The 57671-nt window shown below is 71.5% G+C and carries 55 protein-coding genes and 1 tRNA gene (2 of these 56 only partly in view); 38 read left to right on the forward strand and 18 right to left on the reverse strand.

Annotated elements, in window-relative coordinates; all coding sequences use genetic code 11:
- Positions 1 to 1178: the 3' portion of an MFS transporter gene (locus BJY14_RS28185; RefSeq protein ID WP_179846362.1), read on the forward strand. 298 nt of this gene lie to the left of the window's left edge; 1178 of the gene's 1476 nt are visible here — the last part of the coding sequence; its start codon lies beyond the left edge, outside the window; it ends in the stop codon at positions 1176 to 1178.
- 65 nt (positions 1179 to 1243) lie between these two features.
- Here the strand turns inward: BJY14_RS28185 and BJY14_RS28190 are convergent, their stop codons facing one another.
- Positions 1244 to 2281 carry a cobalamin-independent methionine synthase II family protein gene (locus BJY14_RS28190; RefSeq protein WP_179846363.1) on the reverse strand — a complete coding sequence of 346 codons (1038 nt, stop codon included), beginning with the start codon at positions 2279 to 2281 and terminating at the stop codon, positions 1244 to 1246.
- 168 nt (positions 2282 to 2449) lie between these two features.
- Here BJY14_RS28190 and BJY14_RS28195 point away from each other — a divergent pair, with 168 nt between their 5' ends.
- Positions 2450 to 3994 carry a bis-aminopropyl spermidine synthase family protein gene (locus BJY14_RS28195; RefSeq protein WP_179846364.1) on the forward strand — a complete coding sequence of 515 codons (1545 nt, stop codon included), beginning with the start codon at positions 2450 to 2452 and terminating at the stop codon, positions 3992 to 3994.
- A 10-nt stretch (positions 3995 to 4004) separates the two neighbouring features.
- Here the strand turns inward: BJY14_RS28195 and BJY14_RS28200 are convergent, their stop codons facing one another.
- The 6 genes from BJY14_RS28200 to BJY14_RS28225 are packed head-to-tail and all read right to left on the reverse strand — an operon-like array spanning position 4005 to position 9331.
- The gene (locus tag BJY14_RS28200; protein ID WP_179846365.1) at positions 4005 to 5042 is read right to left on the reverse strand and encodes a threonine aldolase family protein; all 1038 of its coding nucleotides are present in this window, start codon (positions 5040 to 5042) and stop codon (positions 4005 to 4007) included.
- An 8-nt stretch (positions 5043 to 5050) separates the two neighbouring features.
- Positions 5051 to 5797 carry an SDR family NAD(P)-dependent oxidoreductase gene (locus BJY14_RS28205; protein WP_179846366.1) on the reverse strand — a complete coding sequence of 249 codons (747 nt, stop codon included), beginning with the start codon at positions 5795 to 5797 and terminating at the stop codon, positions 5051 to 5053.
- A 14-nt stretch (positions 5798 to 5811) separates the two neighbouring features.
- Entirely contained in the window at positions 5812 to 6537 is a 726-nt protein-coding gene (locus BJY14_RS28210) for an MBL fold metallo-hydrolase (RefSeq protein WP_218905614.1), read from the reverse strand.
- Positions 6527 to 7456 (reverse strand): succinylglutamate desuccinylase/aspartoacylase family protein, encoded by a 930-nt coding sequence (locus BJY14_RS28215; RefSeq protein WP_179846367.1) that lies wholly within the window; start codon positions 7454 to 7456, stop codon positions 6527 to 6529. Before BJY14_RS28215 ends, BJY14_RS28210 begins: the two co-directional genes overlap by 11 nt.
- Positions 7457 to 7487: 31 nt before the next feature.
- Positions 7488 to 8588: an alanine racemase gene (locus BJY14_RS28220; RefSeq protein ID WP_179846368.1), complete on the reverse strand. Its 1101-nt coding sequence runs from the start codon at positions 8586 to 8588 to the stop codon at positions 7488 to 7490.
- Positions 8585 to 9331 carry an IclR family transcriptional regulator gene (locus tag BJY14_RS28225; RefSeq protein WP_179846369.1) on the reverse strand — a complete coding sequence of 249 codons (747 nt, stop codon included), beginning with the start codon at positions 9329 to 9331 and terminating at the stop codon, positions 8585 to 8587. The genes BJY14_RS28220 and BJY14_RS28225 overlap by 4 nt, the downstream gene beginning before the upstream one ends.
- A 106-nt stretch (positions 9332 to 9437) precedes the next feature.
- Between BJY14_RS28225 and BJY14_RS28230 the strand changes: the two genes are divergently transcribed.
- The 10 genes from BJY14_RS28230 to BJY14_RS28275 all read left to right on the forward strand — a co-directional run bounded on the left by BJY14_RS28230 (position 9438) and on the right by BJY14_RS28275 (position 22220).
- Entirely contained in the window at positions 9438 to 11006 is a 1569-nt protein-coding gene (locus BJY14_RS28230) for an N-acyl-D-amino-acid deacylase family protein (RefSeq protein WP_218905615.1), read from the forward strand.
- A gap of 35 nt (positions 11007 to 11041) precedes the next feature.
- Positions 11042 to 12391 (forward strand): extracellular solute-binding protein, encoded by a 1350-nt coding sequence (locus BJY14_RS28235; RefSeq protein WP_179846371.1) that lies wholly within the window; start codon positions 11042 to 11044, stop codon positions 12389 to 12391.
- A 2-nt stretch (positions 12392 to 12393) separates the two neighbouring features.
- Positions 12394 to 13461, forward strand: coding sequence for a carbohydrate ABC transporter permease (locus BJY14_RS28240; RefSeq protein WP_179846372.1), 1068 nt, complete (start codon positions 12394 to 12396; stop codon positions 13459 to 13461).
- The gene (locus BJY14_RS45705) at positions 13458 to 14345 is read left to right on the forward strand and encodes a carbohydrate ABC transporter permease (RefSeq protein ID WP_179846373.1); all 888 of its coding nucleotides are present in this window, start codon (positions 13458 to 13460) and stop codon (positions 14343 to 14345) included. The genes BJY14_RS28240 and BJY14_RS45705 overlap by 4 nt, the downstream gene beginning before the upstream one ends.
- A gap of 3 nt (positions 14346 to 14348) precedes the next feature.
- Positions 14349 to 15446, forward strand: coding sequence for an ABC transporter ATP-binding protein (locus tag BJY14_RS28250; protein ID WP_179846374.1), 1098 nt, complete (start codon positions 14349 to 14351; stop codon positions 15444 to 15446).
- Entirely contained in the window at positions 15439 to 16896 is a 1458-nt protein-coding gene (locus BJY14_RS28255; RefSeq protein ID WP_179846375.1) for an aldehyde dehydrogenase family protein, read from the forward strand. Before BJY14_RS28250 ends, BJY14_RS28255 begins: the two co-directional genes overlap by 8 nt.
- Positions 16897 to 16912: 16 nt before the next feature.
- On the forward strand, positions 16913 to 19204 hold the full coding sequence (locus tag BJY14_RS28260; protein ID WP_179846376.1) for a thiamine pyrophosphate-binding protein: 2292 nt from the start codon (positions 16913 to 16915) through the stop codon (positions 19202 to 19204).
- Positions 19205 to 19334: 130 nt separating this feature from the next.
- Positions 19335 to 19748 (forward strand): VOC family protein, encoded by a 414-nt coding sequence (locus BJY14_RS28265; RefSeq protein ID WP_179846377.1) that lies wholly within the window; start codon positions 19335 to 19337, stop codon positions 19746 to 19748.
- A 119-nt stretch (positions 19749 to 19867) separates the two neighbouring features.
- Positions 19868 to 20980 (forward strand): PP2C family protein-serine/threonine phosphatase, encoded by a 1113-nt coding sequence (locus BJY14_RS28270; RefSeq protein ID WP_179849690.1) that lies wholly within the window; start codon positions 19868 to 19870, stop codon positions 20978 to 20980.
- A 664-nt stretch (positions 20981 to 21644) separates the two neighbouring features.
- Positions 21645 to 22220, forward strand: coding sequence for a dihydrofolate reductase family protein (locus BJY14_RS28275; protein WP_179846378.1), 576 nt, complete (start codon positions 21645 to 21647; stop codon positions 22218 to 22220).
- A 1223-nt stretch (positions 22221 to 23443) separates the two neighbouring features.
- On the opposite strand, the gene BJY14_RS28280 is transcribed toward BJY14_RS28275, so the two are convergent.
- On the reverse strand, positions 23444 to 25477 hold the full coding sequence (locus BJY14_RS28280) for a hypothetical protein (RefSeq protein ID WP_218905616.1): 2034 nt from the start codon (positions 25475 to 25477) through the stop codon (positions 23444 to 23446).
- A 289-nt stretch (positions 25478 to 25766) separates the two neighbouring features.
- Complete coding sequence (locus BJY14_RS45710; RefSeq protein WP_312879445.1) at positions 25767 to 26105, reverse strand: type III PLP-dependent enzyme domain-containing protein; 339 nt, start codon at positions 26103 to 26105, stop codon at positions 25767 to 25769.
- 342 nt (positions 26106 to 26447) lie between these two features.
- On the opposite strand from BJY14_RS45710, the gene BJY14_RS28290 reads away from it, so the two are divergent.
- From BJY14_RS28290 to BJY14_RS28305, 4 genes are all read left to right on the forward strand, one after another.
- Positions 26448 to 26642: a helix-turn-helix transcriptional regulator gene (locus BJY14_RS28290; RefSeq protein WP_179846380.1), complete on the forward strand. Its 195-nt coding sequence runs from the start codon at positions 26448 to 26450 to the stop codon at positions 26640 to 26642.
- Positions 26639 to 28006, forward strand: a complete 1368-nt coding sequence (locus tag BJY14_RS28295; protein ID WP_179846381.1) for a tyrosine-type recombinase/integrase — start codon at positions 26639 to 26641, stop codon at positions 28004 to 28006. Before BJY14_RS28290 ends, BJY14_RS28295 begins: the two co-directional genes overlap by 4 nt.
- Before the next feature lie 367 nt (positions 28007 to 28373).
- Entirely contained in the window at positions 28374 to 29177 is an 804-nt protein-coding gene (locus BJY14_RS28300; RefSeq protein ID WP_179846382.1) for a hypothetical protein, read from the forward strand.
- A 111-nt stretch (positions 29178 to 29288) separates the two neighbouring features.
- Entirely contained in the window at positions 29289 to 29498 is a 210-nt protein-coding gene (locus BJY14_RS28305; protein ID WP_179846383.1) for a hypothetical protein, read from the forward strand.
- Between the two features lie 218 nt (positions 29499 to 29716).
- On the opposite strand, the gene BJY14_RS28310 is transcribed toward BJY14_RS28305, so the two are convergent.
- Positions 29717 to 29788, reverse strand: a tRNA-Arg gene (locus BJY14_RS28310).
- Between the two features lie 114 nt (positions 29789 to 29902).
- On the opposite strand from BJY14_RS28310, the gene BJY14_RS28315 reads away from it, so the two are divergent.
- The 13 genes from BJY14_RS28315 (at position 29903) to BJY14_RS28375 (ending at position 44145) form a co-directional block, all read left to right on the forward strand.
- Complete coding sequence (locus BJY14_RS28315) at positions 29903 to 30265, forward strand: response regulator transcription factor (RefSeq protein ID WP_089310313.1); 363 nt, start codon at positions 29903 to 29905, stop codon at positions 30263 to 30265.
- Between the two features lie 21 nt (positions 30266 to 30286).
- On the forward strand, positions 30287 to 30961 hold the full coding sequence (locus BJY14_RS28320; protein ID WP_179846384.1) for a DALR anticodon-binding domain-containing protein: 675 nt from the start codon (positions 30287 to 30289) through the stop codon (positions 30959 to 30961).
- A complete protein-coding gene (gene lysA / locus BJY14_RS28325; protein WP_179846385.1) occupies positions 30958 to 32349 on the forward strand; it encodes a diaminopimelate decarboxylase in 1392 nt (463 codons plus the stop codon). The genes BJY14_RS28320 and lysA overlap by 4 nt, the downstream gene beginning before the upstream one ends.
- Positions 32346 to 33650, forward strand: coding sequence for a homoserine dehydrogenase (locus tag BJY14_RS28330; protein WP_179846386.1), 1305 nt, complete (start codon positions 32346 to 32348; stop codon positions 33648 to 33650). Before lysA ends, BJY14_RS28330 begins: the two co-directional genes overlap by 4 nt.
- A 58-nt stretch (positions 33651 to 33708) precedes the next feature.
- Positions 33709 to 34776, forward strand: coding sequence for a threonine synthase (thrC, locus tag BJY14_RS28335; protein ID WP_179846387.1), 1068 nt, complete (start codon positions 33709 to 33711; stop codon positions 34774 to 34776).
- Between the two features lie 22 nt (positions 34777 to 34798).
- On the forward strand, positions 34799 to 35719 hold the full coding sequence (gene thrB, locus BJY14_RS28340) for a homoserine kinase (protein WP_312879446.1): 921 nt from the start codon (positions 34799 to 34801) through the stop codon (positions 35717 to 35719).
- Positions 35720 to 36167: 448 nt separating this feature from the next.
- Positions 36168 to 38270, forward strand: coding sequence for a transcription termination factor Rho (rho, locus tag BJY14_RS28345; RefSeq protein ID WP_179846389.1), 2103 nt, complete (start codon positions 36168 to 36170; stop codon positions 38268 to 38270).
- A 189-nt stretch (positions 38271 to 38459) separates the two neighbouring features.
- On the forward strand, positions 38460 to 39845 hold the full coding sequence (locus BJY14_RS28350) for a sensor histidine kinase (protein WP_312879447.1): 1386 nt from the start codon (positions 38460 to 38462) through the stop codon (positions 39843 to 39845).
- Positions 39846 to 39921: 76 nt separating this feature from the next.
- The gene (locus BJY14_RS28355; RefSeq protein WP_179846390.1) at positions 39922 to 40569 is read left to right on the forward strand and encodes a response regulator transcription factor; all 648 of its coding nucleotides are present in this window, start codon (positions 39922 to 39924) and stop codon (positions 40567 to 40569) included.
- A 385-nt stretch (positions 40570 to 40954) separates the two neighbouring features.
- Entirely contained in the window at positions 40955 to 41173 is a 219-nt protein-coding gene (gene rpmE, locus BJY14_RS28360; RefSeq protein WP_173396406.1) for a 50S ribosomal protein L31, read from the forward strand.
- A 111-nt stretch (positions 41174 to 41284) separates the two neighbouring features.
- Positions 41285 to 42349: a peptide chain release factor 1 gene (gene prfA / locus BJY14_RS28365; RefSeq protein ID WP_179846391.1), complete on the forward strand. Its 1065-nt coding sequence runs from the start codon at positions 41285 to 41287 to the stop codon at positions 42347 to 42349.
- 52 nt (positions 42350 to 42401) lie between these two features.
- The gene (gene prmC, locus BJY14_RS28370) at positions 42402 to 43262 is read left to right on the forward strand and encodes a peptide chain release factor N(5)-glutamine methyltransferase (protein WP_179846392.1); all 861 of its coding nucleotides are present in this window, start codon (positions 42402 to 42404) and stop codon (positions 43260 to 43262) included.
- Between the two features lie 61 nt (positions 43263 to 43323).
- The gene (locus tag BJY14_RS28375) at positions 43324 to 44145 is read left to right on the forward strand and encodes an L-threonylcarbamoyladenylate synthase (RefSeq protein WP_179846393.1); all 822 of its coding nucleotides are present in this window, start codon (positions 43324 to 43326) and stop codon (positions 44143 to 44145) included.
- A gap of 36 nt (positions 44146 to 44181) precedes the next feature.
- Here BJY14_RS28375 and BJY14_RS28380 read toward each other — a convergent pair whose 3' ends face one another.
- The 7 genes from BJY14_RS28380 to BJY14_RS28410 form a co-directional block, all read right to left on the reverse strand.
- Positions 44182 to 44922 (reverse strand): ABC transporter permease subunit, encoded by a 741-nt coding sequence (locus BJY14_RS28380; RefSeq protein WP_179846394.1) that lies wholly within the window; start codon positions 44920 to 44922, stop codon positions 44182 to 44184.
- A complete protein-coding gene (locus BJY14_RS28385; protein WP_179846395.1) occupies positions 44919 to 45851 on the reverse strand; it encodes an ABC transporter ATP-binding protein in 933 nt (310 codons plus the stop codon). The genes BJY14_RS28380 and BJY14_RS28385 overlap by 4 nt, the downstream gene beginning before the upstream one ends.
- Before the next feature lie 19 nt (positions 45852 to 45870).
- Positions 45871 to 46125, reverse strand: coding sequence for a hypothetical protein (locus BJY14_RS28390; protein ID WP_179846396.1), 255 nt, complete (start codon positions 46123 to 46125; stop codon positions 45871 to 45873).
- A gap of 102 nt (positions 46126 to 46227) precedes the next feature.
- A complete protein-coding gene (locus BJY14_RS28395; protein ID WP_179846397.1) occupies positions 46228 to 46662 on the reverse strand; it encodes a hypothetical protein in 435 nt (144 codons plus the stop codon).
- A 213-nt stretch (positions 46663 to 46875) separates the two neighbouring features.
- On the reverse strand, positions 46876 to 47193 hold the full coding sequence (locus BJY14_RS28400) for a hypothetical protein (RefSeq protein ID WP_179846398.1): 318 nt from the start codon (positions 47191 to 47193) through the stop codon (positions 46876 to 46878).
- Positions 47194 to 47275: 82 nt separating this feature from the next.
- On the reverse strand, positions 47276 to 47956 hold the full coding sequence (locus BJY14_RS28405; protein ID WP_179846399.1) for a response regulator: 681 nt from the start codon (positions 47954 to 47956) through the stop codon (positions 47276 to 47278).
- Positions 47953 to 49890, reverse strand: coding sequence for a sensor histidine kinase (locus tag BJY14_RS28410; protein WP_179846400.1), 1938 nt, complete (start codon positions 49888 to 49890; stop codon positions 47953 to 47955). Before BJY14_RS28410 ends, BJY14_RS28405 begins: the two co-directional genes overlap by 4 nt.
- Before the next feature lie 216 nt (positions 49891 to 50106).
- On the opposite strand from BJY14_RS28410, the gene BJY14_RS28415 reads away from it, so the two are divergent.
- The 3 genes from BJY14_RS28415 (at position 50107) to BJY14_RS28425 (ending at position 52582) form a co-directional block, all read left to right on the forward strand.
- The gene (locus BJY14_RS28415) at positions 50107 to 50823 is read left to right on the forward strand and encodes an AfsR/SARP family transcriptional regulator (protein ID WP_179846401.1); all 717 of its coding nucleotides are present in this window, start codon (positions 50107 to 50109) and stop codon (positions 50821 to 50823) included.
- Between the two features lie 88 nt (positions 50824 to 50911).
- A complete protein-coding gene (locus BJY14_RS28420; protein WP_312879448.1) occupies positions 50912 to 51412 on the forward strand; it encodes a sigma-70 family RNA polymerase sigma factor in 501 nt (166 codons plus the stop codon).
- A gap of 891 nt (positions 51413 to 52303) precedes the next feature.
- Positions 52304 to 52582 carry a hypothetical protein gene (locus tag BJY14_RS28425; protein ID WP_179846402.1) on the forward strand — a complete coding sequence of 93 codons (279 nt, stop codon included), beginning with the start codon at positions 52304 to 52306 and terminating at the stop codon, positions 52580 to 52582.
- A gap of 81 nt (positions 52583 to 52663) precedes the next feature.
- Here the strand turns inward: BJY14_RS28425 and BJY14_RS28430 are convergent, their stop codons facing one another.
- Positions 52664 to 53092, reverse strand: a complete 429-nt coding sequence (locus BJY14_RS28430; protein ID WP_179846403.1) for a hypothetical protein — start codon at positions 53090 to 53092, stop codon at positions 52664 to 52666.
- A 239-nt stretch (positions 53093 to 53331) separates the two neighbouring features.
- Here BJY14_RS28430 and BJY14_RS28435 point away from each other — a divergent pair, with 239 nt between their 5' ends.
- From BJY14_RS28435 to atpE, 6 genes are all read left to right on the forward strand, one after another.
- Positions 53332 to 54411, forward strand: a complete 1080-nt coding sequence (locus BJY14_RS28435; RefSeq protein ID WP_179846404.1) for a DUF2207 domain-containing protein — start codon at positions 53332 to 53334, stop codon at positions 54409 to 54411.
- 99 nt (positions 54412 to 54510) lie between these two features.
- The gene (locus BJY14_RS28440; RefSeq protein WP_179846405.1) at positions 54511 to 55671 is read left to right on the forward strand and encodes an MraY family glycosyltransferase; all 1161 of its coding nucleotides are present in this window, start codon (positions 54511 to 54513) and stop codon (positions 55669 to 55671) included.
- A 242-nt stretch (positions 55672 to 55913) separates the two neighbouring features.
- Positions 55914 to 56330: a Cg1360 family ATP-synthase-associated protein gene (locus BJY14_RS28445; protein WP_179846406.1), complete on the forward strand. Its 417-nt coding sequence runs from the start codon at positions 55914 to 55916 to the stop codon at positions 56328 to 56330.
- 87 nt (positions 56331 to 56417) lie between these two features.
- A complete protein-coding gene (locus tag BJY14_RS28450; protein ID WP_179846407.1) occupies positions 56418 to 56642 on the forward strand; it encodes an AtpZ/AtpI family protein in 225 nt (74 codons plus the stop codon).
- Positions 56643 to 56703: 61 nt separating this feature from the next.
- Complete coding sequence (atpB, locus tag BJY14_RS28455; protein WP_179846408.1) at positions 56704 to 57495, forward strand: F0F1 ATP synthase subunit A; 792 nt, start codon at positions 56704 to 56706, stop codon at positions 57493 to 57495.
- Between the two features lie 102 nt (positions 57496 to 57597).
- On the forward strand, positions 57598 to 57671 hold the 5' portion of the coding sequence (atpE, locus tag BJY14_RS28460) for an ATP synthase F0 subunit C (RefSeq protein ID WP_179846409.1). Its footprint extends 157 nt past the window's final position; 74 of the gene's 231 nt are visible here — the first part of the coding sequence; it begins with the start codon at positions 57598 to 57600; the stop codon falls past the right edge of the window.

Consider the following 57671-nt stretch of genomic DNA (forward strand, 5'->3'; position numbering starts at 1 on the left):
CCTCGATGATCGCCGGGGCCGCCCCGGGCTTCGGGGTCCTCGTGGCCGGGCGCGCCCTGCAGGGGGCGTTCGCCGCGCTCCTCGCCCCGACCGCCCTGTCCCTGCTGGCGGTGACCTTCACCGAACCCAAGGAGCGCGCGAAGGCGTTCGGCGTGTACGGCGCCGTGGCCAGCAGCGGCGCGGCGGTCGGCCTGCTGCTCGGCGGCGCGCTCACCCAGTACGCCGACTGGCGCTGGTGCCTCTACGTCAACGTCGCGATCGCCGCGGCCGCGTCGGTGGCGGGACGGATCGTCCTTCCGGCGCCGCCCGGCTTCCCCGGGTCGCGCCTCGACTGGATCTCCGCCGTCCTCGTCACCGGCGGCCTGGCCGCCGTCGTGTACGGCGCGGGCCAGGCCGCCCCGCACGGCTGGGACGCGTGGCGGACCACCGCGCCGCTCGCGGCCGGCGTCCTGGCGCTCGCCCTGTTCGTCGTGCGCCAGGCCCGGCACGGCGCGCCGCTGCTGCCGCTGCGGATCCTCGCCGACCGCAACCGGGCGGGCGCCTACCTCGCGGTGGCCACCGCGGTCGTCGGCGCCTTCGGGGTCTTCCTCACGCTGACCTACTACCTCCAGGTGGTCGCGCACTTCTCGCCGATGCGCACCGGGCTGGCGTTCCTGCCGATGGCCGTCGCGAACTCCGCGAGCGGCTACCTTGTCGGCGCCCTGCTCATCAGGCGGGTGCCCGCCCGGCTGCTGATCGCCGGGGGCCTGCTCACCGCCGCGGCCGGGCTGGCCGTCCTGACCCGGCTCGGCGCGGGCAGCGGCTACGCCACCGCCGTCGTCCCGGTCGAGGTCCTGCTCGGACTCGGCATGGGCGCCGCGTTCCCGCCCGCGTTCTCGCTGGCGACCGCGGGCGTCTCCCCGCGCGAGGCCGGCGTCGCCGCCGCCGTCGTCAACGCCGCGTCCCAGATGGGCGGCTCCATCGGGACCGCCGTCGTCAACACCGTCGCGATCGGCGCGACGGCGGGCTACCTGCGCGAGCACGGCCCGGGCGCCCCGCGGGTGAGCGCCCTCGTGCACGGCTACACCGCCGGTGCGACCGTCTCGGCACTGGCCCTGACCACCGTCGCCGTCGTGGTGATGCTCCTCATCCGCACCCCGCCGCCGTCGGACGCCCCCACCGAGCGCGCTTCCCGATGACCGCCGCGACTTCCCCTGAACGCACCTCCGCGAGGGCGCTCAGGGGAAGCAGGGCTCCAGCGCGGTCAGACGCCCAGTTCGGCGGCGGCCAGGGCCGTGCCCTCCACGCGGGCGGCTATCTTCGCGAAGGCCGTGTCGCGGGACGTGGAGGTGTCGTCGGCGAACGGGGAGAAGCCGCAGTCGTCGCAGGTGCCGAGGCGGTCGACGGGCAGGTGGCGGGCGGCGGCGAGGACGCGGTCGCGGATCTGCTCGGGCGTCTCGACGCGGGGGTCGATGGGGTCGACGACGCCGACGAAGACGCGGGCGTCCGCGGGCAGGTGGGCGGCGACGATGGCCAGGATCCGGTCGGGGTCGGGTTCGCTGGCCAGCTGGAGGTAGAAGGCGCCGGCCTTGAGCTCGAAGAGCTTGGGCAGCAGCTCCGCGTAGTCGACGTCGAGGCTGTGGGTGGAGTCGAGGTCGCCGCCCGGGCACACGTGCACGCCGATCCGGGCGCGCTCGTCGGAGGAGAAGCGTTCCAGGACCCGGTTGTTGAGCGCGATGAAGGCGTCCAGTACGCCCCCGCTGGGGTCGAGCTTGAGCGACAGCCGCCCCTCGGTGAAGTCGAGCTGCACCACGTGGGCGCCCGCGTCCAGGCAGGAGCGGATGTCGGCCTCGGCCTCGTCGACCAGGTCGTCGAGGAACATCTCGCGCGGGTAGCCGTCGATGCCGTCGGCCGGGTACAGCAGGCTCAGCGCCGACGGCGCGATCACGGCCTGCTTGACCGGCGCGGTCGCGTGGCGCTGGGCGGCCCGCAGGTAGTCCACGGCGTGGCCGGTGTAGCGGAACGGGCCCGCCGTCAGCCGCGGCAGCTGCCGCTGGTGCCCGTCGGCGAACGGGATCACCGCGCCGTCGGGGGCCAGGTCGGCCAGGCCCGCGATCGGGTAGGTGGCGAAGCTCGGCTTGGACTGCTCACCGTCGGTCACAACCGGTGAGCCGAGCTCCTCCAGCCGGCGGAGGGTCTCGCGCACGGCGCGCTCCTGGGCGGCGGCCAGCTCGGACGGCGCGGCGGTGAGGAGTTCCTGGGGACGCGGGATGCTGCCGATGGGCTCTGTGGGAAGGGGCATACCACGAATCTACGCTACTCAAAGTAGCGACAGAAGTGCTCATCGTGACCAGAGGTGGCCGCGTGAATCTTCGGCGACGTCGCGGCGAACTCGCTCTGGCCCGCACGCCGGTAGCATTCGCGGGTGGTTGATGGGGGAGCACGGACAGGGCCGCCGGTCGCGGCGGACATGGATCCCCGGCGGGTCCACGCCGCGCTGAGCCTGCTGGCGGACCGGCGCTGGCGGACGCTCGGCGAGCTGGTCCGGGAGACGGGCGCGCCGCGGCGTTCGGTGGAGTCGCTGCTGGCCGGGCTCTCGCTGGAGCACACCGGCGGCGACCGGTTCCGCCTCACCCCGGAGCAGGGCGCCGAGATCGCCGAGTCGCTGCGCACCGGGTACCGCCCGCTCGACCCGGCCGACCCGGTGGGGCACCTGCTGCCCGAGTACGCCGCCGTGGTGGAGCGGGTGGCCGGGCTGATCGAGCGGGCGCCGCGGGCGCGGCACGTCCTGGACCACGTGTCGGCCACGCCGGAGACGGTGGTGCGGCGGGCGCTGCTCCTGGGGGCGCGGTTCTGGCTGCCGGGCACGCGTCTGCTGTGCGTGGGCGACCACGATCTGACCTCGCTGGCCGTCGGGCTGGTCCATCCGGGCGTGCAGACCACCGTCGTGGACGTCGACGAGCGGATCCTCGCCTACATCGACGAGCGCGCCGCCGAACTCGGGCTGGATGTGCGCACCCGCTGGGCCGATCTGAGGCTGGGGCTTCCGGCGTCGGCCGTCGAGTACGCGGACCTCGCGGTGACCGATCCTCCGTACACGCCGGAGGGCGTCGGGCTGTTCGTGGCGCGAGCGGTGCAGGGGCTGCGTGACCAGGGGCAGGGCCGGGTCCTGCTCGCCTACGGGGCGAGCGACCGCACGCCGATGCTCGCGCTGAAGGTCCAGCAGGCGCTGCAGGATCTGAACCTCGTGAGCGAGGCCGTCTACCCGGACTTCAACAGCTATTTCGGCGCGGAGGCGATCGGTTCGCGCGCCGACCTGTACGTACTACGGCCGACCGGCAAGAGCCTGCCGGCCGCGGCCGCCCGCGCCGACCGGTTCGCCACCGCCATCTACACCCAGGGGCCCCAGGCGGTCGAGGCCCGGACGGCGGAGGGGGCGTCGCCCGACGTCGCCGGCCTCCACCCGGACGTCCTGGTCGGAGACTGGCGCAAGCAGGTGCTCCCGCAGGTGCCGCGCGTGCGGCTGACGACCTGGCTGGCCAAGCCGTACGCCGCGCGGGTGCGGCACGCGGCCGTCGCGCTGCCCCCGGGGCTGGAGACGGCACTGGTCCGGGTCCTCCTGGCCACGCGCGCCGAGCACGTCCGGGTGTTCCTCTCCGAGGCTCCCGGCGACCTCGCGGACGAGGCCGCCTCGCTCGCGGCCGTTTACGAGCTGACCCGGCGCGGTTCGGCGGTGGAGGCGGTGCGCACCCCGTCCAGCACGGGCGACCAGACCCAGCGGATCGTGCGCGCGATCCTGGACCGGGCGCACGGGAAGGTCGCCAACGTCTGGCGCGACGCCCTGCTCGACGCGCACGCGGGCCTGACCAAGCGGCAGGCCCGCGCGATCGTGGCCGACGCCGCTCCCTGGGCGCGGGACGTCACCCTGCTGGAACTCCCGCTCCACCGCCTGCGCGACCTGCCCACCGCCGTCCGCGCCTCCCTGGACCTCGTCACCGCGGCCCCGGCCGGCTAGAGCCGCGCCGTCACGACTCCTTCGACAGGGCCTCGACGGTTCGGGCCGCGGCGGTGCGGAGGTCCGCTTCGGAGTGGCCGAGATGGGTGACGGCGCGCAGGACGGTGGGGTGGTGGGCGTTGGACCACAGCACGCCGTGGGAGCGCAGGCGGTCCCGGGCCTCCTCGCGGTCGAGCCCGAGCGAAGCCAGATCGAGGAAGACGAAGTTGGTGCCGACGCTCGCGGGGTCGATCGGCAGGCCGCCCTCGGCGAGGAGGGTGGCGAGGACACGGGCGTTGGCGTGGTCGTCGGCCAGCCGCGCGACGTTGTGCTGGAGCGCGTACCGGGCGGCGCCCGCCAGGACGCCGGCCTGGCGGAGCGACCCGCCGAGCATCTGCCGGATGCGCCGGGCCGGGGCCAGCACGTCGGAGCGTCCGACGAGGGCCGCGCCGGCGGGGCAGCCGAGGCCCTTGGAGAAGCAGACGGCGACGGTCCGCGCCCGCGCGGTGATCCGGTCGGGCGGGACGTCCAGCGCGACGGCGGCGTTGAACAGGCGCGCCCCGTCGATGTGGACGGCGAGGCCGAGTTCGTCGCAGGTGTCGTGGAGGTCGTCCAGGGCGGCGAGCGGCCATGCCCGGCCGCCGGAGACGTTGTGGGTGTCCTCCACGACGGCGAGCGCCGTCCGGGGCCGGTGCTCGGAGTCCGCGACCTGGGCGATCTCGCGGACCTGGTCTCCGGTGAACACCCCGGCCTCGCCCGGCAGGCCGGTGACGACCGCGCCGGCGAGGAACGCGGGGCCGCCCGCCTCGTAGCGGAACATGTGGCTGTGCCGCTCTCCGACGATCTCCTGGCCGCGGGCCACCTGGCACAGCAGCGCGATCTGGTTGGCCATCGTCGCCGAGGGGACGAACAGCGCCGCCTCCTGGCCGAGCAGCCCGGTCAGCTCGTCCTCCAGCGCGAGGACGGTCGGGTCCTCGCGCACCTGCTCGTCGCCGAGCGGGGCGGAGGTCATCGCGCGCAGCATGCCCTCGGTGGGCAGCGTCATCACGTCGGAGCGAAGATCGATCATGGTGGCCCCTATCCGGCGAGGTATCCGCCGTCGACGACGATCTGGGTGCCGGAGACGAACGAGGCCCCCGGCGAGCAGAGGAAGGCGACCACGTCCGCGATCTCCTCGGGACGGCCGCGGCGGCCGAGCGGCGGCAGGCCCGCGACCCCCGAGCGCGCCTGGTCGGCCTCGACGAGCTCGACGAGCCGGTCGCTGCCGGGCGTGCTGATGTCGCCCGGGTCGACCTGGACGACCCGGATCCCCGACGGCCCGAGTTCCATGGCGAGGGCGCGGGTCAGCCCGGTCATCGCCGACTTGCTGACGGTGTAGGCGGAGGCGTCGAGCTGGCCCCGGTGGGCGGCGATCGACCCGATGTTGACGATGGTGCCGCCGCCCGCCGCGACCATGTGCCGCGCGGCCTCGCGGGCGCAGACGAACGGCCCGACGGTGTTGACCGCGAGGATGCGCGCCAGCAGGTCGTCGGAGGTGTCGAGCAGGGACGCCTTGGCGGGGACGCCGGTCACGGCCGCGCAGTTCACCAGGATCTCCGGCGGCCCGTGCGCGGCGGCGACCTCGGCGACGGCGGCGCTGATCGCGGCCGGGTCGCCGGCGTCGACCGCCATGACCTCGGCGGCGGACGCCAGCTCGGCGCGGGCCCGCTCGGCGGCCGGCGCGGCCTCGAAGACGGTGACGGTCCGGCCGGGGGCGGCGAGCCGCCGCGTGATGGCGGAGCCGATGCCGCCCCCTCCGCCGGTGACGATGACGCTTGTGCTCATGGGCGTTCCTCGGGTCAGTGGAAGGAGCCGGGCAGCCGGCCCAGCTCGAAGGCGGACAGGGCCTGCTCGATGTGCCAGGTCGCGTCCGACATGACCGGTGTGCCGTGGCCGGGCAGCAGGACGTCGGGACGTGCGGCGCGGAGCCGTTCGAGGGACCGCCGCAACGCCTGGACGTCGGCGTCCCCGGCGCCCGGCAGCACGATGCGGCCCCGGCTGAACAGGAGGTCGCCGGTGCAGGCGTAGGTCGTGCCGCCCGCGGTGAACAGCCAGGCCGTGTGGTCGGCGCTGTGCCCCGGCGTCGGCAGCGCCCGCAGCGGGCCCTCCTCCAGGCCCGCCTCGGCGGGCGTCAGCACGCCCGGGTAGGGCGCGAACCGGTAGCCGGCGGGGTAGATCCCGGCGCGCAGCGCGGCGGTGAGGCCCAGCTGCCCGGGGTCGGCGGCGCGGACCAGCTCCGCCGTCAGCGGTCCGGCGACGATCGCGGTGCCGTTCGCGGCGAGCCCGGCGGCGCCGCCCGCGTGGTCGGCGTGCGCGTGCGTGACCAGCGCGCCGAGCAGCGGCAGCCCACCGAGGGCCTCCTCGACGCGGGCGAGCAGCACCCCCTGGTCGAGCCCGCTTCCCGTGTCGGCCAGCCAGGCGCCGCCGTCGCCGCGCAGCAGGTAGACGTTGCCGTCGTAGGCGTTGCTGAGCCCTGGACCGAGCCGTCCGCCGCCGACCAGGTCGACGGCCGCGTCAAGCCGCACGGCCGTCCTCCCCGGCGATGATGGCGGCGACCTCGCCGGGCGTGACCCGCAGGTCGTGGCGCAGCATCATGACGACGCCAGACGCGTCCGCCCGCACGACCTCCGCGCATTGCCCGCCGTCGTCGTACACCGCGCCGATCGTTTGACCCGCGGCCACCGTGTCCCCGGCCGCGACGGAGGAGACGAAGACTCCCGCCGAGCCGAACAGGACGCCGGTGTCGGTGTTGCCGTCCCCGCCCGTCACGACGACCTGCCGTGCGGGCGGCGGCCCGGCGAAGGAGACGGGTTCGGCCGCGCCCGCGACCTCCAGCAGGCGCAGCACCCCCTGCGCGTACAGGTCGATGTCGGCCTCACGGAGTGCGCCGCCCCCGCCGCTCTCGAAGTAGGCCCAGGGCTTGCCGAGGGCGTCGGCGTGGCTGACGGACCGGCCCGGCGCGACCGACGCGTGCGCCCACAGGTAGGGGAAGGGTGTCGCGCGGGCGGCGTCGAGCAGCGGCCGGCCCCCGAGCGTCCGGCCCGCCCCGAACCCGCACATCGGGGGCATCCGGTAGCGGCGCCCGGCGGAGTGCAGGTCGATCAGCAGGTCGCACGGGTCGATGAGCGCGGTGGCGATCGTGTGGGCGATGCGCTCGCTGAGCCCGCCGCCGGGATCGCCTGGGAAGAGCCGCGCGAGGTTGGCGTCGCCGTCGCCGTGCCGGGTGCCCGCCGCGAGGGCGGGCGGGTTGGCGCGGGGCAGCACCGTCACCGTTCCGCGGACCGGCGTCGAGGCGAGCAGGTCCGCGACGCGGTACGCGGCGAGGACGCCCTCCATCTCGTCGCCGTGGACCCCGCCGAGGACGGTCACCGCGGGGCCGCCGCCGTCACCGAACCGGACGAAGTCCAGGTCGAGGCCGGGGGCGGCCCGGAGGCGCCCGCTCACCGCTGTCATCGTGTGCGTTCCCTTCGTTCGGTCAGCGCCTGCGCGCCTGGATGGGCCAGGTGTCCGCGAAGGACGTCCCGTCGTGCACCCAGTACCGGCTGAACAGGTTCACCGCGGTGCAGGCGTGGTTGGGGACCACCGCGACCCGGTCGCCCGGCGCGAGGCCGTGCGGCGCCGCCGACCCGGCGAGCCCGTGCTCCTCGTAGAGCTTCTCGACGACGATGCCCGGGTGGCCGTCCACCAGGCCGAAGCCCGGTGTCAGCGTGGTCATCCGCTCGGCGGGCAGGCTCTTGGCCCCGGCGTCCAGGACGAGCCGGTCCGGCGCCGGGACGTCCACCACCGTGCTGATCACGGCGAGCGCGCACTCGGCCGCGTCCGGGCCGCCGAGCGCGACCTGGGTGGCGTCGTAGAAGGCGTAGTTGCCGTACCGGTACTCGTGCGCGCGGCCGGATTCCACGCGGGCCAGCGGGGTGACGCCGACGCTGTGGACGGGCGCCTCGATCCCGCGTCCGGCCAGCGCCGCGCCCGTGCTCGCCAGCGCCTCGTCCTGCTGGTCGCGGACGGCGGCCAGCCCGGCCGCGTCGGTGGCGGCGTAGGCGTGCCCGGCGAACGTCATCAGGGCCCGCAGCCGGACCCCTCCGCCGAACGGCGCGGCCGCGACGGCCTCGGCGGTGGGCGGGCCGGGGGCGGTGCCGAGCCGGCGTGTGCCGGAGTCGATCTCCCAGTAGACGTCGAACTCCGCGCCGGTCGCGGCGAGCGCGGCGACGTGCTCGGCCCGCGAGCAGGTGACGGCGACCCGGCCCCGCCCGGTGAGCTCGGTGAGGGCGCGGACGCGCTCACCCGGGACGGGCGGGTAGGCGACGAGCACCGACGGGAAGCCCGCGTCGAAGGCCAGGGCGGCCTCGTCGGCGGTCGCCACGGTCGCCCGGACGGCCCCCGCCGCGACCTGGGCCCGCGCGATCTCCAGGCACTTGTGGGTCTTCAGATGGGGCGTGGAGCGCCCGCCGTGGCCCGTGACGCGGTCGGCCATCTCACGGATGTTGGCCATGAGCCGGGAGTGGCGCAGGGCCAGGAAGGGCGTCGGCGGGCCGTCCCCGGAGCAGACCGCGGCCCAGCCTTCGCCGCCGGTCACCGCGACACCCCCGGCAGCGTGGCCTTACCGGTGATCTCGCGGGCCAGTTCGGCCACGGCCCGTCCCATCTCGCGTTCCAGCTCGGGGGACATCCGCTCGACCGAGACGATCAGGCTGAGTGCGGCGACCGGCTCCCCGCGCCGGCCGAGCGCCGACGCGACGCCGGCGATGCCGTCGAAGAACTCGCCGCGATCCACCGAGTAGCCGCGCTCCGCGGACCGCTCGACGTCGTCGGCGATCCTGGCGCGCACCTCGTCCGACAGCGCCGACCAGCGCGGCCCCGCGCACAGCTCCCGCCGCTGGGCGGGGTCGAGCCGGGCCAGCACGGCCCGTCCGGCGGCGCCCTCCCATATCGGGGCGGTGCTGCCGAGCCGCGCGCTCGGGGCGAAGGGGATGCTGCTGTCGGTGCGCTCGACGTAGACCATCTCGTCGCCGTTGGGGACCGAGAACGCGGTCGCGGCGTCGAACCGCCGGCCCAGCGGGGCCAGCGCGGTCATGGCGTCGCGCCGCATGTTGCGGTGCGAGAGCCGGATCGCGGCCAGCCGGAGCGGCAGTTCTCCGATCTGCCAGTTGCCGTCGGGGTCGCGCTCCACCATGCCGATCTCGGCGAGACCGCTCAGCAGGCGGTGCGCCGAACTCTTGCTCAGCTGCGCCCGTTCGGCGCATTCGGCGAGGCCGAGGACGGGTTCCTCCTGACTGAACGCGGCGAGCAGAGCACCGACGCGATCGACCACTTGCACCACGAACGCCTCCAGGAATGCCTTGACCGGGGACTGGCAGCGAGATTAGGTTGCCACAACATCCCACGACGTGGAATGCCAAACCACAGAATGGAACGCAGAGACCGTGGTGAAGATCATCCGAGGGGGGCGCGTCGTCGACCCGGGCACCGGGACCGACGCGGTGCTCGACCTGCTCATCGAGGGCGAGCGGGTGACGGCGCTGGCGGCGCGGATCGCGCCGCCGGCCGGCGCGACGGTGATCGACGCCTCCGGCCTGGTGGTCCTGCCGGGCTTCGTGGACATGCACACGCACAGCGACTTCACGCTCCAGCACGACCCCGGCGCCCTGGCGCGCCTGCACCAGGGCGTCACGACCGACGTCACCGGGAACTGCGGTTTCTCCCCGTTCCCGCTGCCCCGGACCAGCAGGGGCTTCGGGTCCTTCTTCAGCTCCCGGCTCGACCCCGGCTTCCCGGACCTCGACGCCTACGCCGCCCACCTGGAGTCGCTCGGGACGGCGGTCAACGTCGCCCCGCTCGTCGGCCTCGGCGCCGTCCGCGAGCACGTCGCGGGCTCCGACCCCCGGCCGCCGTCGGACGAGGCCGTCGCCGCGATGCGCCGCCTCGTCGCCGACGGCCTCGACCAGGGCGCGTTCGGCGTCTCCAGCGGCCTGGTCTACACGCCCGGACGGTTCGCCGCCGCCGACGAGCTGCGGCGGGTCATCGCGCCGCTGCGCGGGTCGGGCCGCTTCTACGCCACCCACCTGCGCGACGAGCGGGACGGCCTGGTCGCGTCCGTGGCCGAGGCGATCTCGACGGCCGAGCGGGCGGGCGTCGACCTGCAGATCTCCCACCACAAGGCGCTGGGCAAGGCCAACTGGGGACGCACGGAGCAGACCCTCGCGATGGTCGACGAGGCCAACGCCCGCGGCGGCATCGAGGTCGCCGTCGACTACTACCCCTACACCTCCGGCAGCACGGGGGTCTCCAGCCTCCTGCCTCCCGGGTCGCTGGACGGCGGCTGGCCGCTGCTGCGCGCCCGGGCGGGCGAGGGCGCCGAGCGGCTGCGCCTGCTGCGCCACCTGGACGGCGCGGCGCAGTTCCGCCCCGACGAGATCATCATCGGCCGCTCCCGGACCCGGCCGGAGGCGTCCGGGCGGGCGCTGCCGGACTACGCCGCCGCGCTCTCCCGCGCCCCCGTGGAGGCGCTGCTGGAGCTGATCCTCGCCGAGGGCGAGAGCCTCACCATGATCGTCCCGGCCGCCTCGCGGGACGACCTCGACCGCGTGTCCGCGCACCCCGCCGCCATGCACGGCAGCGACGGCTGGCTGATGACGGCCGGGCAGGCGCGGCACGAGCACCCGCGCAACCTCGCGAGCACCACCGAGGTGCTGGTCCCCGCGCTCCTCGGGCGGACCCCGCTCGACCGGGCGGTCCGGCACCTGGCCACCGCGCCCGCCCGGCGGCTGCGCCTGGACGGCCGCGGGACCCTGCGCCCCGGCGCGTTCGCCGACATCACCGTCGCCGACCCCGGACGCGCCGCCGCCTACCACAGCGGCCGGGGGACGGAGGCGGGCGCGGCGTCGGAGCGCGCCTATCCCGACCTCATGAGCTGGGTCTTCGTGAACGGCGAACCCGCCATCGAGAACTCCCGCCCCACCGGTCGGCGCCCAGGCAAGGTCCTGCGCGCGGCATGACCGTCCCCCACGCACCGATTGGAACGGAGCAGACCATGGCACCCAGCAACGCGTCCCCGGCCGCACCGCACGTCACCCGGCGGTCCTTCCTCCGCGGCACGATGGCGCTCGGCGCCGTCGCCGGGCTCGGCGGCACGGGCCTGCTGACGGCCTGCGGGTCCGCCGACGACGGCGGCTCGCCCAACGACCTCCAGATGCACCACGACGCCGCGGTCGGCCCGCTGTTCAAGCCGTACGTGGACTACTTCAACACCAACTACGCCCCGCTCAAGCTCGGCACGTCCTACGTCGCGCAGGACTACCTCACCGTGACGAACCAGCAGCTCGCCGGCGGCAACGCGTCCTACGACGTGCTGTTCGCGGACGAGGGCTACCTGGAGTCGTGGTCGAAGAACCAGTGGGTGCGCTCCCTCAAGGACCTGCCCGGCCTGGACAAGCTGGTCGCGAACATGAACCCCGGCGTCGCCGACGCCCTCAAGGGGCCGGACGGCGAGGTCTACGCGCTGCCCTACTTCCAGGGCGCCGAGCTGTTCGCGGTCAACACCGCCCACCTCAAGAAGATCGACGCGTCGGCGCCCGCGACCTGGGCGGAGTTCCTGGAGCAGGCGCGGGAGCTGAAGGCCAAGGGGATCAGCCAGACGCCGTACTCGCCGTACTGGATCAAGTACGCGTTCCTGATGTGGCACCAGTTCGCCGCCGAGGTCGCCTCCGATGGCGGCGGCTCGCTGTTCGACCCGTCCGGGAAGGCGAACCTCGCCGGGAACCCCGTCGCGCGCGCCACCCTGGAGCGCTGGCGGACGCTGTACTCCGAGGGGCTCGTCCCCAAGGACCTGTTCACCACCGACTACGGCGGCGTGACGAACGTCTTCGGCGGCGGCAAGAGCAGCTTCTCGATGCGCTACCAGGCGCAGGTCGTCGGCTGGAGGGACCCCAAGCAGAGCTCGGCGGCCAAGGACATCAAGAACGTGCTGATGCCCGGCAAGACCCGCCAGACCCACAGCTTCGGCGCCTACTGGATGCTCTCGTACAACACCGAGGGCGAGAAGAACGCCGGGACGGTCATCGACTACCTCGGCGGCGCGGGCAAGGACGGCTCGTTCCACGTGCCGAAGAACCTGGTGGCGACCGCGCTCGGGCTCTCCAGCGGCTACAGGAGCGTCGACTCCGACCCGGCGGTGCTCAAGTCGTGGGCGAAGTGGGCCGACGTGGACGCCCTGACCGGCCAGCTCGCCAAGACCGTGCCGCTCGGCCCCGTCACCACCAAGACCTGGTACCCCAAGTTCGCCGACATGGCGTGCGCCGTGCTCCAGGAGGTCGTGCTCGGCAAGAAGTCCTCTGACCAGGGGCTCAAGGAGCTGAGCGACTTCGCGGGCGCGCAGAAGTAGCCGTGTCCCCGACCCAAGGAAGCGAGCCCGCCGCGGACATGACGACCGAGTCCGACCGGCGCCCGGCGCAGCCACGCCGGCGACCGGAACGTTCCAGCAAACGACCGCCCCCCACCGCCGCGACCGGCCCCGCCGGACGCAGGGGGCGGTCCGGCCGCACGGGCCGCACCGGCTACGGGCGGGGTGAGGCGAGGTTCGGCATGGCCATGGCCACGCCGGCCCTGGTCGTCACGCTGCTCCTGCTCGGCTACCCGCTCGTGTACTCGTTCTGGGTCAGCCTGCACGAGCAGACGCTCGGCAGCCGGGCCCCCGCCCGCTGGGTCGGGATCGACAACTACACCGCCGTCCTCGGCGACCCCGTCTTCCTGCCCTCGCTGACCCGCACCGTCCTGTTCGCCGCCGCCGTCGTCCTCGGCACGCTGCTGCTCGGCACGGTGTTCGCGCTCGCCCTGAACCAGGAGTTCCGGGGCCGGTCGGTGGTGCGGGGCGTGCTGATCCTGCCGTGGTCGCTGTCCCAGATCACGCTGGCGCTGACCTTCGGCTGGATCTTCAACTCAACGTTCGGCCCGCTGAACGGCGCGCTCCAGCAGGCCGGGGTGATCGACAAGTACGTCGCCTGGTTCGCCTCCGGGCGGGTGGCGCTCACGGTCATGGCGGTCGCGTTCGTCTGGAGCCTGGTGCCGTTCGCGACGCTGCTCATCCTGGGCGCGCTGCAGACCGTCCCCGAGGACCTGCACAAGGCCGCGCGGATCGACGGGGCCGGGCCGGTCCGCCGGTTCTTCTTCGTCACCCTGCCCTGGATCCGCGACACCGTGCTCGTGGTGTCCGTGCTCGCCCTGATCAACGCGTTCCTGGCGTTCGCGCTGATCTACATCCTCACCGGCGGCGGGCCGGGCACCGAGACGACGCTGCTGTCCTGGTGGGGCTACACCACCGCGTTCCGCGACCTCGACCTCGGCAAGGGCGCGGCGATCTTCTACCTGATGACGCTGGCGATGGTGCTCCTCGCCGCGCTGACCGCGCTCGTCATCCGGGGACCCCGCAGGAACCGCGAAGGGAGGACCGCGTGATCGCCGCCGGAGACCGCGGGCGCACGGCCAGGAGGATCGCGGTGCGGGCGCTGCGCGCCGGGACCGTCCTGGCGCTGCTGGCGTGGGTGCTGCTGCCGTTCTACTTCCTGCTGCTGGTGGCGCTGACGTCCCGGGCCGACTCGCTGCGCACCCCGCCGCGGTGGATCCCCGCCATGGACTTCGGCAGCTTCCGGAAGATCCTCGACTCGGCGTTCAGCTCCGCCCCGCCGAGCAACCCCAGCGACCTGATCGTCCCCGGCATGCAGAACAGCGCCGTCGTCGCGGTCTGCGTCGCCGCCCTCAACATCGTGATCGCCAGTACGGCGGGCTACGCGTTCGCCCGGTTCCGGTTCCCCGGCTCCCGGACGGTCCCGGGCCTCATGCTCGGCAGCCAGCTCGTCCCGGTGTTCGCGCTCGTCGTGCCCTTCTACGTGATGCTCCACTCGCTCGGCCTCACCGACACCAGAGCGGGCATCGTCATCGCCCACCTCGGGTTCACGGTGCCGTTCTCGGTGTGGATGATGCGGGCCTACTTCAACGGGATCCCCGTCGAGGTCGACCGCGCCGCGATGATCGACGGCTGCACCCGCTGGCAGGTCTTCGCCCGCGTGGTGCTGCCGCTCGCCCGTCCCGGGATCATCAGCGTCGGGCTCTTCTCGTTCATGGTGTCGTGGAACGACTTCCTGTTCGCGCTGGTCCTGAACTCGCGGACGGACGCGATGCTGATCCAGCCCGCCATCTCCGGGCTCTACAACGTGCGCGAGCAGTCCTTCGGCATCATGGCCGCCGGCACCCTGCTGGCCGCCCTCCCCACGATGCTGCTCGCCCTCGTCTCGCAGCGGTTCCTCGTACGCGGCCTGACCTCAGGCGTCGGAAAGGTGTGACGCGTGTCCAGTATCGAACTCCGGCAGGTCACCAAGCGGTTCGGTGACACGCTGATCGTCGACTCGGTCGACCTGACCATCGAGGACGGCAGCTTCACCGTGCTGCTCGGCCCGAGCGGGTGCGGCAAGACGACCACCCTGAACATGATCTCCGGGCTGGAGGAGGTGTCCTCCGGGGAGATCCTCTTCGACGGCGTGCAGGTCCAGGACGTCCCGCCGCACAAGCGCGACGTCGCGATGGTGTTCCAGTCGTACGCGCTCTACCCGAACCGCAGCGTGCGGGAGAACATCTCGTTCGCCCTCAAGCTGCGCAAGCTTCCCGCCGCCGACATCACGGCCCGGGTCGCCGAGGTCGCCGACATGCTCAGCATCGGGGCGCTCCTCGACCGCAAGCCGCGCCAGCTGTCGGGAGGCCAGCAGCAGCGGGTGGCGCTGGCGCGGGCGATCGTCCGCCGCCCCAACGTCTTCCTGCTGGACGAGCCGCTCAGCAACCTCGACGCCAAGCTCCGCGCCGACATGCGCATCAGCCTGCGCGAACTGCAACGCGAACTCGGCGGCACCTTCGTGTACGTCACCCACGACCAGGGGGAGGCCATGAGCATGGCCGACCAGGTCGTCGTCATGAACGGGGGAGTGGTGCAGCAGGAGGCCCCGCCGCTCGACCTCTACCGGCGGCCCGCGAACCGGTTCGTCGCCGGCTTCGTCGGGACGCCGGGCATGAACTTCGTGCCGGGCGCGGTGGACGCCGGCGGCTCGTTCGGGCATGGCGACTGGACGGTCCCGATCGGCTGGACGGGCGCGGCCCGGGACGGCCTGACGCTCGGCGTCCGTCCCGAGGACGTCACCCTGGAGCCGGACGGCCCCGGCGCGGCGGGCCGGGTCCGCCTGATCGAGCGGCTCGGGGTCGAGGCGATCGTCGTGGCCTCGTTCCCGTCCGGCGACGTCATCGCCCGCGCCGACCCGGACGTCGACCTCGACGCCGGCGCCTCCGTGTCGATGCGCGTCCGTCCCGGGAAGGTCCATCTGTTCGACTCCGAGAACGGCGACGCGCTCGCGTGGACGCCCGCCCCGGCGGTCGCCAAGGAGGTCCGGAATGCCTGACGAGGTCGCCCTGCGGATCGGGGGCCGCGCCCGCGCCGCCCACGGGGAGGCGGTCTACGACGCGGTGAGCCCCGCGACCGGGGAGAGGATCGCCTCCGTCGCGCGAGCCGCGGAGTCCGACGTGGACGCGGCGGTGGCCGCCGCCGCGGAGGCGTTCGAGGCGCACCGCCAGGAGAGCGCGTTCACCCGGGCCGACCGGTGCCACCGGATCGCCGCCCTCGTCGAGGAGCGCGCCGCGACCATGGCCCGGCTGCTGTCCCTCGAACACGGCAAGCCGGTGGACCAGGCCGAGGCCGAGATCCGGCTGGCCGCCGACGGCTTCCGGCTCGCCGCCGAGGAGGCCAAACGGCTCGGCGGCGAGACCGTCCCCGCCCGCGACGGCGCCAAGCTCGTGCTGACGACCCGCAAGCCGCGCGGCGTGTTCGCCGTGATGACCCCCTTCAACTTCCCGGTGAACATCCCCGTGGAGTACCTCGGCCCCCTGCTGGCCTGCGGCAACGCCGTCGTCTGGCGTCCGGCCCCCTCCATGGCGGCGGTGGCGGGCGCGCTCTACGACTGCATCGAGGACGCCGGCGTCCCGCCCGGCCTGGTCAACCTGATCACCGGCCCCGACCTCGGCCCGGCGCGGCGCCTGGTGTCCCATCCCGCCGTCAACGGCGTCGGGTTCACCGGCAGCTCGAAGGCGGGCGCCGAGATCGCCCGGCTCGCCGCGGGCAAGGCCCAGGTGATGGAACTGGGCGGCAACGGGCCGATCGTGGTGCTGCCCGACGCCGACCTGGACCGGGCCGCCCCGGCGATCGCCTCCGCCGCGTTCGCCAACTCGGGCCAGTCCTGCTCGGCGGCGGGACGCGTCATCGCCGCCGAATCGGTCGCGGCCGAGCTGGAAGAGCGCCTGGTCGAGGAGGCCCGGCGCGAGGTGGTCGGGTCGCCCTTCGAGGCGGGCACCACCATGGGGCCGGTGCACACGCGCGGCGTGGCCGACGCGATGGCCAGGCACGTCGCCGACGCCCTGGCCCGCGGCGGCCGGACGGCGTTCGGCGGCGCCCCCCTGCCGGACCGCCCCACCGACCTGTTCTGGCGTCCCACCGTCCTGGTCGGGCTGGACGCGGACGCCGCGGCCCTGGGCGAGGAGACGTTCGGCCCGCTCGCGCCGGTGCTGCGGGTCGCGGGCGACACCGAGGCGATCCTCGCCGCCGCGAACCGCGGCCGGTACGGGCTGAGCTCGGCGGTCTTCGGACGCGATCTGGACCGTACCCTGGCGGTGGCCGGCCGGCTCCGCGCGGGACAGGTCACCGTCAACGACACCAGCAACTACTGGGAGCTGCATCTGCCGTTCGGCGGTGCGCCGGGCACCGACAGCGGGCACGGCCGGCTGGGCGGCCGCTACATCGCGGAGGCCGTCACGGAGATCCAGTCGATCTCCGTCGACCTGACTCCGCCCTGGCGCTGAGGCAAAGGAGCCGACGATGAACGATCCGGTGGCGACGGCCACGCACTCCGGCGTGCTGGAGGAGGTCGAGCGGCGGGTGCTGTGGCTGTCCACGGCGATCGTGCACCACGCCAACCGCGTCCGGCCCAACCCGTCCGGGCTGAAGGTGGGCGGCCACCAGGCGTCCTCGGCGTCGATCGCGTCCATCATGACGGCGCTGTGGTTCCGCCACCTCGGGCCGCAGGACCGCGTCTCGGTCAAGCCGCACGCTTCCCCCGTCCTGCACGCGATCAACTACCTGCTCGGCGAGCTGGACGAGCGGTACCTGACGACGTTGCGCGAGTTCGGCGGGCTGCAGAGCTACCCGAGCCGCACCAAGGACCCCGACCCGGTCGACTACTCCACCGGATCGGTGGGCATCGGAGCCACCGCGCCGATCTGGGGCGCGGTCGCCCGCCGGTACGTGGAGGGCGCGCCCGCCGGACGCCAGTACTCCCTGGTCGGCGACGCCGAACTGGACGAGGGCGCCGTCTGGGAGGCGATCCTCGACCCGGGCGTCGCCGAACTGGGCGAGATCGTGTGGATCGTCGACCTCAACCGGCAGTCCCTCGACCGCGTCGTGCCGTACCTGGCCGCGCACCGGCTGAAGGGCATGTTCGCCGCCGCGGGCTGGCAGGTGCTGACGCTCAAGTACGGCCGCCTGCTCACCGAGCTGTTCGACCGCCCCGGCGGCGAGGACCTGCGCGCCCGCATCGACGCGATGCCCAACCCCGAGTACCAGCGCCTCCTGCGCTGCGACGCCGCCGAACTCCGCGACCGTCTCCCCGGCGGCAGCGAGCCCGTCGCCCGCCTGATCGCGGAACTCGACGACGCCACCCTCCTCGCGGCGCTGCGCAACCTGGGCGGCCACGACTTCGGCACCCTCGCCGAGGCCTTCGACGCCATCGACGACACCCGGCCGACCGTGATCTTCGCGTACACGGTCAAGGGCCACGGCCTGCCCAGCGAGGGCCACCCGCAGAACCACTCCTCCCTCCTCACCGCCGACCAGATCGCCGAGCTCGCGCCCCGCCTGGGCGCCGACCCGGACGCCCCCTGGGCCCGTTTCGACGAAGGGTCGCAGGCCGCCCGCCTGTGCGCCGAAACGGCCGCACGCCTGCGCCGGACCCCCACCGCCCCGCAGGCCCCGCCCCCGGTGCCGGACGACATCGGCCGCACCCCCAAGGGCACCGCCACCACCCAGGCCGCCCTCGGCCGCCTCCTCCTCGACCTCACCCGCGAGGCCCCCGACGCCGCCGCCCGAGTCGTCACCGTCAGCCCGGACGTCAGCTCCAGCACCAACCTCGGCGGCTGGGTGAACAAGGCCGGCGTCTGGTCGACCTCCGAACGCCGCGACTGGTTCGCCGACGACGGCGAGACGATCCTGCACTGGCGGGAGGGCCCGGCGGGCCAGCACATCGAGCTCGGCATCGCCGAGACCAACCTCGTCGGCCTCCTCGGCGAACTCGGCGCCACCTGGAGCCGCTGGAACCGCCCCCTGCTCCCGATCGGCGTCCTGTACGACCCGTTCGTCGCCCGCGCGCTCGAACCCTGGTCGTTCGGCATCTACGCTGGCGGCCAGTCGATCCTGATCGGCACCCCGTCCGGGGTCACGCTGGCCCCCGAGGGCGGCGCGCACCAGTCCATCGTCACCCCGTCGATCGGCGTCGAGCAGCCGGGCTGCGTCGCCTACGAGCCCGCGTTCGTCCTCGACACCGAATGGACGCTGCTCGCGAGCATGGCCCGCCTCGGCCGGCCGGGCGGCGGCTCCGCCTACCTGCGCCTGTCGACCCGCCCGGTCGACCAGACCCTCGCGGACGTCCCGGCCGACCCCGCCGCCCGCGAACGCCGCCGCCGCCAGGTGATCGCCGGCGCCTACCCGCTGCGCCGCTCCGCCCGTCCCGCCGTCACCATCGCGGCGATGGGCGCCCTCGTCCCCGAGGCCCTGGCCGCCGCCGACCGCCTGGAACAGGCCGGAGTGGGCGCGGACGTGGTCTGCGTGACCAGCCCGGGCCTGCTCTTCCAGGCCCTCCGCTCCCGACAGGGCCAGGAGGACGGCCCGAACTGGATCCTGGACCAGGCGTTCCCCGCGTCCCGCGCCACCCCGCTCGTCACCGTCCTGGACGGCCACCCCCACACCCTGGCCTTCCTGGCCGGCGTGAACAACGTCCCCTGCACGACCCTGGGAGTCACCACCTTCGGCCAGTCCGGCTCCATAGAAGACGTCCACCGCCACCACGGCATCGACACCGACTCGATCATCCGCGCGGCCCTCGACCTCCACTCCTGAGGATCGATCAGGAATCGAGAAGCGCCGGCCTCCCGTCCCTACGTAGCGTGATGTTCACGAAGGCGGAAGCAGGTGGCCGACAGGACCACCCACCGCCGATGCGACCATCGCGCACACGAGGGGACACGACATGAAGGCGCACGTGAGTTCGATCCTGCTGGGCGTCCGGGACATGGACCGGGCCAAGCGGTTCTACACCGAGGGTCTCGGCTGGAAGATCCAGAACGACTACGGCATCTCGGTGTTCTTCGAGTCGGACGGTGCCTCGCCCGTCGGCTTCTACGGCCGCGACGGCCTGGCCGACCAGGTCGGCACCAGCGCGGACGGCAGCGGCTTCAGCGGCCTGGTGCTCACCTACGTCGTCCGCAGCGAGGCGCGCGTCGACGAGGTCATGGCGGAGGCCGAGAAGGCCGGCGCCACGATCCTCAAGCCCGCCGGCGCCCTGCCGTGGGGCGGGTACGGCGGCACCTTCGCCGACCCGGAGGGCTACATCTGGAGCCTCGGCTACAGCGCCCAGGGCGAGGACCAGCCCTACGCGGAGTGACCAAGCCCGGTTCGGCGTCGGCGCGGTGTCGCCGACGCCGAACCACCGCGCCCCCGGAGCCGAAACCACCCTGCGTGATCTAATGATCACAACAGGGACGGCTCTCGGTGGGACAGGAGATGGGCATCTCGGAGGATCCGGACGCCGCCGCGGGACGGGGCGGCCTCACCTGGCGGGTCGTGGCGGGATGGCTGGTGGGGATCACGGCGGCCCTCGCCGTGACCGGCGTCGCGCTCGGCCGGGAGACCGGCCTGGCCCCGTTCCTGATCTTCCTGCCCACCCTGATCGCCGGCCGCGGGACGGTCCGGCAGACCGCGGTCGCCTCCGTCTGGACGATCCTGGTCATCATCGGCTCCCTGATCCGCAGCCCGCTGCCGAGCGCGGCGGCCACCGCGAGCGTCATCACCTTCGCCGTCGCGCTCAACGGCCTGAGCGTGATCCAGGCGGTCCGCCGCATCCGCCAGGAAAAGGAGATCAGCCGGCTCCGCTCCGCGGCGGCCGCCCTCCAGCGGCAGATCCTGCGCCCGTTCCCCCTCGTCACCGGCGAACTCCTCGTCCACGGCCTCTACGAGCCGGTCGAGGAGGACAGCATGGTCGGCGGCGACGTCTACGAGGCCATGCCGACGCCCTACGGAAGCCGCGTCCTCATCGCCGACGTCCAGGGCAAGGGCCTCCCCGCCATCAGCGCGGCCTTCGCGGTCCTCAGCTCGTTCCGCGAGGCGGCCCTGGTAGCGCCCACACTCACCGCCCTCGTGAACGCCCTGGAGAACTCGGTCCTGCGGCACAACTCGTTCGTAGCCCAGACGGGTGAAGAACAACGATTCGTCACAGCGCTCGTCCTGGGCATCACGCAGACAACGGCCCAAGCCATCAACTGCGGCCACATCCCGCCTTACATACTGACCGACCAACAAACAGGCCGGGTCTCCCTAGGAGAAGCAGCCCTACCCCTAGGCCTGGCCTCCCTAAGCCCAGACCCACGAACCGTCACAGCCTTCGACTTCCCAACCGACTCCACACTCCTCCTATGCACCGACGGCGTCACCGAAACCCGCAACCCGGCGGGCACCTTCTACCCCCTGGAAGCCCGCCTCCCCACCTGGAAAGACCTACCTCCCAACGAGATAGCCCCCACCGTCAACCACGACCTAGAGCAGTACTCGAAGGGCAAACTGACAGACGACAGAGCCCTCCTGATCCTCCACAGAAAACCCATCCCGAATGACGAGTGACGCCGACGTCGTCAGCTGTAGAAATGCCTGCCGTACTCCTCGCGGCTCACGGTGAAGTCACCCGGCCTGGTCTCCCGAAGCAGCCTGTACCGGACGTCGAACGCGTCGATCGCCTCATGAATGCTGTAGCCCTACTCCTCACGCAAGATCACGATGGCGGGAAGGATCCGATACACCAGAGCCCCACTGACCACCCGCGACCTGACCCAAGAGGCCCTCCCGTCGTGCGCGTGGTCAGGGTCGGCCGCCCACCAGGAAAGCATGGCCAAGGCCCTGAACCGGGCCGCGCACGGTGTGTCACCGTAGAGCCGTGGACTCAGCAAAGCTGTCCCGCGAGGACACCGCTCTCCTGCTCCGTGACCTCTGCATAGACCTCGGCTTCTGCCTGCCGCCACAGGAACACGCCGCGCTATGCGACTCGCCACCAACCGACGTGGACGCCTTCACGAACGCAGTTTTCCGGGCCGAAGGCTTGGACCCATCGCCACACGCAAGCCTCTACGCCCAAGTCCGAAAAATGGTAGCCAAAGCCTTCACCAACGGCCCCACCACCTAACAACCAAGCCCGCCGCCAGCACCAGGTCACCGATGAGTTCGACCGGCACGCCGAGTCGTACACAGCACAACAGACCTTTGGAGCACCGGCAGATGGAGGGCACTACCCATGGCGCAAGTGATCTGTGACATGTCCGTCTCGCTCGACGGGTACGTCACCGGCCCGAACGACAGCCGCGAGAACCCGTTCGGCGACGGTGCCTGGATGCTGCACAAGTGGATGTCCGACCAGGCGACCGACGAGGACCGGGCCATCCTGGACCAGGTGATCGCGGACTGGGGTGCGGTGGTGATGGGCCGGAAGTCCTTCGAGAAGAACGAGGGGGAGGGCGGCTGGGGCGACGGCGGCCCGATGGGCGACGTCCCGTGCTTCGTGGTCACTCACCAGGCGCCGACCAAGCCGTACCCTCCCGTGTTCACCTTCGTCACCGACGGGGTGGCCAGCGCGATCGAGCAGGCCAAGAGGGCGGCGGGCGACAAGGTCGTCGGCCTGCACGGCGCGACCGTCATGCAGCAGGCACTCCCGCTCGGCCTGGTCGACGAGATCCGCGTCCACGTGGTCCCGGTCCTGGTCGGCGGCGGAACACCGCTGTTCGGCGCACTCGCCTCCCCGATCCCCCTCGAACGCACCCGGGTGATGGCCACCCCCGCGGCAACCCACATCTCCTACCGCATCGTCCACTGACGAAAAGAAAACGCTCCGCCGAGCTACGCCCGGCTCGTGAGAAAAGGGCCGAGTTCGCCCCCTCGCGCCACTCTCCACGACGCCTACAATCCCGGGCCACGACCGACACAATGCGTAGCGCTACGAGAGACCGAGTGCTCTCTACCCGAGTCGAATGGGGTCGTCTGACGCCCATTCAGACGCCCCCGACGACGTCAGGGAGATTGCCGGACGACAACGAGCGGCGGCCTAGAACAGCGTCCCGTCAATTTTCGTACCTTGAGGCCTGAGCTTCTGCGGGACGGGCAGTGGCCGCTACCCTGCGGCAGGTGGCACAAAGCGACATGCTTGACCGCATGGGGGATCTTCCAGGCCGCTGGATGCGAGTCGTTGATGCGACTGAGCGGCGTAGGTTGGAAGAGGAGTTGATCAGGGAGTGCGGGAGTTCGAGGCATCCCCTGTACGGTGTCGGGATCCAGACCGCTGCTCGGTGCGGCGTTTGTGACGACATTCTGTACGGGCTGCCTGGCAGTGATCGGTGGGCGGTCGTTCACCTGACGTGGGCACGTTCACCTGAGACTGACCCCCGCTGGCCTTGGTGCACTTTGCTCGATGACTGGACGGCCGTAACTGATGAACTCCTCGACAGGGGCCACTGACTGAGGCGTCCGAACGCGCGACGCGCGCGGCCCCTGCTTCCCGGAGACGGGGTGCCCCTGCCGCTCCTCGACGGGGAGGATGGTCTCTGGTTCGAACGGATTGGTGCGTCGCTAGCCTGAGCCCCGGTTCCGCGCCGGGGCTCTTTTCGCGGGGGTGACCTGGGCAGATGGCCACAACCGCGTTCCGCGTATGTTCCGGGAAGCGTGACAATCGGCGGCTTCCGCTGGCACGTGCCTGCATAAGCAACAAACCCCGGCGACAGGCTGCGTGCCTGGTCTGCCGGGGTTTGCGGTGGTCGTCTGAAGTGCCCCCTGCAGGATTCGAACCTGCGCACACGGCTCCGGAGACCAGCACCGATCAAGCCATCTACCTGGGAGAATGCCGATGGCGGGCCCTGATTCGGACGAGGATGGAACACGCCGACAGCAAGGTGTGCCCCATGCGAGCAGTAGGTGATGACGGTCAAGCGCTGGACGCCGAGGCCACGGTGAAGACGGAGCCCGATAGCCAGCTCCTGACGCTGGTGTTGGACAGCGGTGCGGGCGCCTCGCTCCAGCGGTGGCAGAGCTGTGGCGTGCCGCTTCCTATAGATTTTGGGATATCCAGGGTAGATGAACTGGCCCGTTTCGGATATATGCGCGCCTTGCGGGCGTCAATGCATGCAGGAGTGCACTTGGAAGCAAGTCTCGATGCTGGTGCCAGATGCCGTCAAGTACAGCTGCGAAGGTATTGAGCTTGCTTGCTTTATTTTCGGAAAGGAAACCTCCAGTAGCCCTGAGTGCTCTCGATGTCGAGCTGATCCACTCAAAGATCTCATCGGCGGCCGCCTGGTCATCGTGAGTTAGTCTCTGAGCAAGGCGCTCCAGCTCGCTGAGCAAGTATCCTGCCGCGATTGCTGTAATGGTGGATGCGATCAAGATTTCCGAATAGTTTATATTGGAAAGAGCCTCGGCAATCATGGGTAGGGATGCAAAAGGTAGATGCACGTGAGTCTCGGAACCATGGGATATCGTGAAGGTCATCGCCATGTCGAGGGACTTTCGACTCACCTGTAGGGGTGGGTAATCGTCGGGCAACCGAATATCCCACAGTTCGACGTGATTGTCTTCAACGGATGCGGAGATAGTGGCTGCGAGTAGTTTCCGTAGCGTCTGGTCGGTGAGCCGAGGGGCGTCGACTTTTACGGTCGTGCCTACGCGATATAGGTCGACTGCTGACAGGCCAGCCTCGCCGAATGCGTACAGGATACCCAGCCTGCCGGAGACTTCGTTAGAAGTTTTCTTGATTCGAGTCCAAGCGCCGGTACTGGCGTAACATATGGCGATGCCGTGCTCAAAGCCCTGGCAGATGCTGCGGGCTTGCAATGCGCGGGCCAGAATTTCATTGAGGCCGAACGGGTGTCCGTCGGCCACGGCCATACCAGCCTCTGAATCCCAGTAGATGTCCTCATGTGCCACGGCGTTGCGCCACTCTCTCACAACAGGCGATGCGAGCAGAGATGTTATCGGCTGCCGCGCGGCGATAAGTTGATCGAGTATCGGAGAAAGTGTCGGCTTTGATGGCACTGGCTTTTTTAGAAGCCGGAGGGTCAACTCTGCCGTTCGTTTTATGTCGCCTTCCACTGTGGTCTTGTACATCTCGAAAACGGGACGCATTCGGGCCTCGTCGTGCAGCTCTTCGGCATATCTATCCCGTGCCGAAATGAATGCCCTATGAGTGGATAGCATAAGAGGCTCGCGCTCAACATGAGCCTCGATAAGGCTAAGGGTGGAAACGGGATCGGTTACTAGAAGATGGTCTATTAGGTTTCTAGTTAGTAGGGCGGCTCGTTGGGCCAGGAGGGGGCGATCGCTCAGCAGCAGCATGACGAGGTGGAGACGAGTTTTGGGAGCGAGTGCAACCTTGGAGTTGAGGAGGTGCTGGGATTGCTTGCGTAGGCGCCTTTCGTAGGCATGTGAATTTTTTTCCCATGCCGCCGCCAACCTTGCCGCAAAGGTAAGGCCGGTGCCTGTTTCGAGCTCATCCTCGCGAATCCCAATTGCTCGGTAGATGCGATCCTCTGGATCGCCAATATTCGGTGGACCTAGTTCTTGTTCCAGCTGCCTAGCAGAGGCATCTGATATTTGCGCATGTCGTTTCGCATTTGCCCATGTGGATTCATCCCAGCCTTCTTTCGCACATTGAGCGACGAGCCGCCCGAATCTAAGGCCGTTGATAGCAAGCTTGTCGACTAGGTTGCTGCCCTTAAGTGAATCTTTCGGCGGGTAAAAACGTCGAACTTCGGTTGTCGCTGCCGCAAAAGCTCTACTCTTCTCTAGTAACTCGTTGGCGCGCCTGACTGCGCTCTTTCCGATCACCTGAATTGGTTCTGTGTGCAATGAAATCAACGCTAGACCAGCGGAATGCAGATCAATCCAAATGCCAATTAGATTGGCATCGGCGAGTATAGATTCCCATTGGGTGGTCGTCGCGAAGATGAATCGAGTCGGGCTTTTGTTCTGCGCCAGACTGATCCAGTCGGATAGTTCAATGTGCGATAGGGCTTTGCTGGCCGCCACTCGCGCCTGTGGTTCGACATCTGAGAAATTGTGGACGTGAAAGGGAGTGGGGGTAATCATAACGTTCCCGTCATTATATTGATGGTGGGGGGATTTCTGGATACTTGTGTATCCATCGACCGTCTCGATGGGGGCTAAGCTTGATCTCGACCTATGCTTCCAGGTCGACGCTCAACATGTCTATACTGACGCAAACTCGAACGAATGACCTCTGTCCGGACTTGCCGGACAGAGGTCATTCGATGATCAGGGCCTTACGGGTGCAGGTAATGGAACACTGGCTTGGGGTGCATGAGGAAGTCGTGGTGGGAGATGTTCCAGGCGTAGGCGCCGGACATGGAGAAGGCGACTAGGGCGCCTGCTGCGATGTGGTCTGTGGGACCTCGCGTGCGAAGACGTCCTTTGGTGTGCAGAGTTGGCCGACGAGGGTCACGGGCTCGCCGGCGACTGCGGGGCCATCGCCGTTGCGGGTGATGACGTCGTGCGGGTGGTTGTGTTGCTTGGTGACGGGTGTGCGGATGTGCATGGTGCCGCCGCGTAGGACGGCGTACCACTGGCCGTGTGCCGTCTTCACGTCCAGGACCTCGGTGAGGTACCACCCGGCGTAGACGCTGATGGAGCGGCCCGGATCGATGCGCAGCGTTTCGCCCGGCTCGGCGAGCGCGTCTTGCGTGTCCTGCAAACCCACGGCTGGATCCGGCAGATCCCCGGCACACGGACGGCAGGACGCCCCACCGCACCGGCTTACGAGACCCACCCCGACCTGTCCGAAGACTTCCGATGACCCGCCTCGGAGGCCGCTACGAACCGTTACCGCACCTGGCGCAGATCTCGCGGACGGGACACCGAGACGGGGTGACAGAAGCCGACACAAACCCTTCTGTCGGCTTCTGTCCCCGTGTCCCCTGTCCCCGCGCACCCCCTCGGCCCGACTGACCTCACGCTCCGTTGCCCGGCACACAAGCCACCAAGCCCGCCGCCGGCACCGTCCCGACCGATCACACCCGGACTGATTGAGGTGCATGCCCCCATGGCCAAGAGATCCAATGCATGGACCACCGTGCCCGAGATCCTCGACGAACTCGGTATCACCCGGCACACCTGGCAGCGCTGGCGCGCCCTCGGCAAGACGCCACCCTGCACCGTGCTGCCCAACCGCAAGCTTCGGATTCGCCGAGTCGACTTCGAGAACTGGCTTTCCAGCCTTGAAGAGAGGGCCGCTTGAACAGGAGCTACGACGTCCGGTTCTGGAACATCACCGTAAAGAAGGGAAGGAAACGGCCCTACGTCCTGCGCTGGCTGGTTGGCGGCAAGGTCCAAACCAAACCGTTCACCGCGCGGGAACTCGCGGACAGCTTCAAGTCGGAACTGATCCAAGCCCCCCGGCGAGGCGAGGCATTCGCCATCGAGACCGGCCTACCCGAGTCCATGATTCGCGCGGCCCGGTCCGTGAGGTGGTATCAGCACGCGCGCGATTACGTGGACGATCGATGGGACAAGGTGTCCGCCAAACAGCGCATCTCGATCGCTGAAACGCTCACCGCCGTGACGGTAGGTCTCACGGCCGACCACAAGGGCGCGCCAGACTCGGAAACGCTGTGGAAGGCGTTGCGTCGGTGGGAGTACAACAAGAACCGGCGCGAGGTCGACCAGCCCGCCGAGGTGGCCGCCGCGCTCAACTGGGTCCGTAAGGCGTCCGTGCCGCTGGCTGACCTCGCCGAGTTCGAGGGCATCACGCTGGCCCTCGGCGCGTGTGCGCAGAAGCTCGACGGCTCCCTGGCCGCGCCGAGCTACTACACCCGGCGCTGTCGCGTCCTCTACAACGTGCTCAAGTACGCCGTTCAGCGAAAGCGTCTCGCCGTCAACCCCATCGACGGTCTCGACTGGAAACCGACCGAAGATGACGAGGTGTGGGAGGAAATAGGCCCGGCTGTCGTTCCCTCACCGCGTCAAATGGCGGAACTCCTCACGGCAGTCAGCTACGCGGGACCTCGGCGAGGCCCTCGAATGGTTGCGTTCGTCGCGTGCGTCTACTACGCCATGATGCGGCCCGGCGGGGTCGTCTCTCTGCGCGAATCCGACTGCGAGCTAGCCGCGAAGGGATGGGGACGGTTGATGCTCGCCGGTTCCAAGCCCTCGGTCGGAACCGAGTGGACTGATTCGGGGGAGTACCACGACGACCGCGGGCTCAAAGGGCGGAACCGTAAGGCCAAGCGGCCCGTGTCGATCCCGCCGGAGCTCGTCCGGATCCTGTGGGATCACATCAACCGGTATGGAGTCGCCCCGGACGGCCGCCTGTTCCGCACTGAGCGCGGGGGAGTGCTGCTCCCGTCCGGCTACGGGCGGACGTGGCACAAGGCGCGCACGCTCGCCCTGACGCCCGCCGGGGAAGCGTCGGACCTCGCCAGGCGCCCGTACGACCTACGGCACGCCGGTGTCTCGCTACGGCTCAACGCCGGCGTCCCGCCCACTCAGGTCGCCGAGTGGGCCGGTCACAGCGTGGAGGTGCTGCTGAAGATCTACGCCAAGGTCATCGCCGGTCACGACCACGTGTGGGAGGGGCTCACCGACGAGGCTCTCGGTGATTAGCGATGCGGAGGCATCATGGAGGGCTTGCGGCTTCGAGCAACCCGCGCTGCGTTCCCAACGCCCACAAGCTGACGTTCAGGACTGGGGTTCCACCTGGCGTCGCTGGGACCTTGCGGTCCTGGGCAGGGCAAGCCGGGCGTGGATCAGCTCAGGAACGCCTCGACTTCTTGTGGGCGATGCCTAGATCGACGGGGAGGGTGGCCGCTTCCACAGGCTCCCATGGCAGTTGGCTGAGGTGATCCACAAGGTTCTCTACGAGGGGATCCTTGTGGACCTTCATGAGACTTCTATAAGGGCTGTCTGGCGAAGCAACAGAATTTTGATAGAACGGGCATGGGCAAGGAGGGCATAGTGCATCATTGGGGCCATGGCAGAGCAAGTGGTCGCGGATGCCCGGAGCACCCTGCTGTTCCTCCTGAACAGCGCCGGGCGCAAGTCACGCACGGCGCCGATCAGGACTTCGTTCGTGGGAATCCCGGTGATGCCCGAGGGGGGCCGGGGCGCCCGAACGCGTCCCGGGCCCATGGCCGCCTTGGTCAAGCGACACGACGCGACTGCACTCGACCTCTACTTGCTACTGATGGCGCTGGCCTCTGCGGAGCCCTATGACGTGACAAGAGACGCGCGGTTCTTCGCTCGCGCGCTTGACCTGAAGGACGGCCGAGGCCGGTTCAACACTGGCGCGATCTCCAAGGCGTGGGCCCGGCTGGAGAGGCAAAACCTGATCACTCGCGCCCGCAAGGGGAGGGTGGCCTCCATCACCCCTCGCCTCGAAAGCGGCGAGGGGTCCGAGGCCGACAAGTACACGCCGCCCTCGGGCGCCAACGGCGACTACTACCTTCGCGTCCCGTTTGACTATTGGCTGACCGGCGACCCGACCTTGCACGAGAGGCTGACCCTGCCTGAGAAGGCAATGTTGCTGATCAGCCTCGCAAGGCTCAAGAACGAGTTCAGGTTGACCGCCGCTAACGCCGCGCGGTGGTACGGCGTCTCGCAGGAGACTGCCCAACGCGGGCTTCAGGGCCTGGTCGAGAAGAAGGTTCTGGGTCGTCGCCGGGAGCGCCGAGCCGCTCCCGAAGCCCCCGAGGGCTTCACCATCGACACCTACTACTCGCTGACCGGCGCGTTCAGACTCCCGAAGAGGGTCGCAACCGACCAGGCGGCCCGATGAGGCATGGCAGAGCACCGCCGGGAGGTTGGTGACTCACGGTCTAGAAACGCAGCGGCCCCCGCACCACCGGGAGCCGCCGCCACACATCAACGCTCAACTCGGAGGAAGAACGTGATCGTCCCTAAGGGTACTTCGGGCGACAGTGCGGAGGAGGCGGCACCTGTTGATCCGCCCTTGATGTCGCCCGAGGGCAGCGGTGCGAACCTCGCTAGCCAGGCGCATGCCAACATCGACCTGCGCCTCAGCGTGGGGATCACGGTCAAGGTGGTGGCCATCATCACCGTCACGGCCGTGATCACCATCGCTCTTGTGATCATCTAGTAGTCGCATTACGAAGCGGGCCTCTCCGCCTGATGGCGGAGAGGCCCGTTGATCTTTAAGGTCACATCGCGCTCTGTGGACTCCACGGCCTGGAACACAAATGGAACACGCGCCGTGGCATACGGCGTCCCGTGGTGGCGTCTGGTGTCACATGGGCCAGGAACGAGAAGAGCCGGTTTCCGCTGGTCAAACGCGGAAACCGGCTGATCGTTTTGGGGTGCCCCCTGCAGGATTCGAACCTGCGCACACGGCTCCGGAGGCCGTTGCTCTATCCCCTGAGCTAAGGGGGCGCGACGCGGTATGAGGTTACCAGGGTTGGCGGGGTGACGCGCACGGGGAGGTTCGCCGTGCGTCCGGGGGGTGAGTGGGCTAACTTCGAGGCCGTGACCGAGCCACTGGGACGCGTGCTGGTCGTCGATGATGACGAGGTGATCCGCCAGCTCATCGCCGTGAACCTGCAACTGGAGGGGTTCGAGGTGTCGACCGCGGTGGACGGGCAGGACTGCCTGGACAAGGTGGTGGAGGTCGGGCCGGACGTGATCACGCTGGACGTGATGATGCCCCGGCTGGACGGGTGGGTGACCGCGGTGCGGCTGCGGGAGGATCCCGGGACCGCGCACATCAGGGTCGTGATGATCACGGCGCGGGCGCAGGAGCACGATGTGCGGCGGGGGCACGAGATCGGTGTCGACGCGTACGTGACGAAGCCGTTCGACCCCAACCAGCTGATCCAGACGGTGCGGAAACTGGCGGCGGTGTCCAGATAGTGGTCGGCTAGTCTCACCAGGGTGACTCCAGGGGACGCTCTCGTGCGCGCGGTGCGGGACGCCGTGGACGCGGGGGAGATCGATGTCGCGGTCCCCGACGAGGTCGTGGTCTTCGGGCGGGGCGGCGGGGTCTTCGAGAGTCCGGTGGCGCTGAGGCTCGGCGTCGACCCGTGGGTGATCGCGCGGCGGGTCGGGGGGAGCGTCTCCGGGCCCGGGTTCGTCAGGGTCGTGGTGGGGCCCGAGCTCGTGGAGGTCATCCGGCGTGATCCTGGTTACGGGGTCGCGCGGGTGCCGCGGGGCGGCTGGAATGAATGGCCCCGGACGTTCGACAATCCCGGCTTCTCGGTGCGTTACGCCTATGCGCGGGCCTGTTGGGTGGGGCGCTGGGCCCGGGAACTCGGGGTCGGGGCCGGGCCGTTCGAGGGTGGTGCGGAGGAGCTCGTGGGGGCGTTGGGGGACGTTCCCGGGCGGGCCGCGCAGGCCGAACGGGAAGGCGACGCCAGGCCCCTGATGTTGTGCTTGGAGAGCGTGGCCGGGGCGTACCACGAGGTGCACGAGCGCTGTCCCGCGCTGCCCGTGGGCGATGAGGAGCCCGGGGCGGTGCATGCGGGACGGGTCGGCTTGGCGGAGGCCGTCAGGGTCGTCCTGGGCAACGGGCTGAACATGATCGGTGAAACACCTAGAGAGCGGATATGAGTCGAGTACACCCTGCTGGGCCGCGGCACGCCGACGTCCTGCCGGAGGACCATCCGGCGGGGCCGGCGGAGGACCTCAACGCGCTTGAGGCCGCCGTGTGGCCGCGGAACTCCAAGCGTGAGGACGGTGTCCTCACCGTCGGGGGAGTGGACGTCAGGGACCTGGCGAAGGAGTACGGGACGCCCCTCTACGTCTACGACGAGGAGGACGTCCGGAGCCGCGCGAGGGAGTACGCGGCGGCGTTCCATGACGGGGACGTCCACTATGCGGGCAAGGCGTTCCTGTGCACGGCCGTCGCGCGGTGGCTGAACGAGGAGGGGCTCGGCCTCGACGTGTGCAGCGGGGGTGAGCTCGCGGTGGCGCTGGCGGCGGGCTTTCCTACCGAGCGCATCACGTTGCACGGAAGCAACAAGGCGCCCTGGGAGCTGGAGAAGGCCCTGGATGTGGGGGTCGGGCGGATCGTGCTCGACTCGTTCGAGGAAATCGCGCGTGTGGGGTACCTCGCCCAGGAGAGGGGCGTCCGGCCCAAGGTGATGGTGCGGGTCACCACGGGGGTGGAGGCGCACACGCACGAGTTCATCGCCACCGCGCACGACGACCAGAAGTTCGGGTTCTCCCGGAGTTCCGGGGCGGCGCTGGAGGCGGTCAGGCGGGTTCTGCAGCTGGGGCAGCTCGAACTGGTCGGGCTGCACAGCCACATCGGGTCGCAGATCTTCGAGGTGGACGGGTTCGAGGTGGCCGCGCACCGGCTGGCCGGGCTGCTGGTGGCCATCCGGGACGAGCACGGCATCGAGCTTCCGGAGCTGGACCTCGGCGGCGGCTACGGCATCGCGTACGTGCCGGGCGAGGAGCCGCACGACCCGAAGTCGATCGCGGACGGGCTGCGCGACATCGTGGCGCGCGAGTGCCGGGCGTACGGGCTGTCGATGCCGCGGCTGACCGTGGAGCCGGGACGGGCGATCATCGGTCCCGGCGGCGTCACGCTGTACGAGGTCGGGACGGTCAAGGACGTCGAGGGCCTGCGCACGTACGTGTCGGTGGACGGCGGCATGTCCGACAACCTGCGCACGGCGCTGTACGGCGCCGAGTACACCGGGGTGCTGGCCAGCAGGACGTCCGAGGCCGCCCCCATGCTCAGTAGGCTTGTCGGCAAGCACTGCGAGAGCGGCGACATTGTGGTGCGGGACCTGTGGTTCCCCGAAGATCTTGCGGCGGGGGACCTGGTGGCGGTGGCGGCGACCGGTGCGTACTGTCGGTCGATGGCCAGCAACTACAACCATGTCCCGAAGCCCGCCGTGGTGGCGGTGAGGGACGGCAGGTCGCGCGTGATCGTCCGGCGGGAGAGCCCGGAGGACCTGCTGCGGCTCGATGCGGAGGTCGAAGCGTGAAACCCGGACTGCGCGTGGCGCTGCTCGGTTGCGGCGTGGTCGGGACGGAGGTCGTCCGGCTGCTGAACGAGCAGGCCGACGACCTGGCCGCGCGGGTCGGAGCCCCGCTGGAGCTGGCCGGGATCGCGGTGCGCCGGCCGGACCGGGTCCGCGCGGGCATCGACCCGGGGCTGCTGACCACGGACGCGCAGACGCTGGTGACCAGGGACGACGTCGACATCGTCATCGAGGTGATCGGCGGCATCGAGCCGGCCAGGACGCTGATGCTGGAGGCGATGAAGACCGGCAAGTCGGTCATCACCGCGAACAAGGCGCTGCTGGCCGAGGACGGGGCGACGCTGTTCGCGGCGGCGCGGGAGTACGGCGCCGACCTGTACTACGAGGCGTCCGTGGCGGGCGCGATCCCGCTGCTGCGGCCGCTGAGGGAGTCCCTGGTCGGCGACCACGTGCACCGGGTGCTCGGCATCGTGAACGGGACCACGAACTACGTCCTCGACCAGATGGACACGCACGGCGCCGGGTTCAACGAGGCGCTGGAGGAGGCGCAGGCGCTCGGTTACGCGGAGGCCGATCCGACGGCCGACGTGGAGGGTTTCGACGCGGCCGCCAAGGCGGCGATCCTGGCGCAGCTGGCCTTCCACACGCCGGTGACGGCCGCGGACGTCCACCGCGAGGGCATCACCGAGGTGAGCGCCGCCGACGTGGCGGGCGCCCAGGGCATGGACTGCGTGGTCAAGCTCCTGGCCATCTGCGAGCGGATCCCCTCGCGGGACGGCCGGAACGGCCGCGGGGTGTCGGTCCGCGTCTACCCGGCGATGATCCCCCGGTCGCATCCGCTGGCGAGCGTCCGGGAGGCGTACAACGCGGTGTTCGTCGAGGCGGAGTCGGCGGGCTCGCTGATGTTCTACGGGGCGGGGGCCGGTGGCGCTCCGACGGCGTCGGCGATCCTCGGCGACCTCGTCGCGGTCGCCCGCAACGTGGTCGGCGGCACGCCCGGCCCGGTGGAGGTCACGTACGCGAAGCTGCCGGTGCTGCCGATGGGCGAGACCGTCACCCGCTACTACGTCGAGGTGGACGTGACGGACGAGGCGGGCGTGCTCGCCACGGTCGCCGAGGAGTTCGCCAGGCACGGTGTGTCGATCCAGGCCGTCCGGCAGGTGGGCTCGGGCGAGGAGGCGCAGCTCGTCGTCGTGACGCACCGCGCGCCGGACGCCGCGCTGTCGGCGACGGTGGCGGGCCTGCGCGAGCTGGAGATCGTCCGCGGGGTGACGAGCGTCATGCGCGTCGAAGGGGACGAGTGAGGCGGGGCCCGTCCCGGTAGACTCCTGGCGAACATCGCAGGTCAGCCGAGGAGACCGAGTGAACGCGAACGCCCGCGCGTGGCGCGGCATTATCGAGGAGTACCGCGACCGGCTTCCGGTGACGGACGCGACGCCCGTCGTGACCCTCCTGGAGGGCGGGACCCCCCTGGTGCCCGCCCACCGGCTCTCCCAGATGACCCGTTGCGAGGTGTTCCTCAAGGTCGAGGGCGCCAACCCGACCGGGTCGTTCAAGGACCGCGGCATGACGATGGCGATCAGCAAGGCCGCCGAGGACGGCGCCAAGGCCGTCATCTGCGCCTCGACCGGCAACACCTCCGCGTCCGCGGCCGCGTACGCGGTGCGGGCCGGGATGACCTGCGCGGTCCTGGTCCCCAACGGCAAGATCGCGATGGGCAAGCTGGCGCAGGCGCTGGTGCACGGGGCCCGGCTGCTCCAGGTGGACGGTAACTTCGACGACTGCCTCGAACTGGCGCGCAAGCTGTCGGTCGACTACCCGGTCGCGCTGGTCAACTCGGTCAACAAGTACCGGCTGCAGGGCCAGAAGACGGCCGCGTTCGAGATCGTGGACACGCTCGGCGACGCGCCCGACGTCCACTGCCTGCCCGTCGGCAACGCCGGAAACATCTCCGCGTACTGGATGGGCTACAAGGAGTACGCCAAGGACGGCGTCGCCTCGCGCACCCCGCGCATGCTGGGCTTCCAGGCCAGCGGCGCGGCGCCGTTCGTGAAGGGCGAGCCGGTCCTGAAGCCGCAGACCATCGCCACCGCGATCCGCATCGGCAACCCCGCCTCGTGGGACCTCGCTGTCGCCGCGCGTGACGAGTCCGGCGGCGCGATCGACTCGGTCACCGACCGGCAGATCCTCGCCGCCTACCGGCTGCTCGCCCGGGAGGAGGGCGTCTTCGTGGAGCCCGCGTCCGCGGCGAGCGTCGCCGGTCTGCTCCAGGCGAGCGAGCGGGGCGAGGTCGCGGCCGGGTCCAGGATCGTCTGCACCGTGACCGGCAACGGCCTCAAGGACCCCGACTGGGCCATCTCCGGGGCTCCCGCGCCGACGACCATCAAGGTGGACGCGCACTCCGCCGCGTCCGAGCTCGGCCTCACCTGAGGTGGGCTGGCAGGACGGCCCGGTGCTGGTGCGGACCCCCGCGACCAGCGCCAACCTGGGCCCGGGATTCGACTCGCTCGGCCTGGCGCTGGCCCTGTACGACGACGTCGAGGTCGAGGCGACGGACGGCGGCCTGTCCATCGAGGTGGACGGTGAGGGCGCCGAGGTCGCCGACCGCGGCGAGCGGCACCTGATCGTGCGGGTGTTGCGCCGGACCTTCGACGTCCTGGACGACCTGGCCGGAACCGGTCCCGCCCGGCCGGAGGGGCTCCGGCTGCGGTGCCGCAACCGGATCCCGCACAGCCGCGGGCTCGGCTCCTCGTCCGCCGCGATCGTCGCCGGGATCGTCGCGGCGCGCGCGCTGCACCCCGCCGGGAAGCTCCTCGACGACGCCGGGGCGCTGCGCCTCGCGACGGAGATCGAGGGCCATCCCGACAACGTGGCGCCGTGCCTGGCCGGCGGCCTGACCGTCGCCTGGACGGCGCCGGGCGGCGCCCGGTCGATGCGGCTGGAGCCGCAGGTCAGGCGGGTCGTCGCGTTCGTTCCCGAGCAGCGGCTCGCGACCGAGCGGGCCCGCGGCCTGCTGCCCGGGACCGTCCCGCACGGGGACGCCGCCGCCAACGCCGGCCGCGCCGCGCTGCTCGTCGCGGCCCTCACCGGCGGCCTGGACGCCGGCATCCTGCTCGACGCGACCGAGGACCGGCTCCACCAGGATTACCGCGCGCCGGCCATGCCCGAATCGGCGGCACTCGTCGCGCGACTGCGGGACGCGGGCGTTCCGGCGGTGATTTCCGGCGCGGGTCCCACTGTCCTGGCCTTCACAACCGCATCACGGGTTGATTCGACCGATGGCCCAGTGGGTAAAGGGTGGCACGAACACCCGTTGGACGTCGCGACCCGCGGCGCGCACGTCATGACCGGAGAATCCGAGTACCGGGACTGACGGCGGCGCCGGGGGCGGGGGACCTGCGTCGCCGGGGTGCCGGTCCGGCAGGATCCAGCTAGGTAAAATGCGAAGACATCGACCTCTGGGGAATAGCAGTGTGCCCTGGTGATGTTAGGCTGAATGCCGCACCAGATGCCCCGTTCGGGGCAGCGTGCTCGTCAGCCACGCGTCACCATTTCGGCCCTCCGGCCGTGCCGGTCCCGCGTACCAGGCTCCCCGACACCGTGACTTCCCGTTGTCAGGCATTCCAGCGAAACTTCGGACGTGGCGGTACCGGGGACACGCACGAGCGGAACGTCCCGTCCACCATCTGGCTGTGCCCAGAACACGCAGATCCCGGTTCCATCGTGATCAGCGGAGCCCGATCCGGCGCCCCCGCCGGGCCGCACCACCGGGTCGACTGGCCGAACGCCGGCCAACGCCCGCGCCCTGGGAAGGACCCTTAGTGAGCGAATCCAGCGAACTCCTTACGGACGCAACCAGCACGGAAACCGCCGCCGCTCCGGCCGGCGCGGAGCCCGCCGCCCCCCGGCGCCGCCGCGGCACCGGCCTGTCGGCCATGGTGCTCCCCGAGCTCAAGGCGCTCGCGTCCAGCCTCGGCATCACCGGCACGACCGGGATGCGCAAGAGCCAGCTCATCGCCGCCATTCAGGACAAGCAGGGCGGTCAGGGGCAGGGCTCGGCGGGGGGCGAGCAGGGAGCCGCTGCCCCGGTGACGGCCGAGCGCCCGCGCCGCGGCCGCGCCGCGGCCAAGCGCGAGGTGCCCGACGAGCAGGTCACCATCGCCGACGCCGCGCCCGCGGCCCCGCCCGCGTCCGAGAACGCGGCCGCGCCCGAGGCGCAGTCCGGCCCGGCGGGCCAGTCCGGTACGGCCGAGAAGGCCGTGCAGGGCGACAAGCAGGAGAAGGCCGACCGGCAGGGCGGTCGGCAGCGGGGCGAGAAGCAGGACCGGGGTGCTTCCGAGGGACGCGGCGACCGGCAGGGCCGGGACCAGAGCCGCGACCAGGGCCGCGAGCAGAACGCCGAGGACGGCGAGTCCCAGGGCGGCCGCGACGGCAACCGCGACGGGCGTGAGGGCCGTGAGGGCCGCGAGGGCGGCGGACGCCAGCGGCAGCGCCGCGAGCGTGGCGAGCGTGGTGAGCGCGGCGAAGGCCGCGACCGGGGCGACCGGGGCGAGCGCGGTGACCGTGGCGAGCGCGGTGAGCGTGGCGACCGGGGTGAGCGTGGCGACCGGGGTGACCGCGGTGACCAGGGCGGCGGGCGTCAGCGCGGCCAGGGTGGCGGTGGCCAGGGCGGCGGCGGTCAGCACGACGACGACGACGGCGGCGGCCGGGGCCGTCGCGGGCGCCGGTTCCGGGAGCGCAACCGCGGCCGCGGCCGCGAGCGCTACGAGGAGCCGGTGCTCACCGAGGACGACGTCCTCATCCCCGTCGCGGGCATCCTCGACATCCTCGACAACTACGCCTTCGTCCGGACGACCGGGTACCTGCCCGGCCCGAACGACGTGTACGTCTCGCTGGCGCAGGTCCGCAAGAACGGGCTGCGCAAGGGCGACGTCATCACCGGCGCCGTCCGGCAGGCGCGCGAGGGCGAGCGGCGCGAGAAGTTCAACGCGCTGGTCCGCCTCGACACCGTCAACGGGATGGAGCCCGACCAGGCCAAGGGCCGCGTCGACTTCTCCAAGCTGACCCCGCTGTACCCGCAGGAGCGGCTGCGGCTGGAGTCCGACGCCGGCATCCTGACGACCCGGATCATCGACCTGGTGTCGCCGATCGGCAAGGGCCAGCGCGGCCTGATCGTGTCGCCGCCGAAGGCCGGCAAGACGATGGTGCTCCAGGCGATCGCCAACGCGATCACCAAGAACAACCCGGAGTGCCACCTGATGGTCGTCCTCGTGGACGAGCGTCCGGAAGAGGTCACCGACATGCAGCGGACGGTGAAGGGCGAGGTCATCCACTCGACCTTCGACCGTCCCGCCGAGGACCACACCACCGTCGCGGAGCTGGCCATCGAGCGGGCCAAGCGGCTCGTCGAGCTCGGCCACGACGTCGTGGTGCTGCTCGACTCGATCACCCGCCTGGGCCGCGCCTACAACCTGGCGGCGCCCGCGTCCGGCCGCATCCTGTCCGGCGGTGTCGACTCGACCGCGCTGTACCCGCCGAAGCGGTTCTTCGGCGCGGCGCGCAACATCGAGAACGGCGGCTCGCTGACGATCCTCGCCACCGCGCTGGTGGAGACCGGGTCCCGCATGGACGAGGTCATCTTCGAGGAGTTCAAGGGCACCGGCAACATGGAGCTGAAGCTCAACCGGTCGCTCGCGGACAAGCGGATCTTCCCGGCGGTGGACGTCGACCAGTCCTCCACCCGCAAGGAGGAGATCCTCATGGCTCCGGAGGAGCTGCGGGTCGTCTGGCAGCTGCGCCGGGTGCTGCACGCGCTCGACACGCAGCAGGCGCTGGAGCTCCTCATCGAGAAGATGAAGGAGACCAAGTCCAACGCCGAGTTCCTGCTCCAGGTGCAGAAGACGACCGTCTCCGACGATCGCTGAGACGCGCCGCGCACGCCCCCGTCCGGTCCTCCGGCCGGGGGCGTCGCCGTCCGCGGCCCGGCGCGGGGGTGGGGTTAGCCCCACCTCCGATCGGGCGGCGGACGTCATGGCGGACTCGCCGCCCGCCCGGCACGCTCGGTACGTGAGCAGGAAGGGCCGGCGCAGGCCGGAGCGGCACGGAGGGACGACGTGGGCGAGCTGAGCAAGGACACCGGCGCCGCGGGCGGCGGCGCGGTCCAGTGGGCCGCGGCGCGGTGGGCGACGGCGACGCGGGCGGACGACGGGCAGACGTCCGTCATGAACCGGTCCTGGCATCCGCTGGCGATGGCGAAGTCCTCGCTGACGTGGCGGTCGGCCCTGTACCTGGGCGTCAGCCTGGCCTGGGGGCTCGGCTGGTTCGTCGTCCTCGCCGTCGGGCTGTCCCTGTCGGTCGCGCTGCTGATCATCTGGGTGGGCCTGCCGCTGCTGGCGCTGCTGATGGTCGCGTGGCGGTTCGGCGCGGTGCTGGAGCGGCGGTTCGTCCTCGCCGCGTTCGGCGTCCGCATCCCGTCCCCGTACCGGCGCATGCCGGAGGGCCGCAACCCGCTGTCCAGGCTCAGGGGGATGGCAGGGGACCCGGCCACCTGGAAGGACCTGGTCTACTTCGCGGCCCTGCTCCCGATCACGCTGGGCGAGTTCTTCGTGTCGGCGATGGTGTGGGCCGGGACGGGCACGCTGCTGTTCCTCCCGGTGATCGTGGCGGTGGCCGGCGGCGCGGAGGTCAACTTCGGGGTCTCGTACTGGGCGGGCAACCCCGTCGAGGCGCTGCCGGTGTCGCTCCTGGGCCTGGCGTGCCTCGTCCCGGCGATGTACGTGACGCGCGCGATGGCGATGGGGCACGCCGCGTTCGCCGCGCTGATGCTCGGCCCGAGCCCGTCGCAGAGGGAGAACGCGGCGCTGCGCGAGCGGACCGAGCACCTGCGGGCCAGCCGGGCCCGCGGGGTGGACGCGGCCGAGTTCGAGCGGCGCCGCATCGAGCGCGACCTGCACGACGGGGCGCAGCAGCGGCTGCTGGCCGTGGCGATGGACATCGGCCGCGCCCGCGCCAAGCTCGACGAGGACCCCGAGGGCGCGCGGGAGCTGATCGAGCAGGCCCACGCGGGCACCCGGGAGGCGATCTCCGAGCTGCGCGACCTCGCCCGCGGGATCTACCCGGCGATCCTCACCGACCGCGGCCTGGACCCGGCGCTGTCCGGGCTCGCCGGGCGCGCCCCCGTCCCCGTCGAGGTGGCGGTCGACCTCGACGAGCGCCCGCCGGCGGCGGTCGAGAGCATCGCCTACTTCATCGTCGCCGAGTCGCTGGCCAACATCGCCAAGTACGCCCGCGCGACCCGCGCGTCCGTCCGGGTGGCCCGCGAGGACCGCTGGGTGGTCGTCGAGGTGATCGACAACGGGGTGGGCGGCGCGGTCGCGCGGCCGGACGGCGGCCTGGCCGGGCTGGCCGACCGGGCCGCGACGATCGACGGCATGCTCATCGTGGACAGCCCGCCCGGCGGCCCCACGATCATCCGGGCGGACCTGCCCTGCACATGGTGAGCGGGGCGCGCGGCGTGAGCGGGGCGCGCGGCGTGAGCGGGGCGCGCGGCGCCGCGCCGGGCACGATAATGGCCGGATGCGGGTAGTGATCGCCGAGGATTCGGTGCTGTTGCGGGAAGGGCTCGTCCGGCTGCTCGCCGACGCGGGGATCGAGACGGTGGCGACCGTGGGGGACGGGCCGGGCCTGCCCGGGATCGTCGAGGAGCACGCCCCCGACCTCGCCATCGTGGACGTCCGGATGCCGCCCTCGTTCACCGACGAGGGGCTGCGCGCGGCCCTCGCCGTCCGGGAGCGTCGTCCGGGCACGCCGATCCTCGTCCTGTCCCAGTACGTGGAGGAGCGCTACGCCACCGACCTGATCGGCGGCGGCGCCGAGGGCGTCGGCTACCTGCTGAAGGAGCGGGTGTCGGACGTCGAGGAGTTCATCGACGCGGTGCGCCGCATCGCCGCGGGCGGGACGGTCATCGACCCCGAGGTGATCGGCCAGCTGCTCGGCCGGCGCCGGACCGGCGACCCGCTGGAGGCGCTGACCCCGCGCGAGCGCGAGGTGCTGGGGCTGATGGCGCAGGGACGCTCGAACGGCGCCATCGCCGCGGACCTCGTCGTCACCGAGGGCGCCGTCGAGAAGCACATCTCCAACATCTTCATGAAGCTGGGCCTGCAGCCCGCGCAGGGCGGACACCGCCGCGTCATGGCGGTGCTGGCCTACCTCGGGTTGCACTAGCCTGTGTTTCTGAGTCCCGGCCCACTTCGCTCGCCTGGCGGCTGTGTTGATTCATCCCGGCCCACTTCGCTCGCCTTGCGGCTCGCTACGTGACCGGGCCTGGGCGAACGCGGCATCGCTTCGCGATCTGCCCGGCTCCGCTCGCCTCCGGCATCGCTCCACCGGCCAGGTCACGCGTTCGCGCGGCATGGCCGGGGCGACTTCGAGACAGGCCCTGGCCCGGGGGCGTCCTTGATCGGGAATGACCGGTGACCTCGCCACGTTCGGGTATCTGGCACACTTGGTGTGCAACCGCTGCGGTACCGGTTCACGCCTCCCACATCTCCCATGGCTTCGCCATGCGGGTCCGGGGGCGCCCGGCGACCGCCTGGAGCGAGGAGAACCCATGAAGCCCGACATCCACCCGAACTACGTCGTCACGACCGTGACGTGTACGTGCGGCAACACCTTCGAGACCCGCAGCACCGCCGCCAACGGCGTGATCCACGCGGACGTGTGCTCGAACTGCCACCCGTTCTACACGGGCAAGCAGAAGATCCTCGACACCGGCGGCCGGGTCGCGCGCTTCGAGCAGCGCTTCGGCAAGAAGAAGGCCGACAAGTAGGACGAGCCGCACGGCGGACATCAGGGGCGGCCCGGGGACTCCAGGTCCCCGGGCCGCCCGAAACCGGTGCGGGGGCGGCCGTCCCCGCGCCGCAACGGGCCAGGACACAGCGTGAATCTCGACGATCTGATCAGCGAATACGCGGGCATCGAGGAACGGCTCGCCGACCCGTCCGTCCATGCCGACCAGAGCCTGGCGCGCAAGCTCGGCAAGCGGTACGCGGAGCTGCGCCCGATCGTCGAGACGCACCGCGAGCTGTCCTCGACCGAGGACGACCTCGCCGCCGCCCGTGAGCTGGCCGGCGAGGACGCCGCGTTCGCCGCCGAGGCCGAAGATCTCGCGAAGCGCCGCGAGGAGCTGGAGGAGCGGCTGCGGCGGCTGCTCGTCCCGCGCGACCCGAACGACGCCAAGGACGTGATCCTGGAGGTCAAGGCGGGGGAGGGCGGCGAGGAGTCGGCGCTGTTCGCCGGCGACCTGCTGCGGATGTACCTCCGCTACGCCGAACGCGTCGGCTGGAAGACCGAGGTCCTCGACTCCCACCCCTCCGACCTCGGCGGCTACAAGGACGTCACGGTCGCGGTGAAGGCCAAGGGCGCCCAGGAGGAGGGGGTCTGGACGCGGCTGAAGTTCGAGGGCGGCGTCCACCGGGTGCAGCGGGTGCCCGCGACCGAGTCGCAGGGGCGCATCCACACCAGCGCCGTCGGCGTCCTGGTGACGCCCGAGGCGGAGGACGTCGACGTCCAGGTCGACCCGAACGACCTGCGCATCGACGTGTACCGCTCGTCCGGGCCGGGCGGGCAGAGCGTCAACACGACCGACTCCGCGGTCCGCATCACGCACCTGCCGACCGGTGTCGTCGTCTCCTGCCAGAACGAGAAGAGCCAGCTGCAGAACAAGGAGCAGGCGCTGCGCATCCTGCGGTCCCGGCTGCTGGCGATGGCGCAGGAGGAGGCCGACGCGGCCGCCTCCGCCGAGCGCAAGAGCCAGGTCCGCACGGTGGACCGCTCCGAGCGGGTGCGCACCTACAACTACCCGGAGAACCGGATCTCCGACCACCGGGTCGGCTACAAGGCCTACAACCTCGACCAGGTGCTGGACGGCGACCTCCAGAACGTCACGCAGGCGCTGGTCGACGCCGAGATGGAACGCCGCCTGGCCGAAGCCCAGAAATCATGAGCGCAGCGAACCGGGGGGCGTGGGGGGTCGTCCCCCCTCGAAGGGCAGGATCATGAACCTGCTGCTCGACGAGATCGCCAGGGCCACCGCGCGGCTCGCGGACGCGGGCGCCGCCTCGCCCCGCGCCGACGCCGAGGAGCTCGCGGCGGCCGTGCACCGGGTGCGGCGCTCGGAGCTGCACGGCGTCCCCGACAGCGCGTTCGACGCCCGGTTCTGGGAGTTCGTCGCGCGCCGCGAGGCGGGCGAGCCGCTGCAGCACATCACCGGCCGCGCGTTCTTCCGTTACCTGGAGCTGAAGGTCGGGCCCGGCGTGTTCGTGCCGCGCCCGGAGACCGAGGTGATGGTCGGCTGGGCGCTGGAGACGCTGCGCGACATGGACGTCCGCGATCCCCTCGTCGTCGACCTCGGCACCGGCTCCGCCGCGATCGCGCTGTCCATCGCGCTGGAGGCGCCCCGCGCCCGCGTCCACGCCGTCGAGAAGGACCCGACGGCCTTCGTCCACGCGACCCGCAACGTGGAGGAGCTGGACGAGCGGGGCCGCGTCCGCCTCCACCTGGACGACTTCTCAAGCGCTCTCACCGAGCTTGACGGCACCGTCGACCTCGTCGTCAGCAACCCCCCGTACATCCCGATGAGCGAGTGGGAGTACGTCCCCCGCGACGTCCGCGACCACGACCCCGCCGACGCACTGTGGGGCGGGGGCGACGACGGCCTGGACGCGATCCGCGTGGTGGAGCGCACCGCCCGCCGCCTCCTGCGCCCGGGCGGCTACGCGGCCGTCGAGCACAGCGATCTGCAGGGCAACGGCGTCTACTGGGTCTTCGCGGAGGAGCACGGCTGGCGCGACGTGCGCAACCGCCGCGACCTGGCGAACCGGGACCGCTTCGTGACCGCGCGCCTGGCCGCCGACTAGCCCCGCTATCCTGGTCGGTGCCATACCCGCGAGCGCTGTGCAGATGGGAAGACGGGCGACCGTGAGCCGACGTTACGACTGCTCTGAGCCGATGGAGCGCACCCGGGGGATCGCCGAGGCGTTCTCGGCCGTCCGGCGCGGCGAGCTGATCGTCCTGCCGACCGACACCGTGTACGGCGTCGGCGTGGACGCGTTCATGCCGCCCGCGGTGACCGCCCTCCTGGACGCCAAGGGCCGCGGCCGCGAGATGCCGCCGCCGGTGCTGGTCGGCTCCGTCCGCGCCGCCACGGCCCTGGTGGACGACCTCGGAACCTACGGGCAGGATCTCATCGACGAGTTCTGGCCGGGCGCGCTGACCCTCGTCTGCAGGGCGAACCCCAACCTCATGTGGGACCTCGGCGAGACCAAGGGCACCGTCGCCATCCGGATGCCGATGCACGAACTCGCCGTCGAACTGCTCAAGGAGACCGGCCCGCTCGCCGTCAGCAGCGCGAACCTGTCCGGTCGCCCCGCGGCCCGCACCGTCGACGAGGCGGAGAAGATGCTGGGCGACTCGGTCGCCGTCTACCTGGACGGCGGCACCTCCGGCCACGCCGACCCGTCCACGATCATCGACCTGACCGGGCCCGTGCCGCGCCTGCTGCGCGCCGGCGCCGTCTCCGAAGACAAGATACGCGGCGTGGTGGGCGTCCTGCTCACCGAAGAGGACGAGCCCGAGAAGCCCGCAGAGCCCCCCTCCATAACCGAGGCGGCCAAGCCTTCCCTCACCAAGGAAGAGCCTCCGCAGACTCCCCGAGAGCCTTCTGAGCCCCTCCAGGAAACCCCCGCCCCGAACCCCAAGCCGTCCCTCCGCAAGGACGAGGACGACCGCGGCACCGCCTGACCCCGAAGCCGTTCCGGGCATCCGGCGGCAGCCCGATCAGGGGTCCCTGCGCCGACCGGCGGCCATGCCGAGGGCCAGCAGGGCCAGCCCGGCGACGATCGCGTACGCCACCTGCCCCGCCGCGCCGTAGGGGACGCGTGAACCCGCGTCCGGGTCCACGATTCCGCCGACCGCGGTGAACGGCATCCACCCGGCCAGGGCGCCTCCGACGCGCGGCAGCATCCCGGTGGCGCTCTCTCCCACGAGCGACCACAGGAGCAGGATGCCGACGGCGGCGGCTCCACTGCGGACGAGAGCGCCCACGGCGACCCCCGCCACGGCCGTGAAGGCCCAGAGGACGCCCGTCCCCAGGGCCTGGCGCCATTCCGCCGCCGTGTCGAGGCCGGGACCGGGACCCGCGGCGCAGAGGGCCGCGACCAGCAGGCTCGCGAAGGCCAGGAGGACGGCGGCGGCCGCGCCGGCCGCCGCCAGCACGAGAGCCTTCGCCGCGATCAGGGGCCAGCGTCGCGGCACCGCCTGGTAGGCGAGGCGGATCGTGCCGTGCCTGTAGTCGCCGGTGACGGACAGGGCCGCGAACACGAGGAGGATCATCTCGCCGAACGACAGCCCGGCGATGGCGTCCACGACGGTCACGGCGCCTCCCTCCTCCGGGACGCGGGCCCCGAGGACCGCCGAGGCGAGCGCCAGGGCCGTGGCCGTGCCGAGGCACCACCACGTGGACCGGCTGTGCGCCAACCGGACCGTCTCGGCGGCGAGCGCCCGGCGCAGCGCCGTCATCGCCGTCCTCCCGCGCGGCCGCCCGGGGGCGACGCCTGGTACTCGACGGCATCGCGGGTCATCTCCATGAACGAGTCCTCCAGGGAGCCGTGATCGGTGCGCAGTTCGTGCAGGACGAGGCCGTGCGCCGCGGCGATCCCGCCCACCCGGGCGGCGGTGCCGCCGCGCACCCGGAGATCGCCGTCCGGTCCGTCGCGGACGTCGAGGCCCGCCCGGCCGAGCAGGGCCGCGAACCGCGAGGCCTCCGGGGTGCGGACGATCACGGCGGCGCCGGCCGCGCGCTCGACGAACGCCCGCATGGGGGCCTGCGTGATGAGCCGGCCGGCGCCGATCACGACGACGTCGTCGGCGGTCAGGGCCATCTCGGCGAGCAGGTGGCTGGAGACCAGGACGGCACAGCTCTCGCCGGCGGCCCGCCGGAGCAGGTGCCGCATCCAGCGGACGCCCTCCGGGTCGAGACCGTTCATCGGTTCGTCCAGCAGCAGGGCCCGTGGCCGTCCCAGCAGTGCCGTGGCGATGCCCAGACGCTGGCGCATGCCGAGCGAGAAGCCGCCGACCCGCCGGCCCGCCGCGTCGGCCAGCCCGACCGCCTCCAGGAGTTCGTCGACCCGTCCGGGCTCCGCCCCCGCCAGGCTGGCCGTCCAGCGCAGATGGCTCCGGGCGGTGAGATGCGGGCGCACCCAGCCGGCGTCGAGGAGCGCGCCGACCGTTCCGGAGGGGTCCGGCAGGTCGTCGTAGCGCCGCCCGTCGATCAGCACCCGGCCCGAGGCGGGCCTGTCCAGCCCGACGATCATGCGCATCGTCGTGGACTTGCCCGCGCCGTTCGGGCCGAGGAAGCCGGTCACCACCCCCGGCCGCACCGTGAAGGACAGGTGGTCGACCACGGTGCGCCGTCCGTAGCGCTTGGTCAGTTCCTCGACTCTGATCACTGTCGTGCCCTCCTCCGGGTCACGTGAGGGCGGTCGCCAGCCCGAGGGCCACCGAGGCCAGGGTGATCAGGGCCCACGACCACGACCCGACGCCGGACCTGGCGGAGCGGACCAGCAGGACGAGCGCCGCCGGAGCGGCCACGCAGAGCAGCGCGTTGCCCGCGTACGACGCGAGGTCGCCGTCCAGCAGGGTCCGGACGAGCGACGACGCCGCCGCGGGAATGAAGATCGACACCCATGCGGCTTCCGGCACGGGCTCGCGCGTCTTGGTCACGGTGATGTCCCCAGAGATCGGTTCCGGTGATGCCGCCCGCCGGCACGGGGCCGCCTCCCGCGGAGGAGCCGGCCCCGTGCGCCCCCGGGGGCCCTGGTGCTTCTAGTAGCCGCGGAGCAGCTTGTAGAGGTCCCAGGCGTTGGTGCTCCAGCCGGCCGCCTTCAGGGCCCACCGCAGGGGCCGCGGCAGCTTGCTGTACCACTTCTTGAAGGCCTTCCAGCCCTTCTTCGCCGCCTTGATCGCCGACTTGAGCTTGCCCGCCTTCTTGAGGATCTTCAGGAGGGTGCTGAGGCCGCCCTTCCGCGCGAGGTCCTGCTGGAGCTGCTGGATCTCGCGGCCGGAGAAGCCGATCTGCCGGAGCGCGGCGGTGTCGGCGGCGCTGAACCCGGACGGGGCGGGCCGCTGGACCGCCGTGACGGGCGCGGCCGTCCGGCCGGCCTCCGCCGTGGCGCCGAAGGCGGGACCCGCCACGCCCAGGCCCAGGACCGCGGCCAGGGAGACGCCCGCCGCCTTCGCGGCGAACCGCTGCTTGTTCATAGGAGGTTTCCTCCAGATCGATCCGGCGGAACCGGTGTCCGCCGCGAGCCGCTCTGGCCCGCGGGATCAGATCAACAAGAGGGGGTCTCCGCGGCGTCTTCCCGGCTTCTCGCGCACGACTCCCCGGCGTCTCCGCCGGGGCTTCGTCCCGCACTCTTCCGAGGTGGCGGGCACGGCCCGGAAGTTCTCGCCTCTTCCTCCCGGGGCGGGCGCTCAGGGGATGTCGCCCCTGGCGTAGGCGACGGCTCCGACGATCAGCGTGGCGACCGCGACGGTCGTCATGGTCTCGTAGGCGCGCCGCCTGACGGCCTTCACGAAGACGACGACGGTGGCGAGCGCCGCGCATGCCGCCAGCCCGACGGCCAGGCCGTCCCACGGCGCGCCCTCGCCTCCGGCGCGGACGCCCTTCGCCGCCAGGATGAGCAGTGCCGGAAGGATCCATGCCGCATCGAGTCCCCCGTCCGGGTCCGGATCGGCCGCCGTGTCTCCGGTGGCCGCCTGGCCGTCCGGCGCTTCGTGTTCGCAGGTCATGGATCAAGGAAAGCGCGCCGCGCGCCGCCCGCGCGTCCTGCGGCGGGACGGACCGGGGTCGGCCGGCCGGTCGGCCGCCGGGTCAACCCCCGGGTGGAGGGGCGGCCCCCGGACGGACGAGGCCGGCGTCGTAAGCGAAGATCGTTGCCTGCACCCGGTCCCGCAGCCGCAGCTTGCCGAGGATCGCGTTGACGTGGGTCTTGACGGTCGCGGTGCCGATCCCCAGCGCGGCGCCGATCTCGGGGTTGCTGAGCCCGCTCGCCATCCGCACGAGGACGTCGCGTTCCCGGGGGGTGAGCGCCGCCAGGCGGTCGTCGGGGACCGTCGGGGGGCTGATGGCGCCGGTGACGAAGGCGTCGATGAGGCGGCGGGTCACGGCCGGGGCGAGCAGGGCCTCGCCGGCGGCGACCGTGCGGATGGCGTCCACGAGTTCCTGGGGGTCGCAGTCCTTGAGCAGGAAGCCCGAGGCCCCGGCGCGCAGCGCGCCGAAGACGTACTCGTCGCGGTGGAACGTCGTCAGCACCAGCACCCGTGCGGGCGATCCGGTGGCGGCCAGTTCCCGGGAGGCCGCCAGACCGTCGACGCCGGGCATCCGGATGTCCATCAGCACCACGTCCGGGCGGCACTCGGGAACGGCGCGCAGCGCCTCGGCGCCGTCTCCGGCCTGCCCCACGACCTCCAGGTCCGGCTCGCCGTTGATGATCGCGGTGAAGCCCGCGCGGACGACGACCTGGTCGTCCACCACCAGCACCCGGATGCTCATGTCTTCTCCCATGCGTCCAGTAGCGCGCGCATCTCCGTGAGGGCGGCCCGTGCGAGCTCCGCCGCGGCGCCGACCGCCTCGTGCGCGTCGCCCTCCGTACCGGCCAGCCCCGACTCGGCGACCGCCACCAGCCTGACGGTGTGGTTCAGGACGGTCCCGTTCAGTCCCGCGGCGACGCGGTCGCGTTCGGCCTGCACGGCGTCCCCCGCCCGTGCGGAGACGGCGTCGAGCGCGGACTCCCCCCACCGGCGGCTCCTGGCCGCGGTGGTGACGCCCAGCGTCCAGGCCGCGAGCGTCAGGGGCGCCGTGCACACGACGGCGGTCACCAGGCCGAACGCGAACGCGACGGGTGTCGGGCCGTCCGCCGCCACCTCATGGTCGGCGACCAGCAGGAAGCCCAGACCGAGCCCCCAGGGGAGCGGAGCGGCGAGCGCCGCGGGCCAGGTGCGCGGTCCGCTCGGCCCGTAGCAGGCGAGCGAGTAGACGGCGACGAGTTCCGCGGCGCCTCCGAGGACGAGGAGGCCGAGCAGATCCCGCGACCACAGCCCCCAGGCGACGGCCAGCGCGGCGTCCGTCGAGATGATCAGCGCGAGCGCGGCGCGGGGCGCGTGCCGCCTCCACCACAGCGGGACGGCTCTGATCGTGAGCGCGGCGCCGATCAGGCCCAGCTCCGCCGCGGGCCGTCCCGTGACCAGCGGGTCCGGCGGCACGAAGCCCAGGAGCGGCAGGAACGCGCAGAAGGCGACCGCTACGGCGTCGAGGATCTCCGGCCATCCCCGCCGGTGGCGCGGACCCGACGGGAGGTGCGCGGCGACCGACCAGCCGCCCGCCGCGGTGGGGCCGGCCGTGAGGACGCCGCCGAGCCCGGCCGCCCGCTCCCGCATGCCTCGGATGCCCCTGCCCCCTCCCAGCGCGGGGACGGCCGCGCGGGCGGCGACGGCGTCGTTCTCGATCGTCAGCCTCACCGCGCGCGGCGCGTAGCGGACGCAGACCCGCACCTCGGCGCCCGCCGCGTAGCGCATGGCGTTGGTGAGCGACTCCTGGACCGTTCGGTAAGCGGTCGTCGTCACCTCGGCGGGGAGCCTGCGCGCCCGCCCCTCCACCCGCAGGAGCACCGGGACGCCCAGGCGGTTCAAACCCTGGCACAGGGGAGGGAGCAGTTCTTTCAGTCCGCCGTGGCCCGCCCGGGGGGCCACGACGTCCACCAGCCCGCTCAGCGATCTCAGCACCTCGCGGCCCGTCTCGGCCGCGACGGCGAGGGCCTGCGCCACCAGTTCGGAGTCCGCGCGGCGGGCCGCCGCCCCCGCGTGGACGGCGACGGCGCTCAGATGGTGGCCGGCGATGTCGTGGACTTCCCTGGCCAGCCGCTCGCGCTCCGCCTCGGCGGCCGCGCGGCTCTCGCGCTCGATGTCGGCCAGCCGCGCCCGCAGGCCGCTCCGAGCGGCCTCGCGCTGCCGGCGGAGCTGGCCGAACGCGGCGATGCCCAGGTAGAGGACGCCGTCCAGGAACTCGTTGGAGAAGAGATCGCCCGGCCCCCGCGCGTACGGGAGGTAGACCGCGAAGGCGACGGCGTAGGCGGCCAGGCATCCGAGGATCGCGTGCCGGCGTCCCCTGTGCACCGCCACGGAGTACAGGGCGACGCCGTCGGCGATCCCGCTGACGGCGGTGTCCGCCGAGCCCGCGGCGACGATGGCGAGCGCGCTCAGCGAGATCGCGGCGACGAGGACCGGCACGGGCGCCTTGCGACGCCACACCAGCGCGGCCGCCGCTAAGACGATCGAGCCCGCGACCAGAGGCCAGCGCGCGCCGTCGAGCGGCACCGCGCCGTCCTCGGCCAGTAACCAGGTGCCGGAGAGCTGGACGCCCGCGACGACGAGCGGGACGCCCACGTCGGCGGGGCGGGGCCACCGCCCGAGGCTCTCGTCCGTGCGCACACGCCGACCTTAGAGCGCGCGTCCGCCGGACGTCTCCGGCCCTGGGCGCGGCACGGTCGCCTGACCCCCGCGTCCGGCGGGCGGGCGGCCGGCGCGCCGGACGCGCTGACCTGGGACCCTGACATCGCTGTGAGGAATCTGTAGAAATTTCGGCGGATGAAGCAGCGGGCGGCGGGGCGCGTGCATCAACGGTGCATGCATGGTGATCGAAATGATGTGGCGGCGGAGGATGCCGGGCTCGGGCTTCTCGGCTTCTTCCGGTGCCGGGTGGGCGGACGGGACGTCCGGCTCGCCCCCGCGCCGCGCCGTCTGATCGTCACGGTGGCGCTGGAGCCGGGCGGGCTGGGCAGGGAGTCGCTGCAGGGGAGGCTGTGGCCGGACGCGGGCGCCGCCGAGGCGGCGAAGCGGCTGCGGCAGTCGCTGTGGCGCGTCCGGCGGGACACCGGGGCGCGGCTGCTCGCCGTGACCTCGTCCCGTGTCGCGCTGGCGGAGCACGTCGACGTCGACCTGAGCCGAGGCGAGCGGCTCGCACGGCTGGTGGCCAGGGGAGCGGCCACGTCCGCGGAGCCGGACGAGGTGGCACTGCTCGGCCGCGAGTTACTGCCCTGCCTGCCGGAGGAGGACGTGCGGGCCGCCCGGGACCGCTGGGACCTGCTGCGGCTCCTCGCGCTGGAACGGCTCGCCGAGCACGCGCTGGCGACCGGCGACACGACCGGCGCGATCGACCTGGCGGAGGCGGCGGCGCGGGTGGACGCGCTGGCCGAGGCCTCTCACCGGATCAGGGCCGCCGCGCATCTCGTGAGGGAGGACCAGGTGAGCGCGTGGCGGGTGTTCACACGCTACCGGCGGCTGCTGGACAAGGAGATGGGGCTCCAGCCCAGCGCCGCGTTCCGGAGTCTCCTGGAGCGGGACGGCCGGACGCTCGTGTCATGACCGGCGGCGGCGCTGGCCTCAACCGGCCGTCCGGCGGGCGGGTCGTTCGCGGGGGTCCCGCGGCCCGCCCCCGTTAAGATCACGCCCCGTGGTCATCCCCCGGACCAGCGATCTCGTCGCGCTGTATGAGGAGCACCAGCTCCGCCTTGTGCGGATGGCGGTCCTGCTGGTCGGGGACGAGGCCACCGCCGAGGACGTGGTGCAGGACGTCTTCCTGCGCATGCAGGACAGGTCCCCCCGGCTGGACGGCGAGGGCAAGCTGCTCGCCTACGTCCGCGCGGCGGTGCTGAACGGTTGCCGCATGGTCCTGCGCCGCCGCAGGATGATGTGGCGGCACACCGAACCCCACGAACCGCAGGTCTGGTCGGCGGAGTCGGCTGCGATGCTCGGCGAGGACCGCCGGGCGGTCATGCGGGCCCTCCGGAGGCTCCCGCGCCGTCAGCGCGAGGCCGTGGTGCTGCGCTACTACCTCGATCTGAGCGACGACGAGGTCTCCGCGGCCATGGGCATCAGGCCCGCGACGGTGCGGTCCACCATGGCCAGGGCGCTCGCCGCCCTGGCCCGCGAACTGGGGGAGGAGGTGCCATGAGCGGGCTTGAGGATCGCCTGCGCGACGCCCTGCACGCCTCGGCCGGCAGGGTGGACGCGGACAAGCCCCGGCCCTTCCCGGAACGGAGGCCGCGGCGCGCCGCCCCGGCGCGGCGGTGGCTGGTCCCGGTCTGCGCGGTGCTGGCCGTCCTCGTCCTGGCCGCGGGGATCGTCGGCGTCCGCAAGATGATGGAGCCCGACCGGCGCCTCCAGAAGGTCCCCACGATGCCCCGCTTCTACTTCGCCAGTTATCTGGCCGGGGGCGGGGAGTCCTCGCGCGTCGAGGTCCGCGAATCGCGCACCGGCCGCCTCCTGGACGCGAAGTCCGCCCCGAGGGGAACGAATTTCCTCGATCTGGCGGCCGCCGGAGACGGCCGGACGCTCTTCCTTTTCGCGAAGCGGAGCGGGCGGGGAAGGTGCGTGAGCACGCTCCACCGCCTTCTGCTGAACGATCACGGGAAGATAACCGGCTACCGGTCGGTGCCGGGCGGATCGATCTCCGGCAGTCCCGCCGGGCGGGGCTCGCTCGCCGCCGATGCAGACGGGGGCAAGCTGGCCTTCAGCGTCGAGCCCTGCACGCCGGAACCGGAACCGGGGCAGATGAGCGCGGGCGCCCGCATGGGGGTTCTCGACGTGGCGAGCGGGGCGCGGAGGGAATGGCGGGAATCGCGTGGCGCCGTCGACCAGAGACTCGCGTGGGCGGGAGACAGTGATCAACTGTTCTTCGTCCGATCGTGGTACGGGAGCGCCGATCGCACGATCCACGAACTGCGGTCACTGCGGGTGAGCGGCGGCGCGGGGGCGGTGGCGGCCGGGCGTCCCATCAGGAGAATCACCTCGCCGCGAACGATCGACGGGGTGGCGGCCCTCCGAGGACGGCCGCCGGGTCCTGGTGCTGGAGGGGGCCGTCGGGGCGGTCTCCGGGGGAGCGGGCGACGGCCCGGAACCGGATGCCGAACGCAGTTTCGTGGTTCTGGAACTGTCGACCGGAGACGGCAGCGTGCTGAGGTCGATCAGGCGTCGGAGCCTGCTCTTCGCGGGAGACTCCGTAATGAAGGGCGATCCTTCCGGCAGGTATCTCCTGACCGTCCATGGGATGGTCGATCTCGGAAAGCCGGACGGGGTGGCCGGATTCCGCGTCGGCGAGGATTTCTACGACCTGGAATGGTGAGCCGGGGAAACGGGGGGAGAAAGCACGAAGGCCCCGCCGGGCCGGGCGGGGCCTGTGTCGTCAGGCGGAAGGGGGAGGAGATCAGAAGATCTTCTTGCCCTTGCCGTAGTAGTACTTGCCGGTCTTCTTGTTCCGGCCGCACTCCTGCACCCACATGTGGCTGCCGTAGGACGACTTCACGCTGATCTTGACCTTGGCGGTGCCGTCGAAGTTGTAGCGGTTGCCGTACTTGTCCACGCCGATGATCTTGAAGCGCGACCAGTACACCTTGGAGCCCTCGGTGAACTTGAAGCGGACGCAGGAGGTCCAGCCGTTCTTCTTGTCGTCGGCGAGGTAGCCCGTGACGGCGGTGCTGCCGCCGCTGCGGGTGTAGGAGCCCCAGGCGGCCACGTGGCTGTAGGAGTTGTAGGGCTTCCAGCTGCCGGTGGCGGCTTCGGCGGGGGCACTGACGGCGGCCATGCCGGCCATCAGGGTGCCGGCGGTCAGGGCGACTGCAGCGATTCGCCGCATAGGTCCCTCCGTGTTCGGATTTGGGGGGTTAGCGAGCGACAACCTAGCAGCCCCTTACCAGCGATTTTCGGTAGGGAGGTGCATCTGACCGGGGCAGGCCGGATCCGGCGGTCCGGCGAACCGATCCGGTGCTGGACGCGTCCAAGGCGCCGCTGATCGTCCGCGCGCGGTGCGAAAGGGCTTACCCGGCGGGCGCATCGGAGGCGTTAGTCCGACACGATCACGGCAACGGTGGAAACATGCCCGACGTGCGTGGCCGTGTCCGGCGCCCCGCGACCATCGCGGGGGTGCTGCTGCTGTTCCTCGTGCTCGGGCTGCCCGCCTGCGCCGCCCGTCCGGCGGCCGCCGAGCCCGCGCCGGGGGCGTCCGGGGTGGCGCCGCCCCCCGAGCCCGCCTACCGGGGCGAGAGCATCCCGGCCTACGACGTCGTCCTCACCATCGGCACCGACGGCGTGCTGTACGTGCGGGAGACGATCACCTACGACTTCGACCAGGCGGGGGAGCACGGGATCGTCCGGCACGTGCCGTTCCGCCGCGGCGACCGCCTCTACGAGGTGCGGGGCGTCAGCAGCAGCTCCTCCACCGGCGCCCCGGCCCGCGTCCGCACGACCCGGTTCCTGCACGACGTGCAGATCAGCGTCGGCGACCGGCACCGCGAGGTCCGCGGCCGCCAGGCCTACGTGATCGAGTACGAGGTGCGCCGCGCGTTCACCCCCCGCGCCGACCACGACGACCTGGTCTGGGACGCGATCGGGACGAGCTGGGACGTCCCCATCGGGAACGCGGCGGTCCGGGTGCAGGCGCCGGTGCCGCTGCGGCACGCGACCTGCCGGGCGGGCGCGCCCGGCGCGACGACCCGGTGCCTGCGCGACCGCGACGGCCCCTACGCCATCGACTTCGTCCAGAACGCGCTCGCCCCGCACGAGGGGATGAGGATCCGGGTCCGGCTGCCCAAGCACGCGATCGCCGTCCCGCCGCCGCGGTACGTCGCGCCGCGCTGGACGGGCCACTGGACGGGCACCGCCGTGCTGGCCCTCGCGCTCGCCGCCGTGCCCCTGCTCGCGCGCCGCCCGGCGCCGCGGCGGGGGACCGGCGCCGGCCTGGCCGCCGCCGGGGCGCTGCTCGTCCTCGCCGACGCCGGGGACGACGTCGCGGCGAACGGCCCGTGGGCGTTCTCGCTGGGCGACCGGTGCCTCGCCGGCCTCGCGCTCATGATCGTCGGCGCCGGGATCCTGTGCGTTCGGCAGACCCGTAGTGCCCGATTTGCCGCGGACGGCCGTCCGGGAGGACTACAGTTGGTCGGTCGCGACGTGAACTGATCGTTCCGGCGGGTCATCTACCCAGGTGAACTCCGCCCCGGACGGGGCACGTACGCATCGTTGATCGGCGAGTCAACCGGCGAAGGGAGGCGCAGGGGAGTGCGGGAGTACCTGCTCACGATCCTGGTCGCCGCTCTCGTCGCCTACCTGCTGACCCCGTCGGTGCGCAGGTTCGCCGTGTGGTTCGGGGCGCAGGCCGTCCCGCGCGACCGCGACGTGCACGTGATCCCGACGCCCCGGCTGGGCGGCCTCGCGATGTTCGGCGGGATGGTGGCGGCGCTGGTGGTCGCGACCGGGCTGCCGGAGATGCGCAAGGTCCTCGGCGACGGCGGGATCAGCGTCAGCAAGGCGCTGCTGCTGTCGGGCGGGCTGATCGTGCTGATCGGGATCGCCGACGACCGGTGGGAGGTGGACGCGCTCACCAAGTTCGCCGGGCAGGTCGCGGCCGCCGGGATCTTCATCATGCAGGGCATCCAGATCTACGTGATCCCGCTGCCGACCGGCGACTCGCTGTCGCTGCCGCCCGCCTACGGGGTGCCGCTCACCGTCCTCGTCGTGGTCGCCACGATCAACGCGGTCAACTTCATCGACGGGCTGGACGGCCTCGCCGCCGGCGTCGTCGGGATCGCCGCGCTGGCGCTGTTCTCCTACGCCTACCTGCTGTCGAGGACGAACGGGCTCACCACGCTGTCCGCCGCGACCCTCACCGCCGCGGTGCTGTTCGGCATGTGCGCGGGGTTCCTGCCGCACAACTTCAGCCCGGCCAAGATCTTCATGGGCGACACCGGCTCGATGCTGATCGGGCTCCTGCTCAGCGCCTCCACGATCATGCTGACCGGGCAGTTCGACCCGGCCATCCTCGCCAACGGGCTGTTCCCGTTCTTCGTCCCGGTGCTGCTCATCCCGGCGGTGGCGGCGGTCCCGTTCATGGACATGCTGCTCGCGGTCTGGCGGCGCACCAACCAGGGCCGCTCGCCGTTCGCCCCGGACAAGCAGCACCTGCACCACCGGCTGCTGGAGCTCGGCCACTCCACCCGGCGCGCCGTGCTGATCATGTACTTCTGGGTCGGGCTGCTGGCCTCCGGGCTGGTCGGCCTCGCGCTGTTCGACGCCGCCTGGATCACCCTCGGCGTCACCCTGCTGGTGGCGGTCGCGGGCGTGCTGCTGATGCTGCGCGGCCCCGGCCGCCGCAGGTCCGCCGGCGCGAAGGCGCCGGGCGCCGGCGACCAGCCCGCCGAGCAGCCCTCGATGCCCGTCTGACCTGCGCCTCGATGGCCCCGGGCGGGCACGGCGCGGGCCACTCCGCGAGCCACTCCGCGAGCACCGAACGTGCCTGGGCATCGGGCGGGCTCGGCTACAGTCCCTCGTGCGGGCGTTGCGCGCGGTAGTTCCCCGCGCGCGCCGGATCGCATTACCTCTAGGGTAATTGTGGACATTCCGGACGCTTGTGATACCTTTCACGAACAACAGACGACCACTGAACGTGACCAGCCGGAGCCCTCATGCATACCTCCGACGCCCGGATGCTCCGCGGCGCCGCGATCCCGACGTCCGTCGTCGGGGTGGGTGCCGTCGTGATCGGCCTGCTGACCGCCGGCGCCAAGGGCGCCCTGGCGGCGGCGCTGGCCTCCGTCGTGGTGATCGCCTTCTTCTCGGTCAGCGCGCTGGCGGTCTCCTGGGCCGCCAAGTACTCGTCCCAGACCATGATGCTGGCCGCCCTCGCCAGCTACGCGGTGAAGATCCTCGCGGTGATGGTCCTGGTCACGGTCATCGACGGCGTGTCGATCTTCGATACCCAGGTCTTCGGCTGGACGGTCATCGGGCTCGCGCTGCTCTGGATCGGCGCCGAGTTCCGAGTCGTCCTCCAGCGGAGGCCCTACATTGACGAACCCGAGAACGTGCTGGACCGGAGTCCGTGATGATGCGCTCGCGGACGCTGCCGGCCCCCATGACGGACTACTCCAATATGACCACCGCAGGCATGGCCTGCTATCGTCCGGAGCGCGATGAGCGAGCAGAAACGCCGGCCGGAGGACGGCCAGCGGGAATTCGCCGACGCCGCATGGGCCGCGCCCAGCTACCTCCTGTCCGGGATGCTCATCTGGGGCGGTCTCGGGTGGCTGCTGTCCAAGTGGACGCACCAGGACTGGCTGGTCCCGATCGGCCTGGTCGTCGGCATCGTGCTCGCCGTCTACCTGATCTACGTGAAGTTCGGTCGCGACTCCTCCTGAGCGGCCCCGCCGCCGAGGAAGCCTTCGTGAAATATCACCACATTGATGAAGGGAACGCCGCGTGAACGCGCTGACGGTCCTCGCCTCCGGCGGAGATGAGTTCCAGGCCCCCGGCCCAGAGCTGTTCGACTTCCCGCCCCTGTTCGCCGGTGGCCCCGCTTGGCTCACCAAGCCCGTCCTCTTCGCGGTCGTCGGGTCGCTGGTGGTCTGCGTCTTCTTCTGGAGCGCCTTCGCCAAGCCGAAGCTCGTGCCGCGGGGCGTGCAGAACCTCGGCGAGGTCGGCTACATGTTCGTGCGGGACGAGATCGCCCGCCCGTTCCTCGGCAAGAACACCGACCGGTGGATGCCGATGCTGATGTCGATGTTCTTCCTCATCTGGATGTGGAACATCTTCGCGGTCGTTCCGATCATCCAGTTCCCGATCGCCTCGCACATCGCGTTCCCGATCGTCCTGGCGCTCTTCGTCTACATCGTCAAGGTCTACCTCGGCCTGCGGCACCAGGGGCTCCGGTACTTCACGAACATGATCCCCAGCGGCCTGCCGCTGCCGGTCTACTTCCTGCTGGTGCCGATCGAGTACCTCTCGACCTTCGTCCTGGCTCCGTTCACCCACGCGGTCCGGCTCTTCGCCAACATGTTCGCGGGCCACACGATCCTGGCGTTCTTCAGCCTCGTCGGCTTCTGGTTCCTTTTCGAGAAGCCCACGGTCGCCGGGTTCGGAGTCGGCATCGTCGGCGTGCTCGTCACCATCGCGATGACGGCGCTGGAGCTGCTGATCCAGTTCCTGCAGGCGTTCCTGTTCACCATGCTGGCCGCGATGTACATCCAGAGCGGCCTGGAAGCCGACCACTAGACCGCGGGGCACGCGACGCCCCCGGCTCCGCGGACCCCATCGGACAACCTCGTAAGCCCAGACCGGCGGAGCTCCCGCCGGCCGACAGAAAAGGGAAAGAACATGGGAGACCTCGCTGCCCTCAGCGGTAACGTCACCTCGATCGGTTACGGCCTCGCGGCGATCGGCCCGGGCAT

It is taken from the genome of Actinomadura luteofluorescens, from assembly GCF_013409365.1.
GTDB lineage: Bacteria > Actinomycetota > Actinomycetes > Streptosporangiales > Streptosporangiaceae > Spirillospora > Spirillospora luteofluorescens.

Coding starts and splice junctions, on each gene's coding strand:
- BJY14_RS28190 (WP_179846363.1), bottom strand. CDS start 2,281: ATGCCCCTTCCCACAGAGCCCATCGGCAGCATCCCGCGTCCCCAGGAA.
- BJY14_RS28195 (WP_179846364.1), top strand. CDS start 2,450: ATGGATCCCCGGCGGGTCCACGCCGCGCTGAGCCTGCTGGCGGACCGG.
- BJY14_RS28200 (WP_179846365.1), bottom strand. CDS start 5,042: ATGATCGATCTTCGCTCCGACGTGATGACGCTGCCCACCGAGGGCATG.
- BJY14_RS28205 (WP_179846366.1), bottom strand. CDS start 5,797: ATGAGCACAAGCGTCATCGTCACCGGCGGAGGGGGCGGCATCGGCTCC.
- BJY14_RS28235 (WP_179846371.1), top strand. CDS start 11,042: ATGGCACCCAGCAACGCGTCCCCGGCCGCACCGCACGTCACCCGGCGG.
- BJY14_RS28255 (WP_179846375.1), top strand. CDS start 15,439: ATGCCTGACGAGGTCGCCCTGCGGATCGGGGGCCGCGCCCGCGCCGCC.
- BJY14_RS28260 (WP_179846376.1), top strand. CDS start 16,913: ATGAACGATCCGGTGGCGACGGCCACGCACTCCGGCGTGCTGGAGGAG.
- BJY14_RS28265 (WP_179846377.1), top strand. CDS start 19,335: ATGAAGGCGCACGTGAGTTCGATCCTGCTGGGCGTCCGGGACATGGAC.
- BJY14_RS28270 (WP_179849690.1), top strand. CDS start 19,868: ATGGGCATCTCGGAGGATCCGGACGCCGCCGCGGGACGGGGCGGCCTC.
- BJY14_RS28275 (WP_179846378.1), top strand. CDS start 21,645: ATGGCGCAAGTGATCTGTGACATGTCCGTCTCGCTCGACGGGTACGTC.
- BJY14_RS28280 (WP_218905616.1), bottom strand. CDS start 25,477: ATGATTACCCCCACTCCCTTTCACGTCCACAATTTCTCAGATGTCGAA.
- BJY14_RS28290 (WP_179846380.1), top strand. CDS start 26,448: ATGGCCAAGAGATCCAATGCATGGACCACCGTGCCCGAGATCCTCGAC.
- BJY14_RS28300 (WP_179846382.1), top strand. CDS start 28,374: ATGGCAGAGCAAGTGGTCGCGGATGCCCGGAGCACCCTGCTGTTCCTC.
- lysA (WP_179846385.1), top strand. CDS start 30,958: ATGAGTCGAGTACACCCTGCTGGGCCGCGGCACGCCGACGTCCTGCCG.
- BJY14_RS28355 (WP_179846390.1), top strand. CDS start 39,922: ATGCGGGTAGTGATCGCCGAGGATTCGGTGCTGTTGCGGGAAGGGCTC.
- rpmE (WP_173396406.1), top strand. CDS start 40,955: ATGAAGCCCGACATCCACCCGAACTACGTCGTCACGACCGTGACGTGT.
- prmC (WP_179846392.1), top strand. CDS start 42,402: ATGAACCTGCTGCTCGACGAGATCGCCAGGGCCACCGCGCGGCTCGCG.
- BJY14_RS28380 (WP_179846394.1), bottom strand. CDS start 44,922: ATGACGGCGCTGCGCCGGGCGCTCGCCGCCGAGACGGTCCGGTTGGCG.
- BJY14_RS28395 (WP_179846397.1), bottom strand. CDS start 46,662: ATGAACAAGCAGCGGTTCGCCGCGAAGGCGGCGGGCGTCTCCCTGGCC.
- BJY14_RS28400 (WP_179846398.1), bottom strand. CDS start 47,193: ATGACCTGCGAACACGAAGCGCCGGACGGCCAGGCGGCCACCGGAGAC.
- BJY14_RS28405 (WP_179846399.1), bottom strand. CDS start 47,956: ATGAGCATCCGGGTGCTGGTGGTGGACGACCAGGTCGTCGTCCGCGCG.
- BJY14_RS28430 (WP_179846403.1), bottom strand. CDS start 53,092: ATGCGGCGAATCGCTGCAGTCGCCCTGACCGCCGGCACCCTGATGGCC.
- BJY14_RS28435 (WP_179846404.1), top strand. CDS start 53,332: ATGCCCGACGTGCGTGGCCGTGTCCGGCGCCCCGCGACCATCGCGGGG.
- BJY14_RS28445 (WP_179846406.1), top strand. CDS start 55,914: ATGCATACCTCCGACGCCCGGATGCTCCGCGGCGCCGCGATCCCGACG.
- BJY14_RS28450 (WP_179846407.1), top strand. CDS start 56,418: ATGAGCGAGCAGAAACGCCGGCCGGAGGACGGCCAGCGGGAATTCGCC.